Source organism: Deinococcus sp., from assembly GCF_018260555.1.
GTDB lineage: Bacteria > Deinococcota > Deinococci > Deinococcales > Deinococcaceae > Deinococcus.
In genome coordinates this window covers 1-57671 of the sequence record NZ_JAGLBB010000001.1, presented here as the reverse complement: position 1 = coordinate 57671, position 57671 = coordinate 1, and the positions used below count along the sequence as shown (strand labels likewise).

At 67.9% G+C, this 57671-nt stretch carries 50 protein-coding genes; 25 read left to right on the top strand and 25 right to left on the bottom strand.

The window, feature by feature from the left end:
- Window positions 1-102 precede the first annotated feature (102 nt).
- Window positions 103-798, bottom strand: a complete 696-nt coding sequence (locus QZ271_RS00250) for a ribonuclease HII (protein WP_291427875.1) — start codon at window positions 796-798, stop codon at window positions 103-105.
- A gap of 111 nt (window positions 799-909) precedes the next feature.
- On the opposite strand from QZ271_RS00250, the gene QZ271_RS00245 reads away from it, so the two are divergent.
- The 3 genes from QZ271_RS00245 (at window position 910) to QZ271_RS00235 (ending at window position 4956) form a co-directional block, all read left to right on the top strand.
- Complete coding sequence (locus QZ271_RS00245) at window positions 910-2154, top strand: class I SAM-dependent methyltransferase (protein ID WP_291427874.1); 1245 nt, start codon at window positions 910-912, stop codon at window positions 2152-2154.
- A 389-nt stretch (window positions 2155-2543) separates the two neighbouring features.
- Window positions 2544-4340, top strand: coding sequence for an RNA polymerase sigma factor RpoD (rpoD, locus tag QZ271_RS00240; protein WP_291427873.1), 1797 nt, complete (start codon window positions 2544-2546; stop codon window positions 4338-4340).
- Between the two features lie 376 nt (window positions 4341-4716).
- Window positions 4717-4956, top strand: a complete 240-nt coding sequence (locus tag QZ271_RS00235) for an M-like protein (protein WP_291427872.1) — start codon at window positions 4717-4719, stop codon at window positions 4954-4956.
- 347 nt (window positions 4957-5303) lie between these two features.
- Here QZ271_RS00235 and QZ271_RS00230 read toward each other — a convergent pair whose 3' ends face one another.
- Complete coding sequence (locus tag QZ271_RS00230; protein WP_291427870.1) at window positions 5304-6533, bottom strand: lipid-A-disaccharide synthase-related protein; 1230 nt, start codon at window positions 6531-6533, stop codon at window positions 5304-5306.
- An 86-nt stretch (window positions 6534-6619) separates the two neighbouring features.
- Here QZ271_RS00230 and QZ271_RS00225 point away from each other — a divergent pair, with 86 nt between their 5' ends.
- Window positions 6620-7033: a hypothetical protein gene (locus QZ271_RS00225; RefSeq protein WP_291427868.1), complete on the top strand. Its 414-nt coding sequence runs from the start codon at window positions 6620-6622 to the stop codon at window positions 7031-7033.
- Window positions 7034-7350: 317 nt separating this feature from the next.
- Here the strand turns inward: QZ271_RS00225 and ftsZ are convergent, their stop codons facing one another.
- The 12 genes from ftsZ to QZ271_RS00165 form a co-directional block, all read right to left on the bottom strand.
- Window positions 7351-8409, bottom strand: a complete 1059-nt coding sequence (ftsZ, locus tag QZ271_RS00220; RefSeq protein ID WP_291427866.1) for a cell division protein FtsZ — start codon at window positions 8407-8409, stop codon at window positions 7351-7353.
- A gap of 205 nt (window positions 8410-8614) precedes the next feature.
- The gene (ftsA, locus tag QZ271_RS00215; protein WP_291427864.1) at window positions 8615-9979 is read right to left on the bottom strand and encodes a cell division protein FtsA; all 1365 of its coding nucleotides are present in this window, start codon (window positions 9977-9979) and stop codon (window positions 8615-8617) included.
- Window positions 9976-10773 carry an FtsQ-type POTRA domain-containing protein gene (locus QZ271_RS00210; protein WP_291427862.1) on the bottom strand — a complete coding sequence of 266 codons (798 nt, stop codon included), beginning with the start codon at window positions 10771-10773 and terminating at the stop codon, window positions 9976-9978. Before QZ271_RS00210 ends, ftsA begins: the two co-directional genes overlap by 4 nt.
- On the bottom strand, window positions 10770-11726 hold the full coding sequence (locus QZ271_RS00205) for a UDP-N-acetylmuramate dehydrogenase (RefSeq protein WP_291427860.1): 957 nt from the start codon (window positions 11724-11726) through the stop codon (window positions 10770-10772). Before QZ271_RS00205 ends, QZ271_RS00210 begins: the two co-directional genes overlap by 4 nt.
- The gene (murC, locus tag QZ271_RS00200; protein WP_291428005.1) at window positions 11723-13072 is read right to left on the bottom strand and encodes a UDP-N-acetylmuramate--L-alanine ligase; all 1350 of its coding nucleotides are present in this window, start codon (window positions 13070-13072) and stop codon (window positions 11723-11725) included. Before murC ends, QZ271_RS00205 begins: the two co-directional genes overlap by 4 nt.
- A gap of 121 nt (window positions 13073-13193) precedes the next feature.
- Window positions 13194-14363 carry an undecaprenyldiphospho-muramoylpentapeptide beta-N-acetylglucosaminyltransferase gene (gene murG / locus QZ271_RS00195; RefSeq protein ID WP_291427858.1) on the bottom strand — a complete coding sequence of 390 codons (1170 nt, stop codon included), beginning with the start codon at window positions 14361-14363 and terminating at the stop codon, window positions 13194-13196.
- Window positions 14364-14712: 349 nt separating this feature from the next.
- Window positions 14713-15876: a pyridoxal phosphate-dependent aminotransferase gene (locus tag QZ271_RS00190; protein WP_291427856.1), complete on the bottom strand. Its 1164-nt coding sequence runs from the start codon at window positions 15874-15876 to the stop codon at window positions 14713-14715.
- 295 nt (window positions 15877-16171) lie between these two features.
- Window positions 16172-16756, bottom strand: coding sequence for a response regulator transcription factor (locus QZ271_RS00185; RefSeq protein ID WP_291427854.1), 585 nt, complete (start codon window positions 16754-16756; stop codon window positions 16172-16174).
- The gene (locus QZ271_RS00180; protein ID WP_291427852.1) at window positions 16753-17880 is read right to left on the bottom strand and encodes a HAMP domain-containing sensor histidine kinase; all 1128 of its coding nucleotides are present in this window, start codon (window positions 17878-17880) and stop codon (window positions 16753-16755) included. The genes QZ271_RS00185 and QZ271_RS00180 overlap by 4 nt, the downstream gene beginning before the upstream one ends.
- A 248-nt stretch (window positions 17881-18128) precedes the next feature.
- Complete coding sequence (locus tag QZ271_RS00175) at window positions 18129-18596, bottom strand: YbjN domain-containing protein (RefSeq protein WP_291427850.1); 468 nt, start codon at window positions 18594-18596, stop codon at window positions 18129-18131.
- A gap of 150 nt (window positions 18597-18746) precedes the next feature.
- Window positions 18747-19274, bottom strand: a complete 528-nt coding sequence (locus tag QZ271_RS00170; RefSeq protein WP_291427849.1) for an RlpA-like double-psi beta-barrel domain-containing protein — start codon at window positions 19272-19274, stop codon at window positions 18747-18749.
- Complete coding sequence (locus QZ271_RS00165; RefSeq protein ID WP_291427847.1) at window positions 19271-20320, bottom strand: Xaa-Pro peptidase family protein; 1050 nt, start codon at window positions 20318-20320, stop codon at window positions 19271-19273. Before QZ271_RS00165 ends, QZ271_RS00170 begins: the two co-directional genes overlap by 4 nt.
- A gap of 251 nt (window positions 20321-20571) precedes the next feature.
- Between QZ271_RS00165 and sucC the strand changes: the two genes are divergently transcribed.
- The 3 genes from sucC (at window position 20572) to QZ271_RS00150 (ending at window position 23329) form a co-directional block, all read left to right on the top strand.
- Entirely contained in the window at window positions 20572-21732 is a 1161-nt protein-coding gene (gene sucC, locus QZ271_RS00160) for an ADP-forming succinate--CoA ligase subunit beta (RefSeq protein WP_291427846.1), read from the top strand.
- Window positions 21732-22637 carry a succinate--CoA ligase subunit alpha gene (gene sucD, locus QZ271_RS00155; protein WP_291427845.1) on the top strand — a complete coding sequence of 302 codons (906 nt, stop codon included), beginning with the start codon at window positions 21732-21734 and terminating at the stop codon, window positions 22635-22637. The genes sucC and sucD overlap by 1 nt, the downstream gene beginning before the upstream one ends.
- Before the next feature lie 122 nt (window positions 22638-22759).
- Entirely contained in the window at window positions 22760-23329 is a 570-nt protein-coding gene (locus QZ271_RS00150; RefSeq protein WP_291427843.1) for a hypothetical protein, read from the top strand.
- Between the two features lie 363 nt (window positions 23330-23692).
- Here the strand turns inward: QZ271_RS00150 and bshA are convergent, their stop codons facing one another.
- The 3 genes from bshA to QZ271_RS00135 all read right to left on the bottom strand — a co-directional run bounded on the left by bshA (window position 23693) and on the right by QZ271_RS00135 (window position 28632).
- Entirely contained in the window at window positions 23693-24823 is a 1131-nt protein-coding gene (gene bshA, locus QZ271_RS00145) for an N-acetyl-alpha-D-glucosaminyl L-malate synthase BshA (protein WP_291427841.1), read from the bottom strand.
- Window positions 24824-25012: 189 nt separating this feature from the next.
- Window positions 25013-28240, bottom strand: coding sequence for an isoleucine--tRNA ligase (gene ileS / locus QZ271_RS00140; RefSeq protein ID WP_291427839.1), 3228 nt, complete (start codon window positions 28238-28240; stop codon window positions 25013-25015).
- 62 nt (window positions 28241-28302) lie between these two features.
- Complete coding sequence (locus QZ271_RS00135) at window positions 28303-28632, bottom strand: DHCW motif cupin fold protein (RefSeq protein ID WP_291427837.1); 330 nt, start codon at window positions 28630-28632, stop codon at window positions 28303-28305.
- Window positions 28633-29278: 646 nt separating this feature from the next.
- On the opposite strand from QZ271_RS00135, the gene rho reads away from it, so the two are divergent.
- From rho to QZ271_RS00100, 7 genes are all read left to right on the top strand, one after another.
- Complete coding sequence (gene rho / locus QZ271_RS00130; RefSeq protein WP_345387014.1) at window positions 29279-30532, top strand: transcription termination factor Rho; 1254 nt, start codon at window positions 29279-29281, stop codon at window positions 30530-30532.
- Window positions 30533-30632: 100 nt separating this feature from the next.
- A complete protein-coding gene (locus QZ271_RS00125) occupies window positions 30633-31967 on the top strand; it encodes a peptidoglycan DD-metalloendopeptidase family protein (RefSeq protein ID WP_291427835.1) in 1335 nt (444 codons plus the stop codon).
- Window positions 31964-32395, top strand: coding sequence for a response regulator (locus QZ271_RS00120; protein WP_367114282.1), 432 nt, complete (start codon window positions 31964-31966; stop codon window positions 32393-32395). The genes QZ271_RS00125 and QZ271_RS00120 overlap by 4 nt, the downstream gene beginning before the upstream one ends.
- A 114-nt stretch (window positions 32396-32509) precedes the next feature.
- Entirely contained in the window at window positions 32510-33400 is an 891-nt protein-coding gene (pdxS, locus tag QZ271_RS00115) for a pyridoxal 5'-phosphate synthase lyase subunit PdxS (RefSeq protein ID WP_291427833.1), read from the top strand.
- Between the two features lie 3 nt (window positions 33401-33403).
- A complete protein-coding gene (gene pdxT, locus QZ271_RS00110) occupies window positions 33404-34009 on the top strand; it encodes a pyridoxal 5'-phosphate synthase glutaminase subunit PdxT (RefSeq protein WP_291427832.1) in 606 nt (201 codons plus the stop codon).
- Window positions 34010-34368: 359 nt separating this feature from the next.
- Window positions 34369-35163, top strand: coding sequence for an alpha/beta fold hydrolase (locus QZ271_RS00105; RefSeq protein WP_291427831.1), 795 nt, complete (start codon window positions 34369-34371; stop codon window positions 35161-35163).
- Entirely contained in the window at window positions 35156-35905 is a 750-nt protein-coding gene (locus tag QZ271_RS00100) for an alpha/beta hydrolase (RefSeq protein WP_291427829.1), read from the top strand. The genes QZ271_RS00105 and QZ271_RS00100 overlap by 8 nt, the downstream gene beginning before the upstream one ends.
- Window positions 35906-36045: 140 nt before the next feature.
- Here the strand turns inward: QZ271_RS00100 and aspS are convergent, their stop codons facing one another.
- The 3 genes from aspS to QZ271_RS00085 all read right to left on the bottom strand — a co-directional run bounded on the left by aspS (window position 36046) and on the right by QZ271_RS00085 (window position 39702).
- Window positions 36046-37803 (bottom strand): aspartate--tRNA ligase, encoded by a 1758-nt coding sequence (aspS, locus tag QZ271_RS00095; RefSeq protein WP_291427828.1) that lies wholly within the window; start codon window positions 37801-37803, stop codon window positions 36046-36048.
- Window positions 37800-39161 (bottom strand): histidine--tRNA ligase, encoded by a 1362-nt coding sequence (gene hisS, locus QZ271_RS00090; RefSeq protein WP_291427826.1) that lies wholly within the window; start codon window positions 39159-39161, stop codon window positions 37800-37802. The genes aspS and hisS overlap by 4 nt, the downstream gene beginning before the upstream one ends.
- A gap of 175 nt (window positions 39162-39336) precedes the next feature.
- The gene (locus tag QZ271_RS00085; RefSeq protein WP_291427824.1) at window positions 39337-39702 is read right to left on the bottom strand and encodes a cell surface protein; all 366 of its coding nucleotides are present in this window, start codon (window positions 39700-39702) and stop codon (window positions 39337-39339) included.
- A 36-nt stretch (window positions 39703-39738) separates the two neighbouring features.
- Between QZ271_RS00085 and QZ271_RS00080 the strand changes: the two genes are divergently transcribed.
- Both QZ271_RS00080 and QZ271_RS00075 read left to right on the top strand, forming a co-directional pair.
- The gene (locus tag QZ271_RS00080; protein WP_291427823.1) at window positions 39739-40704 is read left to right on the top strand and encodes a diacylglycerol kinase family protein; all 966 of its coding nucleotides are present in this window, start codon (window positions 39739-39741) and stop codon (window positions 40702-40704) included.
- Window positions 40705-41344: 640 nt separating this feature from the next.
- The gene (locus tag QZ271_RS00075; protein ID WP_291427821.1) at window positions 41345-42382 is read left to right on the top strand and encodes a tyrosine-type recombinase/integrase; all 1038 of its coding nucleotides are present in this window, start codon (window positions 41345-41347) and stop codon (window positions 42380-42382) included.
- Here the strand turns inward: QZ271_RS00075 and lnt are convergent.
- Window positions 42379-43908 (bottom strand): apolipoprotein N-acyltransferase, encoded by a 1530-nt coding sequence (gene lnt / locus QZ271_RS00070; protein WP_291427818.1) that lies wholly within the window; start codon window positions 43906-43908, stop codon window positions 42379-42381. The two genes, QZ271_RS00075 and lnt, sit on opposite strands and share 4 nt — an antisense overlap.
- Window positions 43909-44170: 262 nt before the next feature.
- Between lnt and QZ271_RS00065 the strand changes: the two genes are divergently transcribed.
- The gene (locus QZ271_RS00065; RefSeq protein ID WP_291427816.1) at window positions 44171-44875 is read left to right on the top strand and encodes a metallophosphoesterase family protein; all 705 of its coding nucleotides are present in this window, start codon (window positions 44171-44173) and stop codon (window positions 44873-44875) included.
- 44 nt (window positions 44876-44919) lie between these two features.
- On the opposite strand, the gene QZ271_RS00060 is transcribed toward QZ271_RS00065, so the two are convergent.
- Window positions 44920-46068: an alanine--glyoxylate aminotransferase family protein gene (locus QZ271_RS00060; protein ID WP_291427814.1), complete on the bottom strand. Its 1149-nt coding sequence runs from the start codon at window positions 46066-46068 to the stop codon at window positions 44920-44922.
- Between the two features lie 255 nt (window positions 46069-46323).
- Between QZ271_RS00060 and QZ271_RS00055 the strand changes: the two genes are divergently transcribed.
- From QZ271_RS00055 to QZ271_RS00040, 4 genes are read left to right on the top strand one after another with little or no spacing between them, the layout of a single operon-like run.
- On the top strand, window positions 46324-47028 hold the full coding sequence (locus QZ271_RS00055; protein WP_291427812.1) for an HAD family hydrolase: 705 nt from the start codon (window positions 46324-46326) through the stop codon (window positions 47026-47028).
- A complete protein-coding gene (locus tag QZ271_RS00050; RefSeq protein WP_291427810.1) occupies window positions 47028-48053 on the top strand; it encodes a membrane dipeptidase in 1026 nt (341 codons plus the stop codon). The genes QZ271_RS00055 and QZ271_RS00050 overlap by 1 nt, the downstream gene beginning before the upstream one ends.
- A gap of 58 nt (window positions 48054-48111) precedes the next feature.
- The gene (locus tag QZ271_RS00045) at window positions 48112-48999 is read left to right on the top strand and encodes a C40 family peptidase (protein WP_367114281.1); all 888 of its coding nucleotides are present in this window, start codon (window positions 48112-48114) and stop codon (window positions 48997-48999) included.
- Window positions 48987-50027 carry a dipeptide epimerase gene (locus QZ271_RS00040; protein ID WP_291427809.1) on the top strand — a complete coding sequence of 347 codons (1041 nt, stop codon included), beginning with the start codon at window positions 48987-48989 and terminating at the stop codon, window positions 50025-50027. Before QZ271_RS00045 ends, QZ271_RS00040 begins: the two co-directional genes overlap by 13 nt.
- 329 nt (window positions 50028-50356) lie before the next feature.
- Here QZ271_RS00040 and QZ271_RS00035 read toward each other — a convergent pair whose 3' ends face one another.
- Entirely contained in the window at window positions 50357-50971 is a 615-nt protein-coding gene (locus QZ271_RS00035; RefSeq protein WP_291427807.1) for a histidine phosphatase family protein, read from the bottom strand.
- Between the two features lie 368 nt (window positions 50972-51339).
- Here QZ271_RS00035 and uvrC point away from each other — a divergent pair, with 368 nt between their 5' ends.
- Window positions 51340-53193, top strand: a complete 1854-nt coding sequence (uvrC, locus tag QZ271_RS00030) for an excinuclease ABC subunit UvrC (protein ID WP_291427805.1) — start codon at window positions 51340-51342, stop codon at window positions 53191-53193.
- A gap of 82 nt (window positions 53194-53275) precedes the next feature.
- Here the strand turns inward: uvrC and QZ271_RS00025 are convergent, their stop codons facing one another.
- Window positions 53276-53473, bottom strand: coding sequence for a hypothetical protein (locus tag QZ271_RS00025; protein WP_291427803.1), 198 nt, complete (start codon window positions 53471-53473; stop codon window positions 53276-53278).
- 343 nt (window positions 53474-53816) lie between these two features.
- On the opposite strand from QZ271_RS00025, the gene QZ271_RS00020 reads away from it, so the two are divergent.
- Complete coding sequence (locus QZ271_RS00020; RefSeq protein ID WP_291427801.1) at window positions 53817-54521, top strand: phosphatase PAP2 family protein; 705 nt, start codon at window positions 53817-53819, stop codon at window positions 54519-54521.
- Window positions 54522-54688: 167 nt separating this feature from the next.
- On the opposite strand, the gene QZ271_RS00015 is transcribed toward QZ271_RS00020, so the two are convergent.
- Window positions 54689-56095: an aspartate kinase gene (locus QZ271_RS00015; RefSeq protein ID WP_291427799.1), complete on the bottom strand. Its 1407-nt coding sequence runs from the start codon at window positions 56093-56095 to the stop codon at window positions 54689-54691.
- Between the two features lie 115 nt (window positions 56096-56210).
- Between QZ271_RS00015 and QZ271_RS00010 the strand changes: the two genes are divergently transcribed.
- Together QZ271_RS00010 and QZ271_RS00005 are read left to right on the top strand one after the other, a co-directional pair.
- Window positions 56211-56828: a YceI family protein gene (locus QZ271_RS00010; protein ID WP_291427797.1), complete on the top strand. Its 618-nt coding sequence runs from the start codon at window positions 56211-56213 to the stop codon at window positions 56826-56828.
- A gap of 402 nt (window positions 56829-57230) precedes the next feature.
- The coding region (locus tag QZ271_RS00005; RefSeq protein ID WP_291427795.1) for a glyceraldehyde 3-phosphate dehydrogenase NAD-binding domain-containing protein at window positions 57231-57671 on the top strand (441 nt) is incomplete at its 3' end.

The following is a 57671-nucleotide window of genomic DNA, read 5'->3' as shown; positions in this document are numbered from 1 at the left end:
ACCACGCGCAGGCCCTGCACGAACGTCTGGTCTTCAGCGCCACCCAGATGCAACTGCTCTTCCAAAAACGCCCCCCGGCGCCCTGTCGGTCTGCGGGCAGGCTCAGCCCAGGTCACCGGGCAGGGCGTCGTCGGACTGCGCGGCGCCAAACAGGGAGTGAGAGGACCGGGCCGCTTCGCTCAGCAGTGCGCGGATGGGCGCAAATGTGCGGCGGTGTACGTCGGTCACGCCGTGTTCGTGCAGCGCGGCGCGGTGGGCGGGCGCGCCGTATCCCTTGTGCCCGGCAAAACCGTAGCCGGGGTGCCGGGTGTCCAGTTCCAGCATCACGCGGTCGCGTTCGGTCTTGGCGAGCAGGCTGGCCGCCGCGACCGAGTAACTCAGGGCGTCTGCCCGGGCCGGGGCGCTGATAGGCACGCCCACGCGTAACTTCAGGTAATCCGTGACCAGCGCCTGCGGGGCCGGGTCCAGCCGCGCCAGGGCGCGGTGAGCGGCGGCGTGCGTGGCACCCAGGATGTTCAGGCGGTCGATCTCGTCGGGCCACGCGTGCTCGACCGCCCAGGCAAGCGCGACCTCACGCACCACCTGCGCGAAAGCCTCGCGTTGCGCGGCGCTCAACTGCTTGCTGTCCCGGAACGGGTACTCGGCGGCCGAGCCGGGCAGAATCACGGCCGCCACCGTGACCGGCCCGGCCCATGCGCCCCGCCCGGCCTCGTCCACGCCCGCCACGCGGAAGTACCCGCGCCGCCAGTGCTCACGCTCGAACGACCAGTCGGGAGTCACGCTCGGGGAGGCAGTCATGCCCGGAACGCTAGCGCACCGGCCCCATCCGGCACCACTCCCGTCAGCACTCCCGGTGTGCATGGACGCCATGAACAGTCGCCGGGCGCGGAATGTGCGACTCTAGGCGGCGTGACGAGCAGGCCCAAGCAGAAGATCAGACTCAACCGGCCCTCCGGGGCCGCCTCTCCTCCCATCGGTGCTGGCCCGGGGAGGTCCACCGCGCCCGACCAGGCCGCGCCCGACCAGGCCGCGCCCCTCAAGCCCGCGCCGTACTCGGATGTGCGGCGCGCGCGTCTGCCCGAGAAACTCGACCGTCTGACCGTGCTGACCAAACCCGGCGTGCGCGGCTTTCCCGACGTGGACGCCGCGCAGGCGCTGCTGGCCCAGACCATGCGCCGCGACCGCGTGCGCGGCGACGTGCTGGACCTGAGCGCCATGGGCGGTCTGATCGGCGCACTCGACAGCGTGAACTTGCGCGCCGTGGAAGGTAGCGCCGCCGCCCTGACGGTCCTGCGGGCCGCCGGACTGGACGCCCACGCGGCCATTCCCGGCGACCGCCTGCCAGAGCGCTGGTCCGACCGTGCCCGCACCGTGTGCGTCGTGCTGGCCGGCGACCGTGGCAACGCCTACGCCGAGGCCCAGGTCGCCTGGGCGCACGCCTGCACGCCGCCCGGCGGGACGCTGTACATCGCCGGGGACCGCGACAAGGGATTTGACCGCTACGTGCGCGCCGCCGGGAAGGCCTTCGGGTCCGGGGAAACCATCGCCCGCGACGGCGGGATGCGCGTGGCGAAACTGGTACGCCGCCCTGGCCCCACGCCCCCGCAGCCCGCCCCCGAAACCTTCGAGGCGTTCGGCGTGAGCGTCGTTGGACTGCCTGGCGTGTTCAGCGCCGGAAAGCCCGACAAGGCCACCACCCTGATGCTGGGCGCGCTGGACACCCTGGAGCTTGCGGGGCTGGACGTGCTCGACCTGGGCTGCGGGACCGGCATCATCGGCGCGTGGGCGGCGCGGCGCGGCGCAAACGTCACCCTGGTCGACGGCGACCTTCAGAGCGTCCGCAGCGCGCAGGCGACCCTGGCAGCGTCCGGCGTGACCGGCGAGGCCATCCACTCGGACGTGGACGCCGCGCTGGGTGAGCGCACCTTCGACGTGATCCTGACCAACCCCCCCTTCCACGTGGGCCGGGGGGTGGTCCTCGACGTGGCCCGCGAGTTCATCGCGGCCGCCGCGCGCCGCCTGCGTCCCGGGGGCACGGTGCACCTCGTGGCGAACGAGCCGCTGCCGTACGAGGCCGACCTGGGCGTGATCGGGCCGGTCCGCGAGACGCTCCGTGAAGGCGGCTTCAAGGTCCTCTCGGTCACGCGCTCCTGAAACCTGAGCAGCTGCGCGTCAGCAGGGCGGTCGCTGGCCCCGGCGCCGGAACTTTTCTGGCGGGCCACACGTACCGGGCCTGATGGACCCAAGCGGGTTTACCCGGCTCGACCTAGCCCAACTCCGTTCACTCCGGCCCCCGGCACCGAGCGCCCCCCGGTTGCGCCCGGTCCACCCCGAAACGGCACGCTGCGGCGCAGGAAGCGTTTGCTAGACTGACGCGTTCTGGTGTCCGGCAGACGGACGGAACAGCCTCCCGCAAGCCCCTTGCCCGCCTGCTCTGCCGCTGGCCGTCCCGTGATTAGTCCTTCCGCTCGCCGCGTCGCCGTACCCACCCCGTTCCACCCGATCCTTTTCAATGAGAAGCGCCCAAGCCCGCAGGAGGCCGCATGGCAGATTCGCCCACCGTCCGCACCCGTAAGAAAGTCGAAACGCCCACCGACGGCGCCGCGCCCGCTCCCAAACCCGCACGCCCACGCGCCCGCGTGTCGGCCGACCCTGTTGATGACAGCGCCGGCCCTGCCCCCAAGCCCGCCAAAGGAGCGCCATCCAAAGCGGTGGCTGCCAAGGGAGGGAAGGGAGGGACTGCCAAGGCAGAGGCTGCCAAAACAAAGGCTGGCAAGGGAGGAGCTAAGGCCGCTGCCGTGAAACCCGAGGCGCCCAGCGCCCCTGAACCGGCCGCGCCCAGCGCTGAGGTTCCCGCGCCGAAAGCGGCCCGCGCCGCCGTGAAAACCAAGGCTGTCCCCGCCAACACCGCGCCCGCCGACGCCGGAGCCGCCCCGGCCGAGACGAAGGCCGCCGAAGCAAAACCCAAGGCGCCCGCCAAGCCCCGCGCGGCTGCCAAGCCCAAGAAGACCGACGCGGCGGCCCCCGCCGCTCCGGCCCGCGCGCCCGGCAAGGTCACCTCGCGCGCCGCGAAACCGGCCGCGAAATCCGCTCCGGCTGCTGGTGGCGTCGCCGAGAAACCGTACTACTCGCATGCCAGCATCCAGGAACTCCTGAAGGGCGGGCGCGCCGCCGGGGTGCTGGCCAGTGAGGACATCGCCACCGCGCTGGCCGCCGCCCTGGAAGCCAACGGCCTGGACCCCGAAAGCCCCGACGCCTTCGAGGACATGCAGCTGTACCTGGGATCCATCAACATCGAGGTGCAGGACCTCGACGAGGACGAAGCGGACGCTGAAACGGACGACAGCCCCGTCGCGGCCGCGACCGCCTCGCGCCAGCAGGAAGACGACGAGGAGAAATACTTCGACGACATGCCCCGCGCGGTCAGTAACGACCCCGTGCGCCAGTACCTTCACGAGATCGGCCGCGTCCCCCTGCTGACCCTCGAGGAGGAAATCGCGCTGGCCCGCCGCATCGAGGAGGGAGAGGAAGCCCGCAAGATCCTCGACGAGGACCTGGAACTCGACGACCGGGGCCGCCGCCGCCTGATGCGCCAGATGGAAGACGGCGCCGCCGCCCGCCAGGGGCTGATCGAAGCCAACTTGCGCCTGGTGGTCTCCATCGCCAAGAAGTACACCGGGCGCGGCCTGGGGTTCCTGGACCTGATTCAGGAAGGCAACCAGGGACTGATCCGCGCGGTCGAGAAGTTCGAGTACCGCCGCCGTTACAAGTTCAGCACGTACGCCACGTGGTGGATCCGCCAGGCCATCAACCGCGCCATCGCCGATCAGGCGCGCACCATCCGCATCCCGGTGCACATGGTCGAGACGATCAACAAACTGACCCGCACCGCCCGGCAACTCCAGCAGGAACTGTCGCGCGAGGCGACGTACGAGGAGATCGCCGAGGCGATGGGTCCCGGCTGGGACGCCACCAAGGTCGAGGAAGTGCAGAAGGTCAGCCAGGAACCCGTGTCCCTGGAAACCCCCATCGGGGACGAGAAGGACTCCTTCTACGGCGACTTCATTCCCGACGAGAACCTGGACAGCCCGGTCGAGAACGCCGCCAAAACCCTCCTGAGCGAGGAACTGGAAAAGGCGCTCTCGAAACTCACCGAGCGCGAGGCGATGGTGCTGAAGTTCCGTAAGGGTCTCGTGGACGGCCGCGAGCACACCCTGGAAGAGGTCGGGCAACGCTTCAGCGTGACCCGCGAACGCATCCGTCAGATCGAGAACAAGGCCCTACGCAAACTGAAGTACCACGAGAGCCGCACCCGCAAACTCCGCGACTTCCTGGACTGAAGATCAGCCTCCCAACCCGCCCTGATTCTCCATCAGACCGCCCCGGCCTGGGCAGGCCGGGGCGGTCTGCCGTGCCCGCCCGTCACCGTCCTCCTGCGGACTCGGAGAGCCACGCCGCTCAGCGAGCAGGAGAGAGACGGGTTCGAGGCGTCAAGTCGGCGACCGCCCATTCGCCATGTCGCCGGCGATCCAGCCGGTAGTCCGGATCACTGCTGACTCGGGCGGCAGGTGCGGGAACCGGTGTGCGAAGTGGAGTGCAGGCTCCGTCACTAAAGCCTTCTCTCTGGCCGGGCTGCGCTGGGCCGACCCGCTCGGCATGCAGCCGACATGAAGAACGCTTTCAGGCACGCGCCCGCCACGCGCGGTAGCGTAAGTCATGACCGACGATAAACGCCCCGACGCTACCAGCACCCACGACGGCACCGAGATCCGCAACGTCGACCTTCAGTTCATGGGCAAGACCGACGAGCAGAAGGAACTCGAAGTGGCCGTCGAGACCCAGAGCCGCGCCCCCGGCGAGTTCCAGGAGCGTGGCATGGACAAGCAGGATGTCGCCCTGGCCCAAAGCATGGACGCCAGTGACCCCCCCAGCACCAATATGGGCGACGAGGACTGATTCACGCTGCGATGGGTCGCTTCGCACTGACTGCTGTCCAGATTGAGCGGACTTGACCGTTATTGATGGTATCTGTATGGCTTTCGAGGACGTAAACAGAGGCCCCGCCGACCAGCCCAGGTCGCGGGGCCTTCGCTTGCCCGTTCTACCGATTGTACCGGTTGCCAGGAAGGAGGAATGACGGGAGTAAACCCCTACCTTCCACCGAGCGTATTACACCCGGGGAAAACGGGTGTGGATTCGGGAAACGGGGACTTTCTCAGGGTGCCCGTCACACTTGCGAAGCCGAAGCAGGAGGGCTCGCCTCCGGTTTCCCTCCCTGCTACTGAACAGGCTGTATCGGCCTTTCAACCCCTCGGGCCGGTGTCTGTCTGTTCACCCAGTTCCCGGACTCGGTCGGCGATACGGGGGAGTGCGCCCCCCGGCCCGATGCGGGTCATGCCGTCCAGCGCGGCGCGGGCCTGTACGGGTGGTTGTGCGGCTTGCCTGACTGCCTGTGCCACGGCCTGCGGGTCCGCCTTGACCACGCTCAGGGCGCGCCCCAGCAGCCTGGCCTGCCGCCGCGCGAACCCGGCCGTGAACTGTGGCCCGGCGGTCGGAAAAGCCACGACCGGAACACCCAGGCCCGCCAGTTGCTCGTTCGCCGTTCCGGACGTGCCCACCGCAACGCTCGCTGAGTGCGCCACGGCTCCAAAAGCCCGGCGCGCGATGGTCACGCGCGTATGACCGGCCCTGACTTCCGCCTCGTCCGGGCCTTGCGCCGTGAGCGTCCAGCCGTCCGGGAAGGTCAGGGCGGTCCAGTCGTGTGGCCACGCGACCAGCGCCTGCCAGTCGGGCAGCCGGGCGGCGGCGCGCAGCATCAGCGGCAGGCTCTCCCGGTGATCCTCGCGCGAGCCCGGCAGCAGCGCCAGCACGGGCCGCCCGTCCAGCGGCAGGGGCCGTTCAGGGGCGCCTAGAACGTCCATGGCGAAGCTCCCCGCGAAGGTGGCCCGCACACCCCTCGCCTCGTAGTACCGGGCCGTGGCGGCGTCCCGGACGAACACCGCGTCGGCGCGGCGGGCCAGGGCCAGCTCGTACTCCATCGGGCGGTTCGCGCCCAGCGCGTTCAGTTCCGCCAGCGCACCCCGCACCCCCAGGCCCTCGAGGTACTGAGCGCTCAGCAGCGGTTGAACGTGCACCAGCCGCGCTCCTGCCTGCCGGGCGGCCAGCGTCCCCACCATCAGCGCGTAGGCGTCCCCGACCACCACGACCACCCGCGCCGCCTGGGCGCCCCGGCAGGCGTCCAACCACTGGCCCAGCGAGTCCCGGATCAGTCCGGCCCGCAGGTCCGCGTGCAGGTTCGCGGCGCTCCCGAAGGGAAAGCCCCCGCTCGGCAGGCGCAGCGTACGCCCCACCTTGACCGCCCCGGCGCGGGCATACGCCTGCCCGTCACCCACCAGCGGCGCGTAGCTCAGGTTCATCCGGCCCCTCAGCCGGGCGGCCAGGGCCGCGCCGATCAGGTCCTCGGCCGTGCCGTTCGAGATGAACAGCGCGCCGGGCCGCGCCCCGGAACAGGCAGATTCTGCGTCAATCGTCACGCAGGCCAGAATAGCCGCGCGGCGCCGCGTGGTACGACTGAAGGAATGACCCTCCCCAGCGCCGCTCTGCCCACCCGCTCCCGCCCATGAGTGAATTCGATGAACTGCAGGGCGTGATCCGCCGTCACGCCCAGGCCCGTCAGGCCGAGCAGCGCGCCTGCGAGGCGTTCCTGAACGCCCTGTACCACGCGCTGCGGACCGCCAGCGGCCCCGGCCTGCCGCTGAATAACGTCACGCTGGAATTCACGCCCGACCCGGCCGCCTGCCTGCGCCCCGCCCCGACCGGCAGTTATCACGCCGCGTGGTTGCGCCTGGGCCTGTGCGAGGTAATGGTCCGCGTCCGCCGCGCCAACGGCAGCTTTCAGGGCGAGTATGGCCCCGGCTGCGCCTTCCGGCTGGAACAGACCAACCAGGATAGTCTGCTCACCCTGGCACGCACGCTGCTGCGGGACGTGACGGCCGCGTACGGCGGCGAGCAGGTCACCTCTCACCTCAACTGATACGCATTCCGCTCCATTCCACCACAGTCGGAAAGTCGCCGCCTGCGGCTCCACACCGCGGAGGGGCGTCTGCCCTTCCTACTCGCGTCCGCTCGGGTTAATTCGGAAGTGCGCCAAATCAATCGGAATCCGTACCACCTCAACTGACCGGCCGCTGTGGCCGGTCGCCTGCTGGCATAGCTTGGTCGCCCCTCCGCCGGGTCGGGGCAGGAGGGGCGACGGTGGCCGGGCAGGATCAGGAGGCGCCGGTCAGTGAGGCCTGGCTCAACCGGACTGCGGTTGAACGGTCTATGGACGCCGTTCTACCGGAGTCCGTGTCAGTCGCGGTCGCCGTTTCGCAGGAACGCGGGAATGTCGTAGTCTTTGGGGTCGTACGGCACGCGGTTGCGGTTGGCCGGTTCAAACATGCTGACGCTGCCGGTCCCACCGGCGATGGTGGTCGGGACCTCGTTGAAGCCGGTGGCGATGACCGTGACGCGTACCTCGTCCCCGGCGGCCTCGTCGGGCGTGATGCCGAACAGGATGTCCGGTTCGTCGAACCCGGTCGCCTGACGGATCTTCTCGACGATCTCGTTGGCGTCAGTCATGCTCAGGTCGAAGCTGCCGGTCACGTTCACCAGGATGCGCTGCGCACCCTCGATGCCGCGTTCCAGCAGCGGGCTGTGAATGGCGCTCATCGCGGCTTCCTCGGCCACGTTCTCGCCCCGGCCCGCGCCGATGCCCATCAGGACCGTGCCGCTGCCCGCCAGCAGGTTGCGCACGTCCGCGAAGTCCAGGTTGATCATGCCTTCGACGTTGATCACGTCGCTGATGCCTTTCACGCCGTAGTACAGCACGCGGTCGGCAATCAGGAACGCCTCGCGGAACGAGACTTTCTTGTCCACGGCGGTCAGGAGTTTCTCGTTGTTCACGACGATCATGCCGTCCACGCGAGCGGCGAGTTTACTGATGCCTTCCTCCGCCACCCGCAGGCGCTTGGGCCCCTCGAACTTGAAGGGCCGCGTGACGATGGCGACCGTCAGGATGCCCATCTCGTTGGCGATCTCGGCGACCACGGGGGCGCTCCCGGTCCCGGTGCCACCGCCCATCCCGGCGGTGATGAACAGCATGTCAGTCCCTTCCAGGTACTCCTTGATGCGTTCACGGTCTTCCAGCGCGGCTTTCTCGCCCACTTCGGGGTCTGCCCCGGCGCCCAGCCCGCGGGTCAGTCGATCACCGAGTTGAATGCGGATCTCGGCGTGGCTTTTGGCCAGCACCTGAGCGTCCGTATTCCCGGCGATGAACTCGACTCCTTCGAGTCCCGATTCAATCATGCGGTTGACGGCGTTATTGCCGGCTCCGCCCAAGCCAATCACACGAATTCTGGCCGCTTGCATCAATGCTCTCCTTCCGTGACGATCCGACCCGAGGCGAGTTCGGCCGTTCTGGTGCAGTGTAGTGTAGCGCACGGTATCAGGCGCGCGGCGGGAGCGGACTGCCGCCACCGTCCGAACCTCCCGCCGTTGCCTTTGCCAACAGGTGAGACAGGAACGCGCGGCCCCGGAGTGTTCCGCTGCGCCGCGCGATCGGTGCTGACCCGGATCAGGTCCAGTCCTTGAGCCAGATTTTTACGCGGTCCATGAAACTCAGGCCGGGTTTCTGAGGCTCGGCCGCATTGGCCACCGCTTCGTTCGCATGGCGGCCGGGCGTGGGGGGAACTTCACCCAGCGGCGGTTCCCCGGCCGGGACGGGGCCGGGACGGGCGTCTGCCCGTGGCGTGGGCGTGGGGTCCGCAGCGACGAACACCGACGGCGGCACGCGGCCGTCCTCTCCAATGCCGTACAGCACCAGGCCCACGCTGGCAGCGTCGGCGGGTCCCGCGACGATGTCGGTCAGGCCGCCGATGCCGCGCGGGCGGCCCACCCGCACCGGCAGGCGGAACCGGTCGCGGGCCAGTTCTGGCGTGCCGCGCAGCAGGGACGCCCCGCCGGTCAGGATCACGCCCTGCGCGACCAGTTCCACCGGGCCGAGCGCCTGGTCGATCTCGTCGCGGATCAGGCCGAAGATCTCGGACATGCGCGGCTTGATGATCCGTGACAGTTCGAAGGCCGTCAGGGCGTGCGTGCTGCCGGAGGACGTGGTGATTTCCAGGGTCAGGTCCTTGTCGGCCAGGTCCGGCAGGGCCGCTCCGTAGCGCCGCTTGACGTTCTCGGCTTCCTCGCCGGGAATCTTGAGGATCTGCGACAGGTCGGCCGTGACGTGCTCGCCGCCGATGGGAATGCAGGCGGAATGCACGAGGTTGCCGCGTTTAAACACGGCCACGTCGGTGGTGCCGCCGCCCATGTCGACCACGATCACGGTCTGGTTCTGCTCGGCGGCTTCCAGGGTGGCAAGGCCGCTGGCCAGGGCGTGCAGCGCGAACCCGTCGACCTTCAGACCGGCTTCCTGCACGCAGCGGCGCAGGTTCAGGAGCGGCCCGGCGGTGCCGGCCACGATGTGCACGTCAACTTCCAGTCGCACGCCGTGCATGCCGACTGGACTCTTGATGCCTTCCTGACCGTCCACCACGTATTCCTGCGGGAGGGTGTGAATGATTTCGAGGTTCGGGTCGAGCGGCACGGCGCGGGCATTCTCGATGGCGCGGTCCACGTCGCTCTGCCCGATTTCCTGGTTCCGGCGGATGGCGGCCAGGCCGTGACTGGTGATGGCCTTGGCGTGATTGCCCGCGACGCTCACAAAGACGCTCTCGACCTTGACGCCGCTCACGCGCTCGGCGCTCTGGACGGACTGTTTGATGGCCTGCGTGGCCCGTTCGAGATTCACGACGCTCCCGCGTTTCATGCCCTCGCTGCTCACAGTGCCGGATCCGATGATATCCACCACGCCGTTTGCACCGACTTCACCGATAACGGTCGTGATTTTCGTGGTCCCGATGTCCAGGCCCACAATGATAGTATTGTCTTTCATTCCTGGACGCTCACCCCCCAGGGGTAGATGAAAATATTTTTAGAGGGAAACATGTCTATGCTCCCAGCATACTTCACGAGTGCCTGTGGATCGCCACTCCAGATCGAGCCGGATGGCAATTTCAGGGTCAGGCCGGTCGGCGTGAACACGACCGACTGCACATTGTAACGGGAGAGAGCACTCAGCACCGGCAGAACGTCGCCCAGGCGAGGGGGTCCCCACCCGCTGACGAGCGGCAGCGTCTGCGTGTTCAGCGCGCCGGGCAGCGGCGTCCCGTCCCCGGCGACCGTCAAGACCAACCCGTCCGGCCGCTCGTACCGCGCGCGCGCGACCCGCTCGTTGACGCGAATCCGCACGGTTCCTGGAAAGACCCGCGTGACCGTGGCCGACGCCACCCACGGACTGTCCAGCAGCCCACGCGCCCGCCAAGCACCGTAATACAGCCAGCCAAAGCCCGGCTGTAACCCGGCGAGTTCCAGCACCCGGGCGTCCGTGAGCCGCTCGTTGCCTTCGACCGCCACCGTCTTGACGGGCAGCGCGTACCAGCCGCCCACCGCCGCGCCCGCCAGCAGCGCCGCCCCCAGGACACCGCGCAGGATCCACGCGCGGCGAGACACAACCCGGCGGGGCTGCTCGCCGCCCTCCACGCGGCCGGTTTCTGCCCGCGCACCATCGGCAGAGTCGGACGCCAAGCCTTGCGGCGTGCCGAAGCAAAGGTCCAGCGGCGCGCCGTCCTCGGCCGCAGCCACGCGGCGGTTCCGGGGCTGGCCGTTCACAGTGGAATCGGGTTTCATGTGGTCGGCCCATCCCGGTGCACGTCAGCCTGATGCCGGTCAGCGGCCTGTCGGCCCGGGCTCTGCGCGGCGGGCAGCCGCTCGGGCCACAGTTCGTACTCCAGTTCCATGGGCACCGGCACGCGCTCCCGGATGGTGTCCAGAAGCGCGTGCACGTCGGCGGCCGTCGCGCCACCCAGGTTTACGATGAAATTCGCGTGCTCGGGCGCGATCAGGGCGTTCCCGGCGCGCGTGCCCTTGAGCCCCGCCTCGTCGATCAGTCGCCCGGCACTCACGCCGCCGGGATTCTTGAACGCGCAGCCCGGCGTTTTCATCTTCGGCTGGCCCTTGCGCGCCTGATCCGCGAATTCCATCTTCTCCAGCACGGCTTCCGGGGTGCTGCGCCGCAGCCGCAGCCGCACACGCGACACCACGTGGTTGCGCGGAATTCCGCTGTCCCGGTAACCCCACTGGAGGTCGTCGGGCATGACCTGACGAGTCTCCTGCGGGGTCACGATCTCAATGGTGTGCAGGCCATCGAACATCTCGCCGTAGCGTGTGCCGGCGTTCATCCAGACAGCGCCGCCCACCTGCGCGGGAATCCCGACCGTGCCTTCCAAGTTACTCAGCCCCAGCTTCTGAAGTTGCCTGATCAGGCCGGGCAGGGGCACGCCGCCGCCCACCCAGCCGGTCACGATCTCGTCTTCGGTGCTCAGGTGCGGGTCGGGTTCGAGGTCGCGCTCGGCAAGTGGGCCGCTGAGGCGTATCACGCGCTCCGGCACGCCCTCATCGGCAATCACGAGGTTACTCCCGCCGCCCAGGATGCGGTACGGCTGTTCCATCGCCTCGGCCAGCTGCGCGTGGTCCGACACGAACCACACCTCGGATTCACCGCCCACGCCCAGCGTCGTGAATCGCGCCAGGGGCAACCGCTCCACGCGCGCGCCCGTGCGGCTGACCGGCGCGGCCCTCATGCCGGTTCCCCGGCCAGTTCACGCGAGAGCTTCCACACGTCACCGGCCCCCATCGTCACGATGATGTCACCCGGCGTGGCCGAGGCGCGGAGCACGCGCAGGATCTCACGGGGGTCCGGGAGGTACGTGACGCCCGCGTGGCCGTTTTCCAGCATGCGCCCCGAGATTAGGGTCGCGTGAATGCCCTCGATGGGCGCCTCACTGGCCGCCGCGATGTCCATCAGCAGCACTTCATCGGCGTCCATCAGCGCGTCGGCCAGCCGCGGCCAGGACTGCTGCGTGCGCAGGAAGCGGTGCGGCTGGAACACGATCCGCACGCGCCGACCGGTCTGGCGGGCCGCCTGCACGGCCGCCGCGACCTTCGTGGCGTTGTGCGCGTAATCATCCACGATCAACGCGCCGTTCAGCTCCCCGATCCGCTGCCAGCGCCGCCCCGGCCCCCGGAACGCTCCCAGCGCCGAGGCCGCCCGCGCGAAATCCCCGCCGTGAAGGTGCGTGACCGCCAGCGCCGCCAGCGCGTTCAGCACGTTGTGCGTGCCGGGCAGCCCGACGCGCGCCTCACCCAGCACCTCCCCCCGGAACGACACCGTGAACGACGTGCCGTCCTCGTCGGGTCGGAGGTTCAATGCGCGGTAATCCGCGTCCGGCGCCTGCCCGTAACTCAGGCGTTCCGGCGCGCCCCGCACCAGTTCATCCAGGCCCGGCCAGTCCGCGCACAGCAGCACCCGCCCGGACTGCGCCACGAACCGCGCGAACCCCGCGTGCTGCTCCTCGACCGTCTCCCAGTACGTGGCCTGATTGCCGCCCACATGATCGTCCTCGGCGTTCGTGAACACGGCCGTCGCGCAGCCCAATTCCGCAAAGGCCCGGTCGGACTCGTCTACCTCGGCCACGAACGGCCCGGAGCCCACGCGGGCGTTACTGCCGAACTCCGGCACGATCCCACCCACGAACGCGGACGGGTCCAGCCCCGCGCCCTGCATCGCCACGGCGATCATGCTGGTGGTGGTCGTCTTGCCGTGCGTGCCGATCACGCCCACGCTGGGACCGGCGCGCAGCAGGTCGCCCAGCAGCGTCATGCGCGGCCGCACCTCCACGCCAGCCGTGCGCGCCGCCTGGAGTTCCGGGTGCAGTCTGGGAACCGCTTCTGAAGCGACCAGCACGTCCACCCGCCCGAAGGGTGCGTCCAGCGCGTGCTCCGCGGCGTGCCCGGTCGCCACGGGAATCCCCTCGGCCTGAAGCTGCGCCGTCAGTTCGGTCACGGATTCGTCGCATCCGCTCACGCGGTGCCCGGCCGCCAGGAGCAGCCGCGCGAAGGCGCTCATGCCGATGCCGCCCACACCCATCAGGTGATAGTGCAGCGGAGCGGGCGCAGGCGCAGCCGCGGCCGGACGACCGGCGGGAGCGGCAGAAGAGACGGATTGGGACGCCCCGGCGTCGCCGGGCGTTGTTAGCTGGGAGGATAGGTCAGTCATGGGAGGTCAGAGGGGCCCACTCACGCAGGTGCCGTTCGATCAGGTCCGCGAACCGCCCCGCCGCGCCCACCTGGGAGCGCCCGAGGGCCGCCTCACGCATCGAGGCGCGCGGACCCGCTGCTGCACACTCTAACACCGCCCGGCCCAGCTCTCCGGGAACGTCCTTCTGTTCCACCACGCGCCCCGCCCCGGATTGCTGCACCGCCACGGCGTTGTGGTACTGGTGGTTCTCGGCCGATTCGGGCAGCGGCACCATGATCAGCGGGACCCCGTGGAACGCCGCTTCCGCCAGCGTGCTCGTCCCGGCGCGCGTGATCGCCAGGTCGGCCACCGACCACGCCGCCACCGCGTCCACGAAACCCACGGCCTCGTACCACTCGAGGTCCCTGACGCCGCGCGCCACGTCCGCCAGCCAGCGCGGACCGGTCGAGTGCAGCACCTGCACGCCCCCGGTCGCCCGCGAACCCGTGAAATCCAGGTCCACACTCAGGCCGCCGGCCGTGGTCTGCGGGGACAGCAGTCCCTCGCCGCCAAGCAGGTGGCGCAGCGTGTCGGGTACGGCATTGTTCAGGAACAGGGAGCCCTGCGACCCGCCCATCACGAAGATCGTCAGTGGGCCGTCCTGCAACCCCAGCTGTTCGAGCGCCTCGGCACGCGGCATGCGCGTCTCGCGGACCGGCATGCCCACCAGCGACGCCCGCCTCGGGTCCAGTCCGATCACCCGCTCGTACGCCGTCCCGACCGCCCGCGCGCCGCGCACCGCCAGGCGCTGCGTCAGACCCAGCCGCGCGTTCTGCTCGTGCAGCACCGTCGGCAGGCCCAGGCTCTGCGCCGCCAGCACGCCCGGCAGGCTCGCGAAGCCCCCGTATCCGACGACCGCGCCGGGCCGCGTGCGCGCCAGGAACGAGCGCGCCTGCGCCACGCCCTGCCCGGCCCGCAGCAACTCGCGCGGGTCCGGGCGGCCCTGCCCGCTGCGCGCCAGTTTCCCGGCGTCCACCCCGTGAAACGCGAGGCCCTGCTCCGCCGCCACGCGCTCCTCCATGCCGCCCCGCTGCCCCAGCAGCAGCGTCTCATGCCCGCGCGCCATCAACTCACGCGCCGTCGCCACCGCCGGGTAGATGTGCCCACCCGTTCCACCTGTCGCCATCACAACCAGACTCATTGCGGGCGAGTCTAGCCCGTCGGGGGGGTGGAATGCAGGCAGTGAAGAGCAGCAAGCGTCACAGGAATGGGCGGGCGCCGCCCCTGCCCTGAATGAGACTGCCGCTGCGCCTCGGCAGCCGACTTCCCGGACACCAGGGACGATGGGCCGGAACCTGCCACGCCGGTCAGGTGGTGGTCCGGGTGCCCCACGCCGCGATGAAGGCCCGTTCAGTCTTTCCTGAGGCTACCCGTGCGCCTCCAGCGTCCCAGGGCATGGTGTCAAATCACCTCTCCGGGAGAGCTTCACCGAAGGGAGCTCTGGGCGGCGGCGCTCGGCCGATCATGTCAGCACTGGCATTTGGTCCCTGTCAGGTCATCAGGGTGCCGATGCGGCGCAGGACCTCGTGAATGGTGTTCAGGTCGGTCGCGTAACTCAGGCGCACCTGTCCGGCCGCGCCGAAATCCGTGCCGGGGACGACCGCCACCTGCGCGTCGTCCAGGATGCGCCGCGCGGCTTCCAGCTCGTCGGTGTGGATGCGGTCCGTGTTCGCCATCACGTAGAACGCACCCTGCGGGGTGGGGGTGGGCAGGCCCAGGGCGTTCAGGCCGGCGACGATCACGTCGCGCCGCTCGCGGTACGCCTCGCGGGCCATGTCGATAAAGCGTGCGGTCGCCTCGTGCTGTTCCAGGGCAGCCAGCGCGGCGTACTGCGAGACGCTGCTGGCGTTGCTCGTGCTCTGGGATTGCAGGGCGTTCATGGCGGCGATCACGCCCCTGGGTCCGCCCGCGTACCCGATGCGCCAGCCGGTCATGGCGTACGCCTTGCTGGCCCCGTTGATGGTCAGTGTGTGCTCCGGCGCGTACAGGCCGATGCTGACCTGACGGGCGTCGTACACCAGATGCTCGTACATCTCGTCGGTCACGATGATCAGCCCGTGCCGCTGCGCCACGCCCGCCACGGCTTCCAGCACCTCCGGCGTGAACACCGCGCCCGTGGGGTTGCCGGGGCTGTTCAGCACGATCATGCGGGTCCTGGGGGTCACGCGCGCTTCCAGCGCCTGCGGGTCCAGTTGAAAGCCCGATTCCGGCGTGGTCGGCACCGGCACCGGGACCGCGCCCGCCAGCGCCACCATTTCCGGGTAACTGACCCAGTACGGCGCGGGAATCAGCACCTCGTCACCGGGATTGAGCAGCGCCAGAAAAGCGTTGAACAGCGCCTGCTTGCCGCCACTCGTGACCGTCACGCAGTCCGGCGCGTAATGCAGGCCGTTCTCGCGCGCTAATTTGGCGCTGATCGCCTCGCGCAGCTCCGGGATGCCGCTGACCGCCGTGTACTTCGTCTTACCGCTCTCGATGGCGGCAATGGCCGCCGCCTTCACGTGGGCGGGCGTGTCGAAATCCGGTTCTCCCACGCTCATGCTGATGACGTCCACGCCCTGACGCCGCAATTCCAGCGCCCGGCTGGTCACGGCGACCGTCGAGGACGGCTTGAGGCTCAGGGCACGGTCAGATAACAGGAAAGGGCCACTCATGCCCCGCAGGGTACAGGCAGCCCGCACGGACAGGGGTGAGGGGCTGGGAGGCGGTCACTGAGGCGGACTTACGCCGCAAGGGTTGCAACGGCAACCGAGCCGAGTGGGGCGGTGAGGAAACAAGCGTATTGCAGACGGGGAATCGGTGGGTCGTAGAGGTTTCAGGGTTTCAAACGCACGCCGCCGCAGTCCGGACCTGCCCCAAGGTCAGGGTAGGGGAGAGCGTTGCAACGTGTCATTCCCTGATCCTACTGGCCTTTCGCCACCGTCACTCCCGGCAAGCCCATGACGGCGCTTAATGCAGCAGGCCGATAGAACGGGCGCGGCTGACCGCCTCGGTGCGGTCCCCGGCGTCCAGCTTGGCGTACAGGCGTGCCAGGTGGTCCTTGACGGTGTCCGGGCTGACACCCAGGTTCTTGGCGATCTCCTTGTTGCTGTAGCCCTGTGCCAGGAGGGGCAGCACCTCGGACTCGCGGGGCGTCAGGCGGGGCACGTCCACGTGCGGCAGGCGGTCCACGTCGGGGTTCGCCACGATGTCCCTCAGTTGCCGGGCCAGGCTTTCCGGGTCGGTTTCCTTGCTGACGTACCCGCGCGCCCCGGCAGCGCGGGCGGCCTGCACGATGGCCGGCTCGGCGAAGGTGGTGATCAGGACGCTGACCAGCCGGGGGTTACTCTGCCGCAGGCGCTCGCAGACCTCGATCCCGGTCATGCCGGGCATCTTGACATCCAGCAGCGCGGCGTCGGGTTGCAGGGCCCGGCAGGCTTCCAGGGCGCTCAGGCCGTCGCTGGCCTCGGCGACGACATCGAAGCCCTGGTGCATCAGCGCGTATTTCAGGCCCAGGCGGAACAGCGGGTGGTCATCGGCAATAACGAGTCTCATGGTGTTACCTCCGGCAGTACGAGAGTGAAACGGGTCAGGTAGGGTGTGCGGCCGCGCGTGGGGGCGTCAGGGTCAGGGGGCGCGGCCCGGTGGTGCGTGGGCGCGGTGCCAGGAACGTCACCCGGCGTCTGTTCTGGCGCCTGGCCAGTGTGCAGCCGGTCGTAGTGCAGGTGTCCCCCGTGCGCCTCGGCCACGCGGCGCGCGATGAACAGGCCCAGTCCGGCGGTCCCGGCGGTGTACTGCCTGCCGGCAATGGTGGTCGGCTGCGAGTTGAACGGCTGCGCCAGCTCGCTCAGGGGGCCGGACAGGCCGGGGCCGTCATCGGTGACTTCGATACCGCGCGGCGTGACGCTGATGTCCACGCGCCCGCTGGCGTAGCGCAGGGCGTTCACGGTCAGGTTCGTCACGGCGCGGTCCAGCAGCCCGGGGTCCACGTCGGCGTGCCCCTGACCGCTCACGCTGATGGTCACTGGCGTCGCCTGTGCGCTCAGCCGGGCGGCAACCTGAGCAATCAGGGCGCGCAGGTCAGTGGGCACGGTGTGGACCTGCGCGTCTTCCTGCTCGAATCGGTGAGCGTCGGCCATCTGCTGCACCAGGGACAGCAGGCGCGTGGTTTCCGCCTGGATCTGCTCGCCGACCGCGCGGCGCTCCTCCTCGGGGAGTGGCAGGGTGGTCAGGGCGCGGGTCAGGTGACCGGTGGCGATCAGCGGGGTTTTCAGGTCGTGGACCAGCGTGGCCATGAAGGCGTTGCGGCGGCCCTGTTCGGTGCCCAGGCGGCCCAGCAGGTCCTTGAACGCGCCGCGCAGGGCCAGGATCTCGCTGGGGTCGTCCGGGTGCGGCCGGGTGAAATCCCCGCGTTCCACCTCCGTCTGAAGGCGGCTGACGGCGCGCAGCAGCGTCCCGCTCAGCAGGTACCCGACGAGCGCGCACAGCACGCCCACGATCAGCATCCAGGCGATCAGGGTGGAGGTGGCCACGCTGGGCTGCGCCGTGATGGTCAGGACCACGTTCGGCAGGAAGGCCAGCATGAAGATCACCAGCGTGAACTGAAACCGCATCGTGCCGCGTCCCATCGGCCCCCGCCGGGGAAGGCGGGGAGGCGGGTTGGGTCCGGCCTGACTCATGAAACTCAGGTTACGTGCCGCGTTCTGACAGAACCGTCACGCTGTTAGCCCTCCTGGGGCACCCTGTCAACCCCCCCCCACCGTGACCGGGTACCTGATGGTCGTCAGCTGAGAGATGCAGTCAGAGAGACTCCCCTCCCTATCGATGTGACTCATTATTTCACATATGGCGGGAATCGTGAAAGTATTCACTTAGTATCTACGAAGAAAGGGGAAGCAGGTCACCCCACTTCCCCACCGTCGGGCGCTCAGGCCTGAGGCTGTTGCAGCTGCGGGCCGCTCTGGGCCACGTAGCCCTCCAGCGTGCCGTAGTCATCCTGGAAGTGCATCAGCACGCCGCCGAACAGCGTGTCGAAGGTCTCCTGGGGCATCTCGGCCAGGGTGGGGTAGAAGCCCACGTACTCCAGCCACACGTTGCCGTCGGCGTCGATGGAACGCGCGAAGGCCCGCTCGCGGTTGCGGTCGTTCAGCATGTTCACGACCTCGTTGCGGCGGTCGTTGTACTGCTTCTGGGTCACGCAGGTGACTTCCAGGCGGCTGGTGTTGTTCGGGCCGTCGTTCACGCTGACCAGCACGGCCGCGTCGCCCATCTCGAAGCGCCAGCCCATGCGGATGAACCGCTGGCCGTTGTTCTCTTCCATGTCCAGCTGAACTTCTTTTTCCTTGAGGTACTTCGCAAGGGTATCCAGGGTCAGTAGAGCCGTTTCTATCGTCATTGAAACCATCCTCCTCGGGGGGTGAAGCACATGTGTCGAAGCGTCTGTCCGTAGTGAAGACCCGAACGATTCTAACACCTCTGCCCGGGCCAGCCTCCGGGCACCGGCTCCGTTCGCGCCGGGTTCCGTCCCCAGGCGGGGAAAGTCAGGCTAGCGGACCCTGTCCAGGCGCACGGGCGCTGTACCCTCGCTGAGAATTCCTAGCGCGGCGGCTGCATTGCGCGACAGGTCGATAATGCGGGAAGGCACCCCGAACGGGCCGCGGTCGTTAATCAGTACGTTCACGCTGCGGCCCGTGCGTTCATGCGTGACCCGCACCCACGTTCCAAGCGGCAGGCTCAGGTGCGCGGCCGTCATGACCGTGCGCCCGTCCCGGCGACCGCCGTAGTACACGGCCTGCCCGCGCTGCCCGGCCGCAGGGGGCATGGCAGGCGCGCGGACCGACGCCTGAGTCGCAGCGTTCCCGCCTGGCACGGTCAGGACCTCGCCCGGCCGGAGCGCACCGCCTGTCCGGCCGTTCATGTCCAGCAGCTTCTGCACACTCACCCCGTGGGCCCGCGCGATCTGCCACAGCGTGTCGCCCGCCTGAACGCGGTACGGCCCTGCCTGCGCCGCTCCTGGTCCGGCGGCCAGCGCCGCAGCGGCCAGCACCGCCCAGACCCTTCTGGAGACGCTCATACCGCTTCCTTCTCGCTGTGGCTCAGGACTTCGGAGCCGTCCTCGGTGACCAGCACCAGGTCCTCGATCCGCACCCCGCCCACGTCCGGCAGGTACGCGCCGGGCTCGACGGTCACGATCATGCCGGGGCGCAGCACGTCCTCGCTGCCGCTGCGCAGGCTGGGCCCCTCATGGACCATCAGGCCCACCCCGTGCCCCAGCGAGTGCGCGAACGCCTCGCCCAGACCGTGCCCGGTCAGAATGCCGCGCGCCAGGGCGTCGAGTTCCGCGCCGCTCACACCGGGCCGCACCGCGCGTACCGCTGCCTCCTCGGCTTCCAGCACCGCCTGGTACACGCGGCGCATCTCGGGGCTGGGCGTGCCCACCGCCACCGTGCGGGTCATGTCGCTGTTGTAGCCGTTCAGGCGCGCGCCCATGTCCACCGTGACCAACTCGCCGTCTTCGATCACGCGCTCCGACGCCACGCCGTGCGGCATGGCCCCGCGTGGGCCGCTCGCCACGATGACCTCAAAGGCACTCTCGGCTCCTGCCCGGCGTAACCGTGACTCGATCTCCAGCGCCACGTCGAGTTCACGCACGCCCGCACGGATCATGGGGCGCACCTGAGAGAACACCCGGTCGGCCAGCGCCTGCGCGTCCCGCACAGCCTGCACCTCATCCGGCGCCTTGATCATGCGCAGTTCAGATACGAGACCGGCGGTGGGAACCAGCGTCGCCTGCGGCCAGGACTCCCGCAAGCGTTCCAGTTCGGCCACGGTCAGGTTCTCGGCCTCAAAACCCACCCGCAGGCCCGCCAAGCCCGGCGCCGCGTGCTCCAGTGTGGCCGGGGGGCGCGCGATGACCTGCGGCACGCGCGATTCCTGGCGCGCCTGCACCGTGTAGCGTGCGTCGGTGTACAGCGCCGCGCCCTGCGGGGTGACCAGCACCTTGCCGTCACTGCCGCCCGTGAAGCCGCTCAGATACCGTACGTTCGCTGCGTCGCTGATCCACAGGGCGTCCACTCCGGCTCGGCCCATGGCGGCGCGCAACTGCTCCAGTTGACTCATGCAGAGAAACCTAACACGCGCTCCCCCGGTGCGTCTGCTCACCCACCGGCACGCCCTGGTCGCCGCGACCCTCCCGCCAGGGCGCCGGAATGCGCTAGGGTGCGCACTATCCAGCGTTCAGACTGTCTCCCGACTGTCCCCAGTCCGGAGACAGTGTGAACGGGATCACCTGTCATGCGTTTATACTCGTCTATCGGGACAATCGACACGGCCTGTTCAGGGTCTGCCACCACCCCCAAGGAGGGATCACCGTGAAACTTCACGAGTATCAGGGTAAGGAAATTCTGCGCCAATTCGGCGTCAACGTTCAGGACGGCAAGGTCGCTCGCACCCCCGACGAGGTGCGCCAGATCGCCCGCGAGTACGGTCAGTCCGTCGTCGTCAAGGCCCAGGTGCACGTGGGCGGACGCGGCAAGGCCGGCGGCGTGAAATTCAGCCCCACCGAGGACAAGGCCTTCGAGAACGGCGAGAAGATCCTCGGCATGGACATCAAGGGCCTGACCGTCAACAAGGTGCTCGTCACCAAGGCTGTGGACATCGACGCTGGCGTCGAGTACTACGTCGGCATGATCGTTGACCGCAACGTGCAGAGCTACACCCTGATGGCCAGCGCCGAGGGCGGCATGGAAATCGAGGAAGTGGCCGCCGCCACGCCCGAGAAGATCATCAAGCACCGCGTGGACCCCGTGACGGGCCTGCGCCCCTACGAGGCGCGCGAGGTGGCCATCAAGGCCGGCTTCAAGGGCAACCTGAACAAGATCGCCGACATGATGGTCAAGATGAGCAAGGCCGCGCTGGAGCGTGACGCCGTGCTCGTCGAGATCAACCCGCTGTTCGTCGGTCCCGACGGCATCCCGCTCGCGCTGGACACCAAGTTCGAGATCGACGACAACGCCATGTACCGCCACGCGGACCTCGCCGACTGGCGTGAACTGGAAGCCGAGCACCCCCTCGAAATCGAGGCCAGCACATACGGCTTCGCTTACGTGAAACTTGACGACGGGAACGTCGGCGTGCTGGGCAACGGCGCGGGCATCGTGATGACCAGCCTCGATGTGGTCAACCGCGCCGGCGCCAAACCCGCCAACTTCCTTGACATCGGCGGCGGCGCCAAGGCCGATATCGTGTACAACGCGGTCAAACTGGTCAGCAAGGACCCCGACGTCAAGGCCATCTTCATCAACATCTTCGGCGGCATCACCCGCGCCGACGAGGTCGCCAAGGGCGTCATCCAGGCCCTGAACGACGGCATCCTGACCAAGCCCGTGCGCATGCGCATCGCGGGCACGGCCGAGGACGAGGCCAAGGCGCTGCTCGCCGAGGTGGGCAGCCCCCTGATCCAGATGTACGCCACCATGTTCGAGGCCGCCGACGAGGCCGCCAAGGACGCCAACGCCGCGGAGGGCAAGTAATGGGCATTCTCGTTGATAGCAGCAGCCGCGTCATCGTGCAGGGCATGACCGGACGCGAAGGCGCCAGCCACAGCCGCGCCATGAAAGAATTCGGCACCCAGGTCGTCGCGGGCGTCACGCCCGGCAAGGGCGGCACCGACTTTGAAGGCTGGCCCGTGTACAACAGCGTCGCCGAGGCGAAAGCCGCGCACGACGCCAACGTCAGCATCATCTTCGTGCCCCCGGCCGGCGCCGCTGACGCCGTGCTGGAAGCCGCGCACGCCGGCATGCCCCTGATCGTCCTGATCACCGAAGGCGTGCCCACCGTGGACATGATGAAAGCCGTGCAGGAAGTCAAGACGCTCGACGCGGCCAGCCGCGCCGAGGGCGGCCAGGGCGTCCGACTGATCGGCGGTAACTGCCCCGGTCTGGTCACGAACGGCCAGGCGAAGGTCGGCATCATGCCGAACAAGATCTACACCAACCCCGGCCGCATCGGCCTGATCAGCCGCAGCGGCACCCTGACCTACGAGGCCGCCAAGCTGCTGAACGACGCGGGCATGGGCACGAGCACCACCGTCGGCATCGGCGGGGACCCCGTGATCGGCACGACCTTCGCGGACGTGCTGCCCCTGTTCGAAGCCGACCCCGACACCGACGCTGTCGTCGTGATCGGCGAGATCGGCGGCGCGGACGAGGAAGCCGCCGCCGAGTACATCGCCAAGAACATGAAAAAGCCCGTCGTGGCCTTCATCAGCGGCCGCAGCGCCCCCAAGGGCAAGCGCATGGGTCACGCCGGCGCGATCATCATGGGCGACGTGGGCACCCCGGAAAGCAAGCTGGCTGCGTTCGCCGCCGCGAACGTCCCGGTCGCCGACACCATGCCCGAGATCATCGACATGGTCAAGGCCGCACTGAGCAAGTAACCCCGGATTCCGTGCTGGCCCGGCTCACCCGCGTGGTGGGCCGGGCCAGTTCATGTGCCGGGCGTGAACGGCACGCCTACTTGCCGTCACACCCCCGTCAGACTCGCGCGTAGACTGTTCGTATGAACCTTCGACCCTACCTGATCGCGTTGACTGTGCTGTCTGCCGGGCAGGGCCTGGGTCTGACCATCCGGGGCAGCGTGGAGGGCAGTAGCCCCGGCGACACGCGCGTGGCGGGCTTCGTGGTGTCTCCGTTCGGGCAGGCGGTCGAGGAAGTCACCAGCGTCCCACTCGAAAACGGTCGCTTCGAGCTCGAGATTCCCACGGCGCCCCCCACGGCGCGCGCGCAGGTGGACCTGACCCCACAGAACGTCACCTGGCCCGGCGTGATCGACCCGGTGCAGGTTTCCGCGCAGGCCCGCGTGGCCGAACTGAAGTTCTTCGTGTACCGCGACTCAAACAATAACGGCCGCCGCGACGAGACTGAACCCTTGCGAGACGTGTTGCCCAGCGTCGGCCGCGCGACTCTCTTCGTCGCGTGGGTGAACACCGACGTGACTGTGAAGGCCAGCAAAGGCTACGCGGCCACCCTGAATCGCGGCTGGAATGCCCTGATCGTGGACGTGGGCCGCGCTGTGGCTGTGCAGCCCTTCAGTGACTCCACGACGGTAATGGTTCGCCTGTCGCGTTGAACCAGGCCTGAAGCTTCTGCCTTCTGCGGGCTTTCGCTCGGATGGAGATGCGGCACCTTCATTCATTTGCGTGCGTTCAGTGTCAGACAACCCGTGGTGCAAAAGTCCAATAAATTGTTCACGAGCCTGGGTAATCGTGAAACTATTCACTTACTAAGGGCATGACCGAGACTCGGGAAAGGGAAGGGTAGCTTCCCCTCCGCCCTGCTTCCCCCAGCCTGCGGCCCTCATACGGATTGCGCGGTATGGAGCCACAGGGGGCATTGTTCGGATCGTGGTGGAATGGAGCGGAATCCGTACATTGTTCCCACTCGCGTCCGCTCGGATTGATTCAGAACTATAGCGAATCAATCGGAATCCGTATCAGACCTGTCGCCCGGTCACCGTTCGCTCATAGGCCCGGATGTACTGCGGAACGATCTGACTCTGATGGAACTTTGTCACTGCGGCCTGACGGCCTGCCGCGCCCATCCGCAGGTACAGCTCCCGGTTCCGTAGGATGTTCAGGGCGGCGTCCGCCATGCTGTCCACGTCACCCACGTCCGCCATGAACCCGGTCACGCCCTGCTCCACGACCTCCGGGATGCCGCCCGCATTCGACGCGACGACCGGTACCTCGCAACTCATGGCTTCCAGCGCCGCCAGCCCGAAACTCTCCTGGCTACTGGGCAGCACGAACAGGTCGCTGATACCCAGCACCGTCTCGACATCCGGGAACGACCCCAGGAAGTGCGTGCGGCCGATCACGCCCAGTTGCTGCGCCAGTTCGAACACGCGCGGCCGTTCGGGGCCGTCCCCGATCATCAGCAGCCGCGCCGGAATCTCGCTCGCCACCCGCGCGAACACCTGAACCACGTCCTCGGCACGCTTGATGGGCCTGAAGTTACTGACGTGCACCAGGAGCGCCTCGTCCGGATGCGCGAACCGCGCCCGCACCGCTGGGTCCGTCACGCGCACGAAACGGTCGCTGTCCACGAAGTTGTGGATCACCTCGATCTCGCGGTCCAGCCCGAACACCTCCTGGGTGTGCTGCGCGAGGTAACGCGACACGGCCGTCACGTGATCGCTCTTCTCGATGGCGTGACGGGTCGTGTGCCGGAACGCGGGTTCCAGGCCCACCAGCGTCACATCCGTCCCGTGCAGCGTGGTCATCACCCGCGTGCGCCCCGAAATGGCCCGCGCGTGAATGGCGGCCGTCGCGTGCGGAATGGCGTAGTGCGCGTGAGACAGCTCCACGCCGTGTTCCAGGATCACTTCTGTCAGGGTGTTCGCCGCTGCCAGCTCCGGATACGGCTGATCGAACAGCGCGTAGGCGTAGGCGCTCACCTGATGAAAGTACGGGCCGTGCATGCCGCCCTGCCCGCCCAGCCGGAACGGTTGCGCCGAACCCACGAAATGCACCTCGTGCCCCGCGCGGGCCACCTGCAAGCCCAGCTCGGCCGCCACCACCCCGGACCCCCCCGCGCTGGCGTGACACAGCACCGCGACCTTCACCGCGTCCGCCCGCGAACCTGACTACGTTGCTCATGCCTCATCGCTGCGGAGTATAGACGGGGATCGCCGCCGCAACCGTCGCCCTGAACGCCATCCATACCAGCCTCCGTCATGGAAGGGATATTGTCCGATGGTGGAGCCTGCGCCGCCGAGGGAGCCGCGCAGGCAGCGGGGAGCATGGGACCCGGCTCAGGTGTGGCCCGATGTCTCCAGGCGTTCCAGGTAGGCCGTTCCGCCCTCCAGTTCCGCCTCGAATCCATCGGCCGTTCCGAAGATCAGCGTCTCGGCGAGCGTTTCGCTCATCAGGTACTCCTGCCAGACCTCGGCGGCCGCGCGGGCGTCGCCGCTCAGGTTCAGGTGCAGGTTGATGCGGTCCTGCACCTCGAAACCGGCCTTCTTGCGGGCGTCCTGCACGCCGCGCACGAGGTCGCGGGCCAGGCCCTCCAGTTCCAGTTCGCGTGTCAGGGTCGTATCGAAGGCGACGAGGTACCCGGCTTCTTCCTGCGCCGCGAAGCCCTCGGGAGACTGGGCGTCCACGAGCACCTCGTCCGGCCCGAGTTCGAAGCGTTCACCGTCCGGCGAGATCACCTCGAACTGCCTGCCGTCGCGCACGAGTCGGGCGATCTCGCTCGCGTCGGCGGCGGCCAGCGCGGCGCGCACCTGCGGGACGGACTTCCCGAACTTCTTGCCAAGCAGGGGGAGATTCGGGCGCAGCACGTAACTGACGAGTTCCGTGAACTGGTCGATCAGTTCGACCTCCTTGACGTTCAGTTCCTCCTTGATCTGCTCCGCGAAGCGCCCGAGGGACTGCGTCTGCTCGGCGCTGCGGGCGCGCAGCATGACTTTCGGGAGCGGCTGGCGCTGGCGCATGCCGGTCTGTCCGCGCACGGCGCGGCCCAGGCTCACGACGCGCAGCACGGCGTCCATCTCAGCGACCAGGGTGGGGGCCGCCAGCGCCTCGTCTACCACGGGCCACGCAGCGAGGTGCACGCTCTCGGGCGCGCTGTCATCCACGCTGCGCACGAGGTTCTGGTACAGGGTCTCGGCCAGGAACGGCGTGAACGGCGCGGTCAGCAGGGTCACGGTCTTCAGGGCGTGGTGGAGTGTGGCGTATGCGGCGGTGTCCACCGCGCCGCCTCTCATGCTCGCTCCGCTCGGGGCGTCGGGGGTGGCCCCGACACCCGGAGCAGACCAGAAGCGGCGGCGGTTACGCCGGACGTACCAGTTGCTCAGGTCCTCGGTCACGAAGTCCTGCAGGGCGCGGCTCGCGCCGGTCGGGTCGTAGTTCTCCAGTGCGGCCGTCACGGTCTCGACGAGTGCCTGCACTTTCGCCAGCAGCCAGCGGTCCACCTCGGGCCGGTCCGCGGGGCCGGGCGCGGCGCTCAGGTCGGGTCGGTCAAGATTCGCGTACAGCACGAAGAATGAGTAGGTGTTCCACAGCGTCAGGAAGTAACTGCGGAAGGCCTCGCCCACCAGATTCATGCCGAAGCGGCGGCTCAGTTCGGGCGGCGCGCTCACGTACATGTACCAGCGGGCAGCGTCCGCACCGTACTGCTCGAACACGTCCCAGGGGTTCACGACGTTCCCCTTGCTCTTGCTCATCTTCGCGCCCTTCTCGTCCAGGATGTGCCCCGAGCAGATGACGCTCTTGTACGCCACAGAGTCGAACACCATCGTGCCGATCTGGTGCAGGCTGTTGAACCACCCGCGCGTCTGGTCGATGGCCTCCGCGATGAAGTCGGCGGGGAAGCCGCCGTTCTCGAATTGTTCCCTGTTCTCGAAGGGGTAGTGGTGCTGCGCGAACGGCATGGAGCCGCTGTCGTACCAGACGTCCATCACGTACGGTACGCGCCGGAAGGTCTTGCCGCCGTCCTCGATCGTGATGTCGTCCACGAAGGGCCGGTGCGGGTCGAAGTCGGGTCCCGTCAGTTCGGGGCGGCCGCTCAGCTCGGCCAGTTCCGCGTAACTGCCGACCACGCGGTACTCGCCGTCCTCGGATTCCCAGACGGGCATCGGCGTGCCCCAGTAGCGGCTGCGCGACAGGTTCCAGTCGATCAGGTTCTCCAGCCACCCGCCGTAACGGCCGTTCCGGATGTGCGCGGGGTGCCAGTCGATGGTCTGGTTCAGTTCGATCAACCGCTCTCTGAGTCGGGTGTTGTTCAGGTACCAGGACTCGGTCGCGTAGTACATCAGCGGCGTACCGCAGCGCCAGCAGTGCGGGTACGCGTGCAGGAAGTTCTTCTCCCGCCACATCAGGCCGCGCGCGCGCAGGTCGCGCACGATCTCGGTATTCGCGTCCCGGAAGAACACGCCCTTCCAGGGGCCGAAGCGGTGCTTGCCCTCGCCGTCCACGCCCACGATCACCGGGAAGCCGTAGTTGCGCGCCAGACGCATGTCGTCCTCGCCAAATGCGGGCGCCGTGTGCACGATGCCGGTCCCGTCACTGTCGGACACGTAGGTGTCCAGGCCCGACATCCACACGGGTTTGCTTTCCCCCTCGGCCTCGTACGCTTCGGTGAACAGCGGCGCGTACCCCACGCGGTCCAGTTCGCTGCCCCTGAAGGTCTTCAGGACGGGCGCGGCCTCGCCCAGCACCTCGGCGCGCAGACTGGCGGCCAGGATCAGCACGCGGCCCTCTTTGTCCCGCGCGGCCACGTACTCGAAGTCCGGGTGAATGGCGACGCCGACGTTGTACGGCAGGGTCCACGGGGTGGTCGTCCACACCAGGAACGCCGCGTCGTCCGGCAGGCCCAGGCTGGCGGGGTCCTTCAGGGCGAACGGCACGTACACGCTGGGATCCTGAATGTCCTTGTAGCCCTCGCTAACCTCGGCGTTCGACAGGGTCGTGCCGTCCTTCGGGCAGTACGGCGCGACCCGGAATCCCTTGTACAGCAGGCCCTTCTGATCGAGGTCCTTGACGCTCCACCAGATGCTCTCGATGTAGTCCCTGTGCAGCGTCATGTACGCTTCGTCCAGGTCCACCCAGTACCCCATGCGTTCCGTGAACCTGCGCCACTCGGCCTCATACTCGAAGACGCTGGCGCGGCACTCGGCGTTGAATTTATCAATGCCGTACGCCTCGACTTCCCGTTTGCTGTTCAGGCCGAGTTTCTTCTCGACGCCGATCTCGACCGGCAGGCCGTGCGTGTCCCACCCGGCCTTGCGCGGCACGTGAAAGCCCTGCATGGTCCGGAAACGCGGGAACAGGTCCTTGAAGGACCGCGCCTGCACGTGGTGCACGCCGGGCTGACCGTTCGCGGTGGGCGGCCCCTCGAAGAAGGTGAAGGTCCGGGCGCCGCTGGTCTGTTCCAGCGAACGCTCGAAGATCCGGCGCTCCTGCCACCACGCCAGGGTGTCCTGCTCCAGGGCCGGGAAGTTGGGGTTGCCCTGCACGGGCTTGAAGGGAAGGTTGGTCATTGGAACTCCAGAACACACGGGAAAGAGGGTCGGGTGCGAGGGTGGGCCAGGTGGGGGGCGCGTCAGTCCACGATGAACAGAGTGGCCCCCTCCCGCGTGCCCGAGCGGTGCGCCTCGGCACCGTCAGCCACCTGGTACGAGTCGCCGGGCCGCAGGGTGAAGGTGCGCCCGTCTTGCAACCCGGTCTCCAGTTGCCCACTCAGCACCAGCAGCACGTGCCCTTTGTGACACCAGTGATCTGCCACGTACCCGGCAGAGTACTCGACCATTCGCACGCGCACCGCGCCGAACTGCCGGGTGCGCCATGTGGCCACGCCGCGTTCGCCCGGATGTTCAGTCGCGGGCACGTCAGACCAGTGGGTGACGCTGAAAGGAATGTCGGTCAGGTGCATGTGGGAGCCTCCGGAAGGCACAAACAGGGGGGGCGGCGCGTCTCAGCGGTCCGTTCATCCGCCAGAAAGGCGGGCGCGGATTCGGTGCTGGGACGCGCCGCCCCGTCAGCGGTGCGGGCGCGTGGTACCACCCAACTTCACTGCTCCATGCGGAGCAGCCTCGTTGTACAGTCCCTCTGTCGGGGGGCGTCCGGACGGTTCTACTGGCCCCCGGTGCGGGGGGGTGTTCTTCCGTCAGCGCGGGAGGTGATCGTCGGCTGGGGTGAACGCGCGTCAGGCTCTCACCGTCCCTGACTCGCTCGTGCGTCCCGGTGTCCGGCCGCCTGTCCTCACGTTCGCAGCGTGATGGTCTCACCCCAGTGCGGGGCTCCGCTCATGGTAGGGCGGCAGGCTGATCTGGTCAACGTGCACCGCGCCAGGCTGCCGGCAGCGGTATGATGAAAGCCGTTTCCTGCTGCTACCCTCTTCTTTCCACCTGTGCGTGGCCTACTGGCGGCCGCAGGTGTTTACAATCACTGCCAGGGAGAACGTTTATGGAATTCTTTATCAACTCTGCTATGACTGCCACTGCGCCGCGCCGCGCCGGTCGCATGGAACAGGCTGCCGGGGGTGAGGTCAAGCAGTGAGTGACCCGACCCGCGCCAGCCTGCCCTTTCACGAACTTCAACAGAAGATCCTGCCCGAACTGCACCTGATTGCCGCCGGGTACGGGATCGAGAACTACCGCAAACTGAAAAAAGACACGCTGGCGCTGGCCATCATGGAGCACCAGGCAGACGCCGAGGGGCAACTGCTGGCGCGCGGGTTCCTCGAAATCAGTGCCGACGGGTACGGCTTCTTGCAGGCCGACCTGCTTGATCCCAACAGCCGTACCGTGATCATCACAGCCGGGCTGATCAAGCAGTTTCACCTGCGTACCGGTGACGAGATCATCGGCCGGGCACGAAAACCCCGCGAGAACGAACGCTTCGGGTCGCTGGTGCAGGTGGAGGCCGTCAACGGACTGGACCCCGAAACAGCCCGGCGCCGCCCGCGTTTCGACGACCTGACCCCCACCTTCCCCGAGGTGCAACTGGTCATGGAAGACCCCAGCATGGACGACGGCCTGAGCCTGCGCGTCGTGGACCTGCTGGTTCCTATCGGCCGGGGCCAGCGCGCTCTGATCGTCGCGCCGCCCAAGGCCGGGAAAACCACCCTACTGAAGAAAATCGCGAACTCCATCGTCAAGAATTACCCGGACGTGACCGTCATGGTCCTGCTGGTTGACGAGCGCCCCGAGGAAGTCACGGACTTCCGCGAGAGCGTGCAGGGCGCGCAGGTCATCGCCAGCACCTTCGACGAACCGCCCCAGCATCACGTGCGCGTCGCGGAGTTCGTGCATGAACGCGCGCGCCGCATCGTCGAGGAGGGCGGCCACGTGGTGATCCTGCTGGACTCCATCACGCGACTGGCCCGCGCGAACAACCTTGTCACGCCGCCCACCGGGCGCACCCTGTCCGGCGGTCTGGACAGCAACGCGCTGCACTGGCCCAAACGCTTCCTGGGCGCGGCCCGCAATATCCGCGAGGGCGGCAGCCTGACCATTCTGGCCACCGCGCTCGTCGAGACGGGCAGCCGCATGGACGACGTGATCTTCGAGGAATTCAAGGGGACCGGGAACGCGGAACTCGTGCTCTCGCGCCGCCTCGAGGAACGGCGCATCTTCCCGGCGCTGGACATTCTCAAGTCCGGCACGCGCCGCGAGGAACTGCTGCTGCAACCCGAAGTACTGAAGAAAATGTGGCTGCTGCGCAAAGTCATTAGCGATATGGACCCGGCGGACGCCATGGAAATGCTGCTGTCCCGCATGGGTAAAACCCGGAACAACGTCGAATTTCTGCAGGGCCTCGCCGGCGGCTGACGTTGTCTACTCTCGACTCTGGAGTTCACTTTTGCCTTCTCTCTTTCTCCGCGGCCTGACCTTCCGGGCTGCCGTGACCGCCGCACTGCTCGGTGCGCCCATGACCGCCCAGGCCCAACAGGCCACGCCGCTCGGGGGGCTGCTGGTGCCGCTGCAACCGAACCTGCAGGCCCCGGCTGACCTGACGCTGAAACGTGCGCCCCGAACGGTGGACATTCTGACGACCGGGACCACGCCCGCCACGGTCGTCGCGCGGCGGTACGGTGTCCCGGCGTCCGCCGTGAAGGTCAGTGCCGCGCGCAAGGGACTCCGCTACGTGCGCGTGACCCTCGGGGACCGCGACCTCACCCGGCGTCCCCAGCGGCCTGCCACGGTCGAGCGGTACATCGCGCAGCCCGGCGACACCATGGCGCGCGTGGCGGCCCGCTTCGGGATCACGCTGGTGGACCTGCTGAGTCTCAACCTGACCCGCAAGAGCCTGGACGACCTGAAGGCCGGAGCGGTCCTGAACGTGCCCACCGGCGCAACGGGGCTGCTGGTCCGTATCAAGCCCGGACAGTCGGCGCTGTCCCTGATTGCCGCCTACGGAGCGGACCTCGTTCAGACCGCCCGCGCCAATGACGCCCTGCCCACCGAGTTGCAGGTGGGAGACCTGCTGCTCCTGCCGGGCATCCGCGCCGAGAGCTTCGCGCAGACCCTGGCAAAGAAACGCGAGGCCCGGCGTCAGGCCGACCTGGCAGCCGAACGCCAGCGCCGCTACGACGCCTACCTGGCACAGAAGAAGCAACGGGCGCGTGAACGCCTGCAAGCCCAGTACGACGCGCAGGAACGGTACGAGGCGTTCCTCGCCTGGAAGAGCAGCCCCGGGCGCCAGGCCCTCGTCGCCACCTACGAACGGCAGGCGCAGTACGAGGCGGCTCAGGCGGCCGCCCGCGTCCGGCAGACCCAGGCCCGTGCCGCGGCGCAGGCCCGGGCGGCCCAGACCCAGGCGGCCCAGACCCAGGCGGCGCAGGCCCGGCAGCACGCCGTGGCAGCGGCCAGCAGCGCGCCGTCCCGATCTGGGCTGGCGTGGCCGATGCGCACGTACCGCATCACCAGCCGCTTCGGGGAGCGGGACATCGCGTTTCATCAGCAGGTATTCCACGGCGGCGTGGACTTCGCTGCTCCGTACGGCACTCCCATCTACGCGGCGACCGCCGGGACTGTCACGGAAAGCCGGTACGGGGCGTTCGGCCTGAACGTGTACACCACGGACGGCGACAGCACCGTCATCTACGGGCATATGAGCCGCACAGCGGTCTCTTCGGGTCAGCGCGTGAACCAGGGGCAGCTGCTGGGCTACATCGGCTGCACTGGCCTCTGCACCGGCCCGCACCTGCACTTCGAGGTCCGGATCGGCGGTCGGCCTGTGGACCCCCTGGGCCTGCTGCCGTGACCCTGTCCGGGCCGCGCCTGCACCTGCTGGTCGTGGATGACGAGGAACAGATCCTGGAACTGCTGGACCTGACACTCTCCATGCAGGGGTTTCACGTGACGGCGGCGCCCAGCGGCCCGGCTGCCCTGAAGCAGCTCAAGTCCGCGCCGGTCGAGGTGATCGTCATGGACGTCCTGATGACGCCCTGGGACGGGTTCGACACGGTTCGCCGCATGGCCGAGCAGCGCCGCGCGGACAACGCCGCCGACCCCGGTGCGGCCTCGCCGCTGCCGCCCGTGGTGTTCCTGTCCGGACTGGCCCGCCCGTCGGTCATGCCGGAACTGGGTGACGGCGTGCTGTCGGATTACCTCGTCAAACCGTTTCGGCCGTCGCAACTGGTCGAGGTGATCGAGCGCGTGCGGATGCGCTGGGAGCACCGGCACGGCTGATGACCCCCGACCGGCTCTGGTCACTCAGCCTCTCCGGCGCTCGTCTAATCTGACCCCATCCACTCCCTGATTCTGACCCTTCCCCTGGGGTCAGATTCGTCCTATGGTCTGGGCATGACCGAAGCGAACACCGGCACTCCCGCCCTGAAACAGGGCTTCGCAGAAATGTTCAAGGGCGGCGTCATCATGGACGTCGTGACCGCCGAACAGGCGCGCATCGCCGAGGCCGCCGGCGCGACTGCCGTGATGGCCCTCGAACGCGTTCCCGCCGATATCCGCCAGGACGGCGGCGTGGCCCGCATGAGCGACCCCAAGATGATCAAGGAAATCATCGCCGCCGTGACCATCCCCGTCATGGCCAAGGTCCGCATCGGGCACATCGTGGAGGCCCAGATTCTCCAGGCACTCGGCGTGGATTTCATCGATGAGTCCGAAGTCCTGACCCCCGCCGACGACCAGTTCCACATCCTGAAACATGGTTTCAAGGTTCCGTTCGTCTGCGGCGCCAAGAACCTCGGCGAGGCCCTGCGCCGCGTGGGCGAGGGCGCCAGCATGATCCGCACCAAGGGCGAGGCCGGTACCGGTAACGTCGTCGAGGCCGTCCGGCACGCCCGCACCGTCCTGGGCGAGATTCGCGCCATCCAGTCGCGCCCCGCCGAGGAACTGATGACCGTCGCCCGCGACCTTCAGGCCCCCTACGAACTGGTGCGCTACGTGCACGAGCACGGCTCCCTGCCAGTCGTGAACTTCGCTGCCGGTGGCGTCGCCACCCCCGCCGACGCCGCCCTGATGATGCACCTGGGACTGGACGGCGTGTTCGTAGGCAGCGGCATCTTCAAGAGCGACAACCCGGAACGCCGCGCGCAGGCCATCGTGAAGGCCGTCACGCACTACCAGAACGCCGATATCCTGGCCGAGATCAGCGAGGACCTGGGCGCGCCCATGACCGGAATCAACATCGACGACCTGATCCCGGCCGAGCGTCTCGCCAGCCGGGGCTGGTAAGCCGTGACGGCGCCCCGCATCGGCGTGCTGGCCCTGCAGGGTGCGTTCCGTGAGCACCGCCGGCGCCTGGAAAGCCTGGGCGTGGGGGTCACGGAGGTCCGCCTGGGCAGCGACCTGCACGGTCTGTCGGGCCTGATCCTGCCGGGAGGGGAGAGCACCACCATGGCCCGCCTGATGACCGAGTACGCCCTGTGGGAGCCCGTCCGGGCCTTCCACGCGGCGGGCGGGCACCTGTGGGGCACCTGCGCCGGCGCGATTCTGCTGTCCCGTGAAGTGCAGGGCGCGCCCCCACAGTTCGGGCGGCAGGACAGCCTGAATCTGCTGGACGTGACCGTGCAGCGCAACGCCTTCGGACGGCAGATCGACTCGTTTACCACCGAGCTGACCGTGCGCGGTCTGAATAACGGATTCGCGGCGGTTTTCATCCGCGCCCCCGCCTTCTCTCGCGTGGGAGAGGGTGTGGAGGTGCTGGCATCTCACGGAGAGCAGGCCGTGATGGTCCGCTCGGGCCGGGTAACCGCCACGGCCTTTCACCCGGAATTGACTCCTGACGTGCGGCTGCACGCCCTGTTCGCTGAGCAGTGCGCCGCGACGCTCCCCAGCGCGTGAGAGCCACCTCGCTGAGATGGGCTGAATAACCGGTCCATTCTGAATGGACGCGGATTTGGGCAGGGAGAATGATCGGAGTCGGTGTCAGTTTGTAGTAGAGAGACTGTCAGGCAGGGGAGGGAACGGCCTTGTGCGTGTCGCAGTTTCTTCCCCGCAAGGCCTGAATCTGCCTGCGCAGACAAGTATAATTACTCGGAGATAGATAATTCACGAGTGGATATAATCGTGAATAAATTCACTTATAACCGTCTACGCGTTAGTACGCTTCCCTAGCTCCCATCACAGCCAATATGGTATCTGCCCCGTAACCGTAAGATCGTCGTAACCCCGCTACCGTCCCGCTCGCCTATGCTGCGCTGGTGAGTTCTAGCACCTTCGAACAGGACGGCCAGTCCCTGTACGTCACCGCCAGTGGGGAAGGGCCACCCGTCGTCCTGATTCACGGTCTGAGCGGATCGCGTGGCTGGTGGCGTTACAACATCCCTGCGCTGCGGGGAAAAGCGCGGGTGTACTCGCTGGAACTCTCGGGATACGGGCATGCCCGCCGGCAGCGGTCCCTGAGCGTCCGTGACATGGCGGCGCTCGTGAGCGCGTGGATGCGCGCCGAGAACCTGCGCGGCGTGACGCTGGTGGGGCATTCCATGGGCGGTCACATCAGCATGCACGTGGCGGCCCTGGTGCCGGACCGCGTGCAGAACCTCGTGCTGGTCGGCGCCAGCGGACTGCTGCGGGCACAGGCGTACCGGACGGCGCTGCATCTGCCCCGCGCGGCATTGATCGGCCGGAAGCGTTTCCTGGCGCGGGTCTTGACCGACGCCGCACGCGCCGGGCCGCGTACCCTGTGGCGGAACGCCGTGGACCTGCTGAACGACTCGGTGCAGGACAGCCTGCCCCTGATCCGGGCGCGCACCCTGATCGTCTGGGGTGAACGGGACGTGCTGGTTCCGCTGGCGCTGGGGCAACTGCTGCACGAGGCGCTCCCCGGCTCCCGCCTGGAAGTGATCGAGCGGGCCGGTCACATCGTGATGGTGGACGCCCCGCAGCGGTTTAACAGGGTACTGCTGGACTTCATCGCGCAGACCGCGCCTGAGGAAACCGAGCCTGAGCAGACGGCGTCTGAACCGCGTGGGCAGACGGAGGTCCGGCATGACTGACGGACACCGGCTGGTCGTCCCGGTGAATGGTCTGCGCACGCATGCCTGGGTGCGCGGGCAGGGACGGCCGGTTGTGATCGTTCCGGGCCTGGGGTGTGCGTCATGGATGTACGCGCGGCTGGCGCGGGAGCTGGCCCGCGAACGCCGCGTCCTCGTGTACGACCCGCCCGGTCACGGGTACAGCGAAGGAACCCACGACTACCCGGCGTCCATCTCGCAGTTGACGGATCACCTGGCTGCCTGGCTCACCCGCGTGGATCTTCAGGGCGTGCCGCTGCTGGGGCATTCGCTGGGCGGAGAAGTGATCATCGACCTGGCGGCGCGTTACCCGAACCTGAGCAGCGCCCTGATCGCGTGCGCGCCCACGGGAATTCCAGAGAACCCCAGTGTGCGCCTGCAACTGCTGCAGTTGCTCAAAGATCTGCCACGCGAGCGGTTGGGTCTGTTACTGCCGGGGCTGAAAGCCTACCTGCACTGTGGGATTCGGCGCATGGTGAAGCTGGCGCGCGATCAGGAGGACCACCTGACCGGCCCGCTGCTGGGCCACGTGACCGTGCCGACCCTGTTGCTGGACGGCCTGTCGGATGTGGTCATCCGCTCGTGGACGGTCCGGCGCATTCAATCGGACATTCCGGACGCGGTGATTCGTCAGATTCCGGGTGCGCCGCATGGCTTGACCGACACGCATCCGAGAGCAGTGGCAAGGTTCACACTTGAGTTTCTCCGGCATGAGGGGTTTTAGACGATCCGGGTGGGTCGCTTTTTCACAACATGGCTTAATCGTGAATCATTTCACTTACGAGGAGGTTGACCAGATGGGACAGGACGCGCGGATACACCTGCGTCTCCTCCCTTCGGGTCAACCTGATTCCCTTTAACCCTTTACTCCGGGGTAGGTGCTTCGGTTGCGGCGGGCAGCGTCACTTCCAGGCCGACTTCCGCAAGTTGCGCGGCGTCGACGGGGGAGGGTGCCAGGGCGAGCAGGTCGGCGCCCCGGTTGTTCTTGGGGAACGCGATGACTTCTCGGATGCTGCCCGCGCCGCTCATGATCATGAGCAGGCGGTCAAAGCCCCAGGCGATACCGCCGTGCGGGGGCGTGCCGTATTCGAGGGCGTCCATGAAGAAGCCGAATTTCTCGCGGGCCTGCTCTGGGCTGAATCCGATGGCCTGGAACATCTGCGCCTGCACGGCCGGATCGTGAATTCGGACGCTGCCGCCTCCGATCTCGAAGCCGTTGAGAACCAGATCGTACGCCTGGGCGCGGATTTCACCCTGACGGTCTGTTCCGAACAGGGCCACGTCTTCGGGGTGGGGCGCGGTGAACGGGTGGTGCATGTACGTCCAGGTGCCGCTGTCCTCGTCGAATTCGAGTTGCGGGAAGTCCGTGACCCAGGACACGTGAAACTGCGGGCCGCCTTTGGTGAGGTCGAACAGGTCGCGCAGGGCGAGGCGTACGGCCCCCAGGGCGGTCACGGCTTTCTTCCAGTCTCCGGCAGCGAACAGCAGCGTGCCACCCTGGCCGACGCCAGTGCGGGACAGCAGTTCGGCTGTCTGGGCGGTCACGAACCTGCTGATGCCGCCGGTAAAGCCGTCGCCGTCGCGTCTCAGCCACGCGAGGCCGCGCGCGCCGTTCTGCTTGGCCACCCGTTCGAGTTCGTCGATCTGCTTGCGGGTCAGTTCGGGCGCGGCGATGACCTTGACCGTCTGCGCCTCCGCGAAAGCCTTGAACTCGCCCCCCTGGAACAGGTCGGTCACGTCCACGAATTTATGACCGAAGCGCAGATCGGGTTTGTCGCTGCCGTAATCGTTCATGGCATCGGAGTACGGGAGGCGCGGGAACGGCACGGGCAGTTCCACGCCCAGCGTCTCGCGGAACACGTGCGCCAGCAGCTGCTCCTGCGTTTCCAGCACGTCGTCCTGCTCCACGAAGCTCATTTCCATGTCCAGCTGCGTGAAGTCCGGCTGGCGGTCGGCGCGCAGGTCCTCGTCGCGGAAGCAGCGGGCCAGCTGGTAGTAGCGGTCATACCCAGCGATCATCAGCATCTGCTTGAACAGCTGAGGGCTCTGCGGCAGCGCGTAGAACTCGCCGGGGTTCTGGCGGCTGGGAACCAGAAAGTCACGCGCGCCCTCGGGCGTGGACTTGGTCAGCATGGGCGTCTCGACCTGCACGAATCCCTCGCGGTCCAGGTAGGCGGTGACGGCGGCGACGGCGCGGCTGCGCAGCATCAGGTTGCGCTGCATCTCGGGGCGGCGCAGGTCCAGGTACCGGAACTTCAGGCGAATGTCCTCGGAGACGCTCTCACCCTTTTCCAGTTCGAAGGGAGGGGTCTTGGCGGTGTTCAGGACGCGCACGCGCGACGCGATGACCTCATAGTCGGCCGCGCCACCCTTGCGCTGCCCTTCCGGGCGGGGCTGGTACGTGCCCTCGATCTCCGCGACGTACTCGGCGCGCAGGCGGTCGGCGTCCGTGAAGGCGGCCGAGTCGGGTTCCACCTGCACCTGCACCAGCCCGCTGCGGTCCCGCAGTTCCAGGAAGATCAGGCCGCCCAGGTCACGGCGGCGGTTCACCCAGCCCTGCAATGTGACGGTCTGGTGGGCGTGCGTGTCGTTCAATTGGCCGATCAGGGCGGTGCGTTTCATTCGTTCTCCAGAATCACGGGGCTTGCGGGGTGCGCGGGGGTGCCGGGCGTGAGGTCGAGGTGGGCCTGCTCCTGCGCGGCGAGGAAGGCGGGCAGGTCAGAGAGCAGCACCGTGAACTGCTCGGCGCTGCGGAGGTTCTTGAGTTGCACGGTTCCGGCGGTGGCTTCCTCGGACCCGATCAGGGCCGCGAAGAGGGCGCCGCGGCGCTCGGCGTCCCGGAAGGCGTTCCCGGGTTTCAGGGAGCGGTACGCGAATTCGGCCCGCACGGTGCTGCGGGCGGCCAGGGCAGCCGCCGCCGCCGCCGGCACGAGGCGGTCTTCCAGCGCCGCGACGTACACGACCGGCCCCGCCTGGGCGGGCAGTGGACGCCCCTCGGCTTCCAGCGCGATCAGAAGCCGCTCCACGCCGAACGCCCAGCCGATGCCCGGCACGGCTTGCGCGCCGATCTGCTCGGCCAGTCCGTCGTACCGGCCCCCGCCACCGAGCGCGGATTTCGCTCCGACGCCCTCGTGGTGCAACTCCCAGGCGGTGCGGCGGTAGTAGTCCAGGCCGCGCACGACGCTGGGGTCCACGTCGAATTCCACGCCCCAGTCGCGCAGATACCCCTGCACCGCGTCGAAGTTCGCGCGGGCCTCGTCGCCCAGGAAGTTCAGCATGGGGCTCACGTTCAACTGGGCGATCAGGGTCTGGTCGTCTTCGCTCTTGCTGTCCAGGATCCGCATGGGATTGCGGGTCAGGCGGTCGCGGGAATCGTCGCTCAGGCGCTCCAGGTGCGGCGTGAACAGGTCACGCAGGTACGTGTTGTACGCCTCACGGTCCTGCGGGTCGCCGATACTGCCCAGCTTCACGCGCACGCCCGTCAGGCCCAGTTCGCGGACCACGCTCACCATCAGGGCGATGGCCTCGGCGTCCACCAGGGCGTCCGAGCCACCCAGCACCTCGTAATCCACCTGATGAAACTGCCGCAGGCGCCCGCGCTGCTGCCGCTCGGCCCGGAACATCGGACCGTGCGTCCAGAGCTTCAGCGGTGAGGGCAGTTGCTTGAGACCGTTCTGCAGGAACGCCCGCACGATCCCGGCGGTGCCCTCGGGGCGCAGAACGTACCCGCCGTGATCCCCGAAGTAGTACACGGTGAACATCTCCTTGCGGACGATGTCAGTGCTGCCCCCCACCCCACGCTTGACGAGGTCGGCCTCCTCGAACACCGGCGTGTCGATCCGCTGCGCGCCCGCGCGTTCCAGTACGCGCCGCGCAGTCTCTACGACCCACCCGTGTGCCTGCGCCGAAACGTCCAGCGTGAGTTTCGGACTGCCGGCCGGCAGGTGGTCTTCTGTGCCCTTGGGGCGCTTGATGGCCATAACCAAAGGAGTTTACAGCATTCACTCCCAACGCCCCCGCCGCACCCCACGGCAAAAATCACCGGTCAGCGCGGCCCGGCCGCCCTCGCCGCCCGCAGGGAAACAGGGGAGAGGGGGGGCCCGCCGAAACGGACCGCCCCTCCCTTCCTGCACGCCCCAAACGCCAAAAGGGGGCTTACTGCTGAACGCTGTACGGCAGCCCGGTCGATTGCTTCCCGGCTACCTCCACGAACAGCCAGCTGCCGCCCACCGGCGCGTCGGCCGGGATGGTCAGCACGATCTCGCTGTCCGTCCAGGACCGCACGGCCGACGCGGGGAGTACGTAGCCGCCCTTGCCGTCCTCAGTGGCCCCAAGGCGCACCTGACCGGTCGCCGGACCACCCAGGTAACGCCCCTGAACGGTCAGGGCCGCGCCGCGCGCAGCGGCCGACACCTTGATCAACATGGGGGTGACCGTTACCGTGCGCGAGCCCTGCTGGGCCGGAGCGCATGAAGCCAGAACACCCGTGAACAGTAAAGAAGTCAACAAGTAACGCAGCATAGCCAGAGCCTCCGTACCGGCAGTCTAATGCATTTGATGACTGCTCCCCCACCTACCCCCAGTGGCGACCCCAGCGCACCGACCCTCACCGGGAAACGCGTGCTCGTCGTATTCAATCCCAAGAGTGGCCGCGGAGACAGCGAACTGCCCGAATTCGTTCAGTTGCTCCGCGAGGCCGGCGCCGAGGTCACAGAACGCGAACTTCAGAAAGGCACGCCCATGTCCGACTACGTTCAGGACCTGGAGTCCTTCACGTACCTGGTCGGGTCCGGGGGGGACGGCACTGTCAGCAGTCTCGCGTACGCCGCGCGCTACAGGAACGTCCCCATGCTGGCGTTCCCGGCCGGAACAGCCAACCTGATCGCGCAGAACCTCGACCTGCCGACCGACGCCGCCGGACTCGTGGACGTCGTGCGCAGTGGGCACAGCATCCGCCTGGACATGGGCGAGCTCGAAGTCAAAGGCGAACTGAGCGGCTTTTGCATGCTGGCCGGCGCCGGTGTGGACGCCGTCATGATCAAGGACAGCGAGGAACTCAAGGAACGCTTCGGGGCCATGGCGTACGTCATGAGCGCCATGAAGCATCTCAACGCCAGGAAAACCACCTTCCACCTGACCATCGACGGTCAGAAGCGCGAATTTGAAGGAATCGGCGTCATGCTCGCCAACTTCGGCATGGCCAACTATCGCCTGCCGATCACCACCGACATCAGCCCCGGCGACGGCCAGTTCACTGTCATCCTGATGAAAGCGGGAAACCTGGCCCGTCTGCTGCCTAATCTGATCGACTCGGTGCGGGTCAAACTGAACCTCGGGGACCCCATGTTCGGAGGAAACCTCGAAACCATCGAGGCCCGGACCGTGACGGTGGACGCGGCTGAGCCGTTCCCGATTCAGTACGACGGCGAACTGCACGACGAGTCCACCCCGTTCAGTGCCCGGATTCTGCCCGGCGCGGTCGAGTTCCTGACCCAGGCCAAAACCGAGGACGTGCAAACCTGAGCCCTCGCCCCGCATGAACGGTGGCCGCCCAGACTGATGTTCGGGTGGTCATTTGTTGTGTGCGGAAAGACCGCGTCCTACACGCGCAGAAAATACTCTTGCTCACAGGAGGGCCAGGAAGGGGCCTGCGCCGCCCGCTGAGGGGTAAAGTACCCTCCCAGAATGCCCGATAGGAGCACCTCATCCGAAGCACCTGTCATCTCTGACGGGCGTGTCAAGCTACGGCGCGTTATGCGTAACGCTTTCGGTCGTACGCCCAGCCCCGCGCTGTAGGTCGCCTGCGCGATGACCTCATCACCGGACGCATCTTGTCCGTACCGGATTCGCCGGCTCTCCTGATTGAGCCGGACCGCCGGGGCCCGCGCCTCCTGAGGTCAGCCCAACAACGGAATTGCTCGTGGCTCGCACGCGTGAACTGGACAATCTGGTGGTTCCCTGTGACCGTTGGGACAGAGACAGGTAGGACGAGGGACTTGAAGAGTTTCACGATTGAACGGACCGTGTGGTGGCGAGGTGCCCGCATCCGTCCGAACCGCGCCATTTGTGCAGACCATTCATTTGGAGTCCGGTTGACCTCCTCGTCGGCTGTATGTTCTATAATTTCACTTATGAAACATACGCCCCTGGCACCGGACCCAGCATGACCGGGTCGGCCATCGTCCTCGCCAGCCGCTGGAGCAACAGCGCCAACCGCCGCCGCGAGGGCCTGCGCGCCGCGCACGGTCAGGACGCCGAGATCCTCACGGACCTGCTCCTGACCTACATGCGACTCAAGTCCAGTCGGGGCGCCCGCACCAGCTCCCTGACACTCGACCACTACGCCGAAAGCCTGCGCCGCTTCCTGACCTTCACCGGCCCTCCGGAAGCGCCCACCCGCGCGCTGAACCAGTTGAGCGCCGAGGATTTCGAGATGTGGCTGCTGACGATGCAGGCCGAGGGTCTGAGCGCCAGCAGCGTCAAACGCCACCTGTACGGCGTGCGCAACCTCATGCGCGCGCTGGTGTGGGCTGGCGTGCTGGACACGGACCCCAGCGCGGGTGTGCGCCCACCGTCCGAGACGACGGCCGCGCACTCGCGCAAACGGGCCCTTGAGACCGATTACCTGACCCGCCTTCTGACCCTGCCGGCACAGCTGCACCCGACCTCTCCGGCGCGGGCGGCCCGTGATACCTGCCTGCTCACCCTAGGCGGTGTGCTGGGGCTGCGCGCGGCAGAACTCGTCGGCCTGAACGTCACCGATGTGGACCTCCCGGGCCGGGTGATCCGCGTGCGCGGGAAGGGCGGAAAGGAACGGCTCGTGCCGCTCACCCGGAGCGTTCAGGACGCCCTGAAGACCTGGGTTTCTCTGCGCGGCTCTGTGACCACGGCGGACCCCGACTGTCCCCTGCTGATCTCGCTCACGCACCGGAACCTGGGCGGGCGCCTGACGACCAAGGGCGGGCGGGACATCGCGGAGATTTACTACAAGGCGCTGGGGCTACCGCGTGAAATGTGGGGCCTGCACACGCTGCGGCGCACGGCAGGAACGCAGCTGTACCGGGCCACCCGTGACCTGCATGTCGTGGCGGATGTCCTGGGGCACTCGTCTGTCAACACGTCCGCCATCTACGCGAAGATGGACTCACAGGTGCGCCGTGAGGCCCTGGAGGCCGCCGAGCGCCTGCGCGAAGAGCCCTAGCGAGTCTGTGTCCGTTCGCGGCGGGTTGCGCCGTACACGACCATCAGGAGGGCCAGCAGCAGCGCAGGCCAGTCACCCACGCGCATGTAGACGGTCGTGCCGCTCAGGAGTTTCGGGCGGACATCCAGCACCTGAAGTTCCTGGCCACTGTCCACAGTCTGCACCGGCTGCCCGAGATCGTTCACGGTCCCGGCGACTCCGTTGTTGACACTGCGGACCACCCAGCGGCGCGTTTCTATGGCGCGGACGCGGCCCATGTCGAAGTGCTGCTGCACACCCCACCCCTGGTACCAGCCGTCGTTACTGGGGTTCACGAGCACCTGCGCGCCCTGGTTGGCCAGCGCACGGGCCACCCACGGGAACACGCTGTCGTAGCAGATGTACGCGCCGTAGCGCACGCCGTTCAGGGTCAGCGGTGTGGGGCGGGGGTTGGGCGTCATGCTCGGCAGCGTGAATCCCAGCGTAGATTCGATAACGCGGTAGACGGGACCGAGAATGGGCCGGAACGGGAACTCCTCACCGAACGGAACGAGGCGGGCCTTGGCATTCACACTCTGGATCGTGCCACCTGCGTCGAGGCTGGCGACCGTGTTGAACTGTCCCCATTCCCCGGGTTGCTGGACCGGGTCGGGGCCGGGCGGGGTGAGTTGCTCGGAGCCGCCGATCCCGCTGATGCCAGGGCCGGGGAACGCGGCAATGCGCTGGCCGGGGGTGGGCCGTACGCCGGGATTCTCGATGGCCCCCTCGTTCCAGACGATGACGCTGCCGCTCGGGCGGTTCAGGCTGGCGGCCCTTTGTGCAGCGAACTGCTCTTCGGAGCTCAGCGCCCCGCTGGCGCGGCCGAACGCGTCGAAGGTGACGCGCAGGACCCGCATGGGCTGTTCAGGGCCGTCGCCGGGCGCACGCGTCACGCCGTAACCGAGCGCAGCGGCCCACGCGGCGGCGGCCAGCACGGCGGGCGTGAGGCTGAGGCTGCGTCTCCCCCACCGTAGGCCGGGTAAGGGCCTATTCAGCCACACGTGGGCCAGGCTGGCGGCCGTGAAGGTGACGAGCACGCTGCCGAGTAGCACGCCGCCCAGATCGGCCACCTGAATGGCGGGCGTGGGCAGCAGTGTGTACCCCAGGGTGGGCCACGGGAACGCGAGCGGCCCGAGGAACCGCAACCATTCCACGATGACCCACCCGCCCGCCAGCGCCCAGATGCGGCCGGTGGGCGTGCGGGCGACGTTCACGGCGACGGCTGTCATGACCGCCAGGAACGCGGCTTCAAGGGCGAACAGGAGGATCACCAGGGGGGCGGCCCCGAGAAGCTGTTGCAGGAACGCCCCGAGCCACCACAGGTGCAGCGCGAAGTACCCGAATCCGGCCCAGAATACGCGGGCCGTGACACCCCGGCGGGTGGGCGCAGCGGCGGCGTAGCCGAGCAGGGCGGCGAGCGGCACGGCGGACAGGAAACTCCACGGCAGTGGCAGGCCGCACGCAGCGAGGAGCAGTCCGAGCAGGGCGGCTATGGCGGGGGCGGGCATCACACCCATGATAGGGATTTGGGTTGATTGGGTGGGGTTCATACGGAATCCGATTACATGGCCTACAAAGACCATTCAATCCGAGCGGATGCGAGCAGGAGTGGCGCCATGGTGCGCGGTCCGTATCATCAGGAGAGGAGCTGGCACCCCTGGGAATGAACAGGGATGCGTGGTGAATGAAACACAGGAAATCCGTATGCTGGGGCGGTCGGGGCGGGAATGCCGGGCAGGGCGCGGCGTTTTGCTCTAGGATGGAAGGACCTTGCGACTGGCCTTCATCAGCGATCTTCATGGGAACATTCACGCCTTAACGGCCGTCAAGCGTTTTCTGTCGGAGCATATCGTCAATCAGGTGATTGTGGTGGGCGACCTGGTCGGGTACGGCGCGAGCCCGGGTCCGGTCATCGATTTCGTGAAGCGTGAGGGGTGGGTGACGGGCCTGGGGTCCAGTGACCTGCGCGTGGCACTGGAACTTGGGGAGCGCGCCGACCGCAAGGGCGTGGCGGATCAGGTGCTGGGCTGGACGAAGAAGATGCTGGTCCCCGAGCAGGTGGATTTCCTGCGGCGCCTGCCCCCGGGCGGGCGAATCACCACTCCGATCGGCCGGGTGCGGTACTTCCACGGCAGTCCGCACGATCCGGAGGCTCGGCTGGACCTGATGGCGCAGGAGCGTGAGCTTGAAGCTCTGGCCGAGACGCTGGGCGCGCGGGTGGTGGTCGTGGGTGGGTCTCACGTGCCGTTCGTGCGGGTGATTGGTGAGACGACGTTCGTGGATCCCGGCAGTGTGGGTCTGACCCTGAATCACGAGCCCGGGGCGGACGTGGCCATCGTGGATTGCGTGGGCCGCAAGCCGAAGGTGTCGCTGCATAAGGTCACGTACGATTTCGCGTCGAGTGCGTTCGATATCATGGCGTGGAACCTGCCGCCCGTGATCGCGGACGTGATCCGCACCGGCCGCATGGGCTGAAGCGGGCGCCACCCCCGCCTTCCTGTGGCCGCGCTTCTGTGGATTCAGGCGGGAACGGGTTCGAGGGCCTCGTTGAACCGCTGCGTGAGTCCGTGCACGCCGAGCAGGTCTTCCAGGGCGTTCATCAGGGCGCGGTACGGGGCGGGGCGGGCTGTTTCGCCCATCAGGCCCAGTCGCCAGATCAGGCCGGCAGTCGGGCCGAGGCCCCCGGTGACGCTGATCTCCCGCTCGCGCAGCGCGCGGCGGATGCCTGCGTCGTCGAAGCCGTCTGGGAGACGCAGGGCCAGCACGGTGGGCAGGCGGTCTTGTGGGCGCTGCACATAGGGCGTGAAGCCCAGCGGAGCCAGCGCAACCTGAATGGCCTGCCCGACATGCTGCACGCGGGCCTTGCGGTTGAGCATCCCCTCGTCCAGCGCGGCGCGCAGGGCGGCGTGCAGGGCATAGTGCAGGTTCACGGGCACCGTGTGGTGGTAGGTATGGCGCTCCCAGTAGTCGCGCAGGCCCTCGAAATCGCAGTACCACAGCGGGGTCGGCGTGCGGCGGGCGTGGTAGCGGGCCATGGCGCGGTCGCTGATGGCGACGGGTGCCAGTCCTGGGGGGGCGCTGAGGCACTTCTGCGCGCCGGTGTAGGCGTAGTCCACGCCCCACTCGGCCACGTGGAACGGCTCCATGCCGGCGGTCGTGACCGCGTCCACGGTCAGCAGGGCGCCGTGTTCCCGGGCGATCTGCGCGATCTGCGGGATGGGATTCAGGACGCCGGTGCTGGTTTCGCCGTGCACGGCGGCGACCATCTGCACGCCGTTCATCTGCGCGGCCACGTGAGCCGGGTTGATGGCCTCGCCGAGCGGGGCGGTGACGAGGCGGACGTTCGCGCCGTAGCGGGCGGCCATGTCGGCCATGCGCTGCCCGAACGAGCCGTTGGCGCAGACCAGGACTTCGTCGCCGCTCTCGACCAGGTTGGCGAATCCGGCTTCCATGCCGAGGCTGCCGGTTCCGGCGAGCAGGGCGGTGAAGGTGGTCTCGGTCGTGCCGTACATGGCGCGCAGGTCCGCCTGAATCTCGGTGTTCAGCGCGAAGATCTCGGGGTCCATGTGGCCCAGGATGGGGCGCATGAGGGCCTGCTGCGCGCGGGGGTGGATGGGGGTGGGGCCAGGCGTCAGCAGGACGTGCTCGGTGTAGGGGTCCTCGAACATGGCAACAGCCTAGCGCAGCCGCGTGAGTTTAGCAATTCTGTTGCGCTCATGTGTCACTACCGATTCCATACAGTTCGATTATTGCTCAGATTTTATAGAGACACACGATAGTTGCGCTAAATTCCCGAGACACCTGTGTTCCGTCCAGGGTTGCAGGCACCGTAGGCAAGCGGACACGCTCACCGGCCCCCCACGTTCGCGTCGGCACGACAGGCTGTCACGTTCTCCCGACACCCAGCGTCTAGCATGGTCGGCATGACGAGTCATCCTCCGCTGCGCGCCGTCCTGTTCGACCGGGACGATACCATCGCCTACACCGACCACGGCGTGTACCGCGAGGCCGCCCTGTGGGCCGCGCAGGCCTTTGGACTCGACCCGCGCGAGGTGGCAGCGGGCATGCAGGCCCAGTGGGAGGCGCGCGCGTTCACATGGTGGCACCTGCGCACCCAGGCCGACGAGGACGCCTTCTGGAGCGACTACAGCGCCGACCTGGCCGCCCGGCTGGGCCTCACGGACGCCCAGGCGCAGCAACTGTCGGCGCGTTACCCGTACGAGGCGTTCATGAAGCCCGTCCCGAACGCCCGCGAGGTTCTCGGGGAGCTGCGCGCCCGCGGCCTGCGCCTGGGCGTGCTGAGTAACACCCTGCCCAGCATCGACCGCACCCTGACCTTCCTGGGCCTGAACGACCTGATCGACGTGGCCGTGGCCACCTGCACGGTCGGCATCCACAAACCCAATCCAGGCGCGTACCGGCACGCCCTGATCGCCCTGGGCGTGGACGCCGCCGAGGTGCTGTTCATCGACGACAAGCAGGAGAACGTGGACGCCGCCCGCGCCCTGGGCATGCACGCCGCGCTGATCGACCTGAGCGGCCAGACCCCGGACGCCCTGCACGACCTCCGCAGCGTGGCCACACTGGTGGACCGCATCGGCGTGGCCTCCGCGCCCGCCGACGCCTGATGCCGGGCGCGCCCCGCCTGGATTCGCACGGCATGGAGCACTGCCTGATCGACGGTCACCTGGACCTGGCCATGAACGCCCTGGACGGCCGGGACCTGACCCTGAGCCTGGACGCGCTGCGCGCCGCCGACCCCGTACCGCACCAGACGGCGACCGTGACCCTGCCGGAACTGCGGGACGCCAGGGTACGCGTGTGCTTCGGGACGCTGTTCGCCCTGCCCCGCAGTGCAGACACGCCCGGCGGGTACGCCGACCACGCGGGCGCCCGCGCACAGGCCCTGGCGCAACTGGACGAGTACCACCGCCTGCAGGAGGCCGGGCACCTGACCCTGCTCAGCTCGGCCGCCGGGGTGAGCGCACACCTCAACGCCCCGGACGCGCCGCTGGGCGTGATCCTCCTCATGGAAGGCGCGGACCCCATCCGGGACGCGGATGACCTGCCGTTCTGGGTCGAGCGGGGCGTACGCGTCATCGGGCCCGCCTGGGGCCGCACCCACTACGCCGGAGGCACCGACGCGCCCGGACCGCTCACGCCCGCCGGGGTGGACCTCGTGACCGCCATGCGGGACCTGAACGTCACGCTGGACGCCTCGCACCTCGACGATCACGCCTTCTGGGACGCCGCGCAGATCGGGCCGCGCCTGATCGCCACGCACGCCAACAGCCGCGCCCTGGTGCCCGGCAACCGCCACCTGACCGACGACATGGCCCTCGCCATCGCCAGCACGGACGGCGTGATCGGACTGGTCCTCCTGAACCGCTTCATCCGCCCGCTCCCGGAAGCCAGTCTGGAGCGCGTGCCCCTGGCCGCGCTGGCCGACCACGCCCGGCACTACGCCAACCTGATCGGCTGGGACCGCGTGGCCCTCGGGACCGACCTGGACGGAGGCTTCGGGGCCGAGAAGACGCCGGCCGGTATCGACCGTTACGCGCACGTTCCCCGGATTCTGGACGAACTGCCCGCCGGGGTCCGTCAGAGCGTGGCGTGGCGAAACTGGGCGCGCTGGCTCACCACCCACCTGTAGGCACTGGCCTGCACCACCTGCGCCCCGTTGCGCCTGCCCGGGCCGTAGGCTGTGGGGCGTGAGTCCCACTGATGTCGTTCTGGATGCGCGTGTGCACGCGTTCGATCCGGCCATGCGTATGGCCGAGGAGTCCCTGCGGGGCCAGCTGGAGGGGGCCGGGTGGCGGTTCGTGCAGCCGCAGCGGGCTGTGACGGGCCGCTCGCGCCTGAGCCTGCGCGCGGCCCCGGACGCCGATTCGGCGCAGGTGAGCGAGGCCCTGCCGGGCGAGCCGCTGGAGTTGCTGTGGGAGGACGGGACCGGCTGGGCGCGCGTGCGGATCGTGCACGACGGGTACCTGGGCTGGGCGCGGGCGGACGGGTTGCTGCCGCGCGGGCCGTCCGGGAATGGTGAGTTGACGATCACGGCGCTGCGGGCACATGCTTTCGCGGGGCCGCACGTCAGCCGACCGGTCCTGACCGGGCTGGCGCTGGGCGCGCGCTTAACACGGGCGTTCGGTGAGGTTGTCGAGGAGGAGTACCGCCGCTGGGTGCCGGTGCTGCTGCCGGACGGCGCGGACGCCTGGGTGCAGGAGGCGGCCCTGACCACCCGGCCGGAGGTGGACGTGGCCGAACTGGCCCTGCGGTTCCTGGAAACGCCGTACCTGTGGGGTGGGCGCAGCGCGTGGGGGCTGGACTGCTCGGGCCTGACGCAGGTCGTGTACGGCGCGTTCGGGCGGACCCTGCCGCGTGACGCGGACCAGCAGCAGGCGGCCCTGACGCCCGTGCAGACGGCAAGGCGCGGTGATCTGGTGTTCTTCCCCGGGCACGTGGGCCTGATGCTGGATGACCGGCGCCTGGTGCACGCGAACGCCACGCACATGCGCGTGACCGTCGAGACACTCGGCGAGGGTGAGTACGGCGGGCGCCTGGCCGAGTCTGTCAGCGGCTTCGGACGGTGGGTCCTGTGACCGACGCGCCGCACGTCACGTGGGAGACGCTGGACCTGCACACCCGGCTACCCTTCGGCATTGCCCGCTGGACGCACAGCACGTACCCGCGCACCATCGTCACCCTGACGGGCGCGGGCCTGACCGGTCAGGGCGAGGCCGCCCCGAACGCCTTCTACGGCGAGACGCGCGGAACCGTCGAGGCCGTCCTGCCGCTGCTCGCGGACGCCCTGACCGACCCGTGGGACTGGGACGGCCTGCATGCCCGACTCTCCGCGCGGATGCCGCACCACCACCCCAGCGTGAAGTGCGCACTGGAAATGGCGGCCGTGGAATGGTGCGCGCACGCCGCAGGAGTCCCGGTCTGGCGGTTGCTGGGCCTGAGCCCCGCGCCCCTGCCGGAAAGCAGTTACACCGTCAGCATCGCGGACACCGCCGCCATGCGCGTGCAGGCGCGGGAAGCTGCCGCACGCGGGCACGGCGTCCTGAAGGTCAAACTCGGCACGGACCGGGACGAGGCGATCCTCGAAGCGCTGCGCGAGGAAGCCCCGTACGTCGCGCTGCGCGTGGACGCCAACGCCGCGTGGACGCGCACGCAGGCCCGCCGGATGCTGGGCGTGCTGGACGCCGCCCGTGTGGAATTCGTGGAGCAACCCCTGGCCGCCGGGGACCTCGAAGGACACGCCGCGCTGCGGGCCGTCTCGGCCGTGCCCATCGTGGCCGACGAGAGCCTGCACCACGTGTCCGACGTACCAGCGCTGGCCCGCGCGTTCGACGGCGTGAACCTGAAACTCGCCAAGCTGGGCGGCCCCCTCCAGGCGCTCGCGGCCCTCCGGCTGGCGCGCGCGCACGGCCTGCGGGTCATGATGGGCTGCATGATCGAGAGTAGCCTCGGCATTGCCGCCGCCGCGCACCTCGCCGGAACGTGCGACTGGGCCGACCTGGACGGCGCACTCCTGCTCGCCGACGACCCCTTTACCGGACTGGACTGGCAGGCCGGGCACCTGACCCGGCCGCAGGGAACCGGCTGGGGCGTGCGCCGCCCGTGAGACCGACTGGCCGCAACCGTGCAGGAGCCCAGATCACGCACGCCGCCGAAGCGAATCCCTCGAATCGCGCGAGGAAGAAGCAGGTGATGAACTGGAACCGTCCACCGAGGCGAAGGCCATATCGGTCGCTGGACAGTCTCCCCCATCACCCCTGGTCCAGCCGCCTGATCCCGACCTGATGGCGTCGGCTGCCGGTACTTCCCGACGGGCAGGTCAGACGTTAGGGGGGGCAGCTCCTCTCCCAGGGGCTGTCAAGTGAATTGTTTCACGATTAAGCTGATTCGTGAAAAAGGTATTGGCTTGTGCCATTACGTTCATAGGTCCGGTCATCATCCGACAGACACGCCCAACCCCTCGGCCTGCCAGACACCCTTCGTTCGCCGCAGCACGGAGTAATCGGTGTTCCCATGCAGCAGGCGCCCGCCCGACCAGACATCCTCCATATTCAGCCCCAATAACGCGGCCAGCCCGATACGGATGATTCCACCGTGCGACACCACCGCGGCGTCTATGCTGTCCGGCAGGGCATTGATGTCGGCCAGAAAACGGGCGGCAATGTCCTCGAAGGTCTCCCCCCCGGAGAAACCCAGACGGCCATCAGGCAGGCGCAGCTTCTCCGCGTTCACCCTTAGCGCCGAGTACGGCTGCCCGGCCCAGTCACCGCAGTCCACCTCGTGCACGCCGTTCAGAGGGTGCACGGACACGCCCAGCGCGGCCGCGAGGGGGGCAGCCGTTTGCTGAGCGCGCCGGTAGAGGCTGGCGTACACGGCCTGCGGGTGCCCGGGCTGTCCCAGCAGGTGCGCAGCCAGCGCGCGGGCCTGGGCGTGCCCGGTCTCGTTCAGTTCATCGTTCATGCTGACCGGGCCTCGCAGGATGCCCGCCTCGTTCCCGTGGGTCTCACCGTGCCGGATGATCCATACCCGCGTGCCTGCCGCTGCCGTCATGCCCGGCAGTCTACCGGGCGCAGAACAGGCCAGCGGAGCAGGGCTGCGCAACAGGTATGTCGCAGGCCTGCTCCGGTTACCGGGCGGCTTGAACCGCGCTTGGTTCGTATCAAAGGCGTGTCACACGGGACTCAGGGGAACGTGACAGGTTGCCCGAGCGGGTCGGTGTCGGCGGCAAACATGATGGGTCTCGCATCCTGACCAGCGGGCAGCGGGCAGCGAGCGCCGGCATCTGTTGCCATGTCAGGTTTGTTTCAGGAGGAGCGGCGTGATATGCCGGCGGTGCCTTGAATGAAGCAGGCGGCCGTCTGTAGCGGACAGCGCCCCGCGTCACGGAACACGCCGCTCCTGTCCCCTATTCTGGGCGGGTGCATCCAGACGACCTGCCCGTGCTGCCGATCACTTCCGGCGTGTACATCTTCCGCAAGGGCGGCACGCCCATCTACATCGGCAAGGCCAAGAATCTGCGCAACCGGGTCGGGCAGCACTTCAAGGCGGGTGGCAAGAGCGGCAAGTTTACGTCGCTGGCCGACACGCTGGAATTCATCACGGCCCGGAACGAGGTCGAGGCCCTCGTCCTGGAAGCGAACCTGATCAAACAGCACCGCCCGCATTACAACGTCACCCTGAAAGACGACAAGCACTACCCGTTCCTGAAACTCACGAACGAGGCGTACCCGATGCTGATCGTCACGCGGCGCGTCCTCAAGGACGGCGGGCGCTACTACGGGCCGTATCCGGATTCGTCGGCCGTGCGGCGCGTGAAGAACCTGATCGACACCATGTTCCCCCTGCGCAAGAACAGCGGCCTGCCCATGCAGAAAAAAGCGCGGCCCTGCCTGAACTTCCACATGGGCCGCTGCCTGGGCCCCTGCGTGGACCGCGCCGACCCTGCCGAGTACGCCCGCACCGTCGAGGACGTGACCAGCCTGCTGGAGGGACGCGCCGCGCCCGTCATCGCCCGCCTGAAGGTTGACATGCAGGCCGCCGCCAGGGGGCAGGATTTCGAGCAGGCTGCCCGCGTGCGTGACCGTGTGCAGGCCGTCGAGAAACTCTTCGGGACCGAACAGCACGCCTTCGTGAGCAACGAGACGGACCTGGACTTCCTGGGCGCCGCTCAGGCCGGTGAATACGCGATGGTGCAACTGTTCCGCATGCGCGGCGGACGCGTCGTGGGCCGTGACAAACGCTTCCTGACCGGCACCGAGGACGCCCCCCTCGGCGAGATCGTCGCGGCGTTCGTGCAGGACTACTACACGCAGGCCACGCACGTCCCCCCGCTGATCCTGCTGCCCGCCGACTTCGAAGACGCTCCGGTCTGGAGTGAGTTCCTGTCTCAAAAAGCCGGGCGCAGCACCGAGATGCGCACCCCCAAACGCGGGGATAAGGTTGATCTGATCGACATGGCGCAGCGGAACGCGCAAAACGGACTGGACAGCGAGATGGCCCTGCTGGAACGGCGCGGCGATCACCCGGGCCTGGACGCCCTGCGGGAAGTGCTGGCCCTCGGGGACCGCCCGTGGCGGATCGAGGGGTACGACAACAGCAATCTGTTCGGCACGAACATCGTGTCCGGCATGGTCGTGTTCGAGGGTGGGCGAGCCCGCCGGGGCGAGCACCGCCGGTTCAAGGTGCGTGGCCTGGACCACCCCGACGACTACACCAGCATGAAGCAGACCATCGTGCGCCGTTTCACGGGGAGCCTCTCGGACAAGTTGCCGCTGCCGGACCTGCTGCTGATCGACGGGGGGCGCGGGCAGGTGAACGCCGCACTGGACGCCTTGAAGGAAGCGAACCTACGCGTGCCCGTCGTGGGCCTCGCCAAGCGCGAGGAACGCCTGATCCTGCCCGGCCGCTTCGGCGCGCAGTGGTGGCTGGAGACCGGCACTGAGGTCGGCGTGGACCGAGAACTGCTGCTACCGCACACCCACCCGGCGCTACGCATGCTGATTGGTGTGCGCGACGAGGTTCACAACTACGCCGTCACGTATCACCGCAAACTGCGAGGTCAGGACATGCTGCGCAGCGTGTTCGACGACTTGCCGGGGATCGGACAGAAACGCCGGGACGCTCTGCTGGAGCACTTCACCAGCCTCGAGGACCTCGCCAGCGCCCCCACCGAACAGATCGCCGCCGTGCCCGGCATGAACGCACGAGCCGCACAGAGTGTCAAGGCGTTCCTGGCGCAGCGGGAGGCTAACCGCCAGCCCGTCACCAGCTAAAGCCCTGCAAAGCAAATGCCGCTGCCGGGTCAGGGGGCGGCGTTGTCAGGGGGCGGCGCTGTGCTGTTCTGTGGGTCCGGGCTCACGCGAGGCGCAGGTGGCGGCGCACATGGCGGCGCAGTGCTGCCAGGACGAAGGTCAGACGGTGGAAAGGCTTGGGCGGCCTCACAGCCTGGGCGTGCGCGGCGGCCTGCGCGAGCCGTACCTGCCGGTCGTGCGCCGCCTCGTTCAGGAGGGCGTGGGCATGAGCAGCGCCGAGGTAAGCGGGAACGTGTTGCATGCGTGTCTCCGGACAGGTTCGCCGCCGCCCCACTGGCGGCCCGTACTGGCGTTCCTGACGCCTCCATGGTGCGCCCCGCACGCCTGGGGCACATGCGGCGTGTGGCGCAGTGCGGGGTGCGCCATTGCGCCTAGCGCGCCCTTGCGTTAAGTAAGCAGCAAGCACCCCACCTGACGCATGGGCCCCGCAGCAGGATGGAAGACGGATTCCGCTCCATTCCGCCACAGTCGGGAAGACACCGCCTGCGGCTCCATACCGCAGAATCCGCCTGCTGTTCCTACTCGCGTCCGCTCGGAATGATTCAGAACTGCACCGAATCAATCGGAATCCGTATAATACCCGGATGTTCCCTCATTCCCGGCGTGAATTCCTGCCGTTTCTGCGTAGTCACTGGCGGCCCCTGCTTAAGGTCCTGCTGGGCGTCCTGATTCCTTTCGTGCTGTTCGCACACCTGACGCACGAGGTGTTCCGCGAAGGCGGGTTCTGGTGGGATCAGCGCCTCCTCGACTGGTACGCGCAGCGGCGAACGCCCGCCCTGACCCGGGTAGCAGAGACGCTGGCCACACTGGGCGGCGTCGTGGTCCTGCCGTTGGTGACCGGACTGCTGGCGTGGGTACTGGCCCGCCTGGGTGGGGCGGTCGGGCGGGCGTACGGCTGGTTTCTGGTGTCGGGTGTGGCGGGCGCGGCCCTTCTGAACGTCGTGGCGAAACTGGTGTTTCACCGGCCCCGCCCGGATGAGCTCATGGCGGTCCTGCGCGAGACGGGATTCAGTTTCCCCAGCGGGCACGCCATGGCGAACGCGGCGTTTGGCTTTGCCCTCACGCTGGTGTTCTGGCGTTCGCGGGCCGCGTGGCCGGTCGCGGTGTTTGGCCTGTTGTGGGCGTTGGCCGTGGGAGTCAGTCGCAATTACCTCGGTGTGCACTACCCGTCGGACGTGCTGGCGGGTTTCACGGCCAGTGTCGCGTGGGTGGCGGGACTGTACATGGTCATGGCGCAGCGCTGGCCGCACCTGCGCGGCTCCCACGCCGGGGTAAAGGACACCCGGTGAGGCTTGAGGGGGGCTTACCTATCAAATCTGGGAATAACGTAAGTGAAACTATTCACGATTAAGCCAATTCGTGAATGGTTTATCTACATGCCGATGGTCGGTGGTGGCGGGTGGGGAGGCCCGAAAGAATGTAGATCGACTTTTTCGGGCCTCCCCTCGCGTGCGGCTCAGGCCCTGACGGCCTTTCCCAGGTGGAACGCCGCGTGCACGGCCCGGGTCGCCTCGTCCACGTGCTCGGCCTCCACCGCCACGCTCACGTTCAGTTCGCTGCTGCCCTGCGAGATCATCAGGATGTTCACATCAGCGGCCGCCAGGGCCGTGAACATGCGGGCAGACACGCCCTTTTGCCCGCGCATGCCGCTGCCCACGATGGCCAGCACCGCCACGTGATCCTGCTGCTCGACCTTCAATTCCAGACTCACGCCGGCGCGCAGGGCGTTCAGGGTGCGTTCCGCGTCGGTGGTCTGCACGGCCAGCGACACGTTGCTCATGCTGGAACTCTGCGAGACCATCAGCAGGGTCACGTTCTCGCGGGCAATGGCGTCGAATACGCTGGCGATCACCCCCGGGATGCCCAGCACGCCCGCGCCACTCACGTTGATGATGCTCACGTTCCGGATGGCGGTCACGGCCTTGACCGGATGCCCGGCCTCGTCGCGCGGCTGCGCCTGCACCAGCGTGCCCGCAAAGTCAGGGTCGGCAGAGTTCTTCAGGCGCAGCGGAATGCCGCTTTCCTGCAGGGGCGTAACGGCCAGGGGGTGCAGGACCTTCGCGCCGAAGTACGCGAGTTCCATGACCTCTCCGTAACTCAGGACGTCCACGTTGCGGGCGTCCGCGACGACGCGCGGGTCGGCACTCATCACGCCGTCCACGTCCTTCCAGCCCCAGACTTCCGTGGCGCCCAGGGCCTTACCGATGATGGTGGCGCTGAAGTCCGTGCCGCCGCGCCCGAGGGTCGTGATGGCTCCCTTCTCAGTTTCCCCCATAAAGCCCGCCACGACCGGCGTGACCCCGGCGCCCAGCAGACCACTGAGGCGGTCCTTGATGCGTTCGTATGTGCCGGGCAGCGGCCTCGCGTTCCCGAAGTGCGTGTCGGTCACGATGCCCGCCTCGCCGCCGGACAGGTGATGGGCGCGCAGGCCGTCCTGCTCCAGCGCGAGTTTCATCAGCGGGGCGGACAGGCGCTCGCCGAACGCGACGATCAGGTCGCGGCTGCGGGGCGTCAGTTCGCGCAGCAGGTACACGCCGTACACGGCCTGCCGGAGCGTCTCGTGCATCTCGCGGATCTCACGGACGGTGTCGCTGTCGGGGGCTGCGCCGAGTTCCTGCGCGGCCGCGAAGTGCCGGGTGCGCATGGCAGCGATCTCGTCGTTGGCGCTGGCGATATCGCCGGACTGCGCGGCGTCCGCGAGTTTCAGGAGCTGGTTGGTGACACCGGCCATGGCCGACACGACCACCACGACCTTCACGCCTTCGCGGATGCTGCGGGCCGCCAGGGACGCGCTGTGCCGCACTGCGCGGGCGTCTTGCATGTTCGTCCCGCCGTATTTCATGACCAGAAGCGACTCGTTCATGCCTGCAAGTATGCCCCGCCGCCGCGCAGGCCGCCCGCAGGCATCTGAGCAGGCGTGAACGTTCAGGCGGGGTGGCGTTCACCCGCGCTTCACGGCGGCGGGGCACACTCGGGGTGTGAATAAGGATCTACTTTCCTTCCGGCCACGAGCGCTCGCCACCCTCCTGGGCGCAGCGGCGCTATCCGCGGCGGCCCTGTCCGGCGCGGCCCTGTCCGGCGCGGCCCTGTCCGGCGCGGCGCAGGCGGCCCCGTACCGCGCGGCCGAGGGAACGGCCGCCTTCAGTTACCGGGTCGCACTGGTGCCTGTGACCGGCAGCATGACGGGCGTCGCGGCGAATGTCACGTTGGACCCGCAGGATCTCGCGGCCACGAAGGGGACGGTCACGGTGCCGGTCTCGACCTTGAAGACCGGGAACACGCTGCGCGACTCTCACGCCAAGGGGGCCGGGGCGCTGGGCACAGCGCAGTTCCCGAACGCCACCTTCGAGCTGACATCCCTGACCGGCGGGATATTAACCGAAGGCGGGCAGACCGTGGCGACCACGGCCACCGGTCGGCTGACCGTCAAGGGCACCACGAAGACCCTCACCGCGCCCATCAAGGCGACGCTGCGAGGCGGCCGGGTGAACGTGAGCACCCAGTTCAAGTTCAATCCGTCCGATTTCAACGTGCGTTACCCGGGCGGCGCGAACAGCGTCACGGTGGACGTGGCGTTCGTGCTGGAAGCGAATTGACGGGTGAGCAGGGAGGGAGTCAGCGGCTACCGCAATGCCCTCTTCGCGCCCGCTGTGTGCGGATGCGGTTATTGATTCCATTGCCTTGGGGAGCACCAGACGACAGAACGGACTTTGGGCGTGCAGTGAGCACTCCGATAGGGTTGCGGGTCATTCGTACGGATTCCGACTGATTCGGTGCAGTTCTGAATCAATCCGAGCGGATGCGAGTAGGAACAGCAGACGGATTGGGCGGTGTGAAGCCGCAGGCGGTGTCTTCCCGACTGTGGCGGAATGGAGCGGAATCCGAATCAGACCCACAGAAGGAGTCCCTATCAGGTGTCCACACAAGGGGTTACACTGCGACATGCGAGGTGACTGCCCCCAGCCGCGCGGGGTGGCCCTCACGACTGGAGGTACAGCATGAAAGTAGGGATTAACGGCTTTGGCCGCATCGGTCGTCTGGTGTTCCGTGTTCTGGAAGCTCGCGGCGTTGAAGTCGTCGCCATCAACGATCTCACCGACAACAAGACGCTCGCCACCCTCCTGAAGTACGACAGCACCGCCGGACGCTTCAACGGCACCGTCGAATTCGACGATGACAGCCTCACCGTGAACGGCAAGAAAATCCACGCGCTGGCCGAACGCGATCCCGCCGCCATCAAATGGGGCGAGCTGGGCGTTGACATCGTCATCGAATCCACCGGAATCTTCACCAGCCGTGAAGGGGCAGGCAAGCACATCCAGGGCGGCGCGAAGAAGGTCATCATCACCGCGCCCGCCAAGAACGAGGACATCAGCATTGTCCTGGGCGTCAACGAGCAGGACTACGATCCCGCCAACCACCACATCATCAGCAACGCC

Excerpts from the sequence above, each read along its gene's own strand:
- murC (WP_291428005.1), bottom strand. The coding sequence starts at position 13,072 with ATGGGTGTGGGCGGCATCGGCATGAGCGCCTTCGCGCGGCTGCTCCTG.
- QZ271_RS00020 (WP_291427801.1), top strand. The coding sequence starts at position 53,817 with ATGTTCCCTCATTCCCGGCGTGAATTCCTGCCGTTTCTGCGTAGTCAC.
- QZ271_RS00075 (WP_291427821.1), top strand. The coding sequence starts at position 41,345 with ATGACCGGGTCGGCCATCGTCCTCGCCAGCCGCTGGAGCAACAGCGCC.
- QZ271_RS00250 (WP_291427875.1), bottom strand. The coding sequence starts at position 798 with ATGACTGCCTCCCCGAGCGTGACTCCCGACTGGTCGTTCGAGCGTGAG.
- QZ271_RS00025 (WP_291427803.1), bottom strand. The coding sequence starts at position 53,473 with ATGCAACACGTTCCCGCTTACCTCGGCGCTGCTCATGCCCACGCCCTC.
- QZ271_RS00135 (WP_291427837.1), bottom strand. The coding sequence starts at position 28,632 with ATGCACCTGACCGACATTCCTTTCAGCGTCACCCACTGGTCTGACGTG.
- hisS (WP_291427826.1), bottom strand. The coding sequence starts at position 39,161 with ATGGCCATCAAGCGCCCCAAGGGCACAGAAGACCACCTGCCGGCCGGC.
- ftsA (WP_291427864.1), bottom strand. The coding sequence starts at position 9,979 with ATGAAAGACAATACTATCATTGTGGGCCTGGACATCGGGACCACGAAA.
- QZ271_RS00205 (WP_291427860.1), bottom strand. The coding sequence starts at position 11,726 with ATGAGGGCCGCGCCGGTCAGCCGCACGGGCGCGCGCGTGGAGCGGTTG.
- ileS (WP_291427839.1), bottom strand. The coding sequence starts at position 28,240 with ATGACCAACCTTCCCTTCAAGCCCGTGCAGGGCAACCCCAACTTCCCG.
- lnt (WP_291427818.1), bottom strand. The coding sequence starts at position 43,908 with ATGCCCGCCCCCGCCATAGCCGCCCTGCTCGGACTGCTCCTCGCTGCG.
- aspS (WP_291427828.1), bottom strand. The coding sequence starts at position 37,803 with ATGAAACGCACCGCCCTGATCGGCCAATTGAACGACACGCACGCCCAC.
- QZ271_RS00185 (WP_291427854.1), bottom strand. The coding sequence starts at position 16,756 with ATGAGACTCGTTATTGCCGATGACCACCCGCTGTTCCGCCTGGGCCTG.
- QZ271_RS00085 (WP_291427824.1), bottom strand. The coding sequence starts at position 39,702 with ATGCTGCGTTACTTGTTGACTTCTTTACTGTTCACGGGTGTTCTGGCT.
- rpoD (WP_291427873.1), top strand. The coding sequence starts at position 2,544 with ATGGCAGATTCGCCCACCGTCCGCACCCGTAAGAAAGTCGAAACGCCC.
- QZ271_RS00050 (WP_291427810.1), top strand. The coding sequence starts at position 47,028 with ATGCCGGGCGCGCCCCGCCTGGATTCGCACGGCATGGAGCACTGCCTG.
- QZ271_RS00175 (WP_291427850.1), bottom strand. The coding sequence starts at position 18,596 with ATGACGATAGAAACGGCTCTACTGACCCTGGATACCCTTGCGAAGTAC.
- QZ271_RS00015 (WP_291427799.1), bottom strand. The coding sequence starts at position 56,095 with ATGAACGAGTCGCTTCTGGTCATGAAATACGGCGGGACGAACATGCAA.
- QZ271_RS00170 (WP_291427849.1), bottom strand. The coding sequence starts at position 19,274 with ATGAGCGTCTCCAGAAGGGTCTGGGCGGTGCTGGCCGCTGCGGCGCTG.
- QZ271_RS00055 (WP_291427812.1), top strand. The coding sequence starts at position 46,324 with ATGACGAGTCATCCTCCGCTGCGCGCCGTCCTGTTCGACCGGGACGAT.
- QZ271_RS00210 (WP_291427862.1), bottom strand. The coding sequence starts at position 10,773 with ATGAAACCCGATTCCACTGTGAACGGCCAGCCCCGGAACCGCCGCGTG.
- QZ271_RS00125 (WP_291427835.1), top strand. The coding sequence starts at position 30,633 with ATGACCGCCCAGGCCCAACAGGCCACGCCGCTCGGGGGGCTGCTGGTG.
- sucD (WP_291427845.1), top strand. The coding sequence starts at position 21,732 with ATGGGCATTCTCGTTGATAGCAGCAGCCGCGTCATCGTGCAGGGCATG.
- QZ271_RS00150 (WP_291427843.1), top strand. The coding sequence starts at position 22,760 with ATGAACCTTCGACCCTACCTGATCGCGTTGACTGTGCTGTCTGCCGGG.
- QZ271_RS00180 (WP_291427852.1), bottom strand. The coding sequence starts at position 17,880 with ATGAGTCAGGCCGGACCCAACCCGCCTCCCCGCCTTCCCCGGCGGGGG.
- ftsZ (WP_291427866.1), bottom strand. The coding sequence starts at position 8,409 with ATGCAAGCGGCCAGAATTCGTGTGATTGGCTTGGGCGGAGCCGGCAAT.
- QZ271_RS00060 (WP_291427814.1), bottom strand. The coding sequence starts at position 46,068 with ATGTTCGAGGACCCCTACACCGAGCACGTCCTGCTGACGCCTGGCCCC.
- QZ271_RS00080 (WP_291427823.1), top strand. The coding sequence starts at position 39,739 with ATGACTGCTCCCCCACCTACCCCCAGTGGCGACCCCAGCGCACCGACC.
- QZ271_RS00165 (WP_291427847.1), bottom strand. The coding sequence starts at position 20,320 with ATGAGTCAACTGGAGCAGTTGCGCGCCGCCATGGGCCGAGCCGGAGTG.
- QZ271_RS00035 (WP_291427807.1), bottom strand. The coding sequence starts at position 50,971 with ATGACGGCAGCGGCAGGCACGCGGGTATGGATCATCCGGCACGGTGAG.
- QZ271_RS00235 (WP_291427872.1), top strand. The coding sequence starts at position 4,717 with ATGACCGACGATAAACGCCCCGACGCTACCAGCACCCACGACGGCACC.
- QZ271_RS00225 (WP_291427868.1), top strand. The coding sequence starts at position 6,620 with ATGAGTGAATTCGATGAACTGCAGGGCGTGATCCGCCGTCACGCCCAG.
- QZ271_RS00100 (WP_291427829.1), top strand. The coding sequence starts at position 35,156 with ATGACTGACGGACACCGGCTGGTCGTCCCGGTGAATGGTCTGCGCACG.
- murG (WP_291427858.1), bottom strand. The coding sequence starts at position 14,363 with ATGAGTCTGGTTGTGATGGCGACAGGTGGAACGGGTGGGCACATCTAC.
- pdxS (WP_291427833.1), top strand. The coding sequence starts at position 32,510 with ATGACCGAAGCGAACACCGGCACTCCCGCCCTGAAACAGGGCTTCGCA.
- QZ271_RS00190 (WP_291427856.1), bottom strand. The coding sequence starts at position 15,876 with ATGAGTGGCCCTTTCCTGTTATCTGACCGTGCCCTGAGCCTCAAGCCG.